Source organism: Halococcus sp. IIIV-5B (assembly GCF_003602035.1).
Classification (GTDB): Archaea; Halobacteriota; Halobacteria; order Halobacteriales; family Halococcaceae; genus Halococcus; species Halococcus salsus.
Map to the genome: position 1 here is coordinate 171315 of NZ_QZWE01000002.1, position 56334 is coordinate 227648.

Annotated in this window: 58 protein-coding genes and 2 CRISPR repeat arrays (1 of these 60 cut by a window edge); of the genes, 25 read left to right on the forward strand and 33 right to left on the reverse strand. The window is 54.6% G+C overall.

Translation table 11 applies throughout. The features are described from left to right. Positions 1–286 precede the first annotated feature (286 nt). From D3261_RS02805 to cas6, 14 genes are all read right to left on the reverse strand, one after another. Complete coding sequence (locus tag D3261_RS02805; RefSeq protein WP_120068611.1) at positions 287–808, reverse strand: ArsR family transcriptional regulator; 522 nt, start codon at positions 806–808, stop codon at positions 287–289. 782 nt (positions 809–1590) lie between these two features. Next, a complete protein-coding gene (locus D3261_RS02810) occupies positions 1591–2079 on the reverse strand; it encodes a hypothetical protein (protein ID WP_120068614.1) in 489 nt (162 codons plus the stop codon). 9 nt (positions 2080–2088) lie between these two features. After that, positions 2089–2391, reverse strand: coding sequence for a ribbon-helix-helix protein, CopG family (locus D3261_RS02815; RefSeq protein WP_120068617.1), 303 nt, complete (start codon positions 2389–2391; stop codon positions 2089–2091). Positions 2392–3470: 1079 nt separating this feature from the next. Continuing rightward, complete coding sequence (locus D3261_RS02820) at positions 3471–3863, reverse strand: PIN domain-containing protein (protein ID WP_120068619.1); 393 nt, start codon at positions 3861–3863, stop codon at positions 3471–3473. Continuing rightward, on the reverse strand, positions 3860–4102 hold the full coding sequence (locus D3261_RS02825; RefSeq protein WP_120068622.1) for an antitoxin VapB family protein: 243 nt from the start codon (positions 4100–4102) through the stop codon (positions 3860–3862). The genes D3261_RS02820 and D3261_RS02825 overlap by 4 nt, the downstream gene beginning before the upstream one ends. Positions 4103–4811: 709 nt before the next feature. Further along, positions 4812–5090 (reverse strand): hypothetical protein, encoded by a 279-nt coding sequence (locus tag D3261_RS02830; protein ID WP_120068625.1) that lies wholly within the window; start codon positions 5088–5090, stop codon positions 4812–4814. A 299-nt stretch (positions 5091–5389) separates the two neighbouring features. Continuing rightward, positions 5390–6535: direct repeats of the CRISPR family, unit length 30 nt; unit sequence GCTTCAACCCCACAAGGGTTCGTCTGAAAC. 98 nt (positions 6536–6633) lie between these two features. Then, positions 6634–6894: a CRISPR-associated endonuclease Cas2 gene (gene cas2 / locus D3261_RS02835; RefSeq protein ID WP_120068628.1), complete on the reverse strand. Its 261-nt coding sequence runs from the start codon at positions 6892–6894 to the stop codon at positions 6634–6636. Between the two features lie 4 nt (positions 6895–6898). Further along, positions 6899–7891, reverse strand: a complete 993-nt coding sequence (gene cas1b, locus D3261_RS02840; protein WP_120068631.1) for a type I-B CRISPR-associated endonuclease Cas1b — start codon at positions 7889–7891, stop codon at positions 6899–6901. 1 nt (position 7892) lies between these two features. Next, a complete protein-coding gene (locus tag D3261_RS02845) occupies positions 7893–8468 on the reverse strand; it encodes a CRISPR-associated protein Cas4 (protein WP_120068634.1) in 576 nt (191 codons plus the stop codon). Continuing rightward, positions 8465–11038, reverse strand: a complete 2574-nt coding sequence (locus tag D3261_RS02850) for a CRISPR-associated endonuclease Cas3'' (RefSeq protein ID WP_120068636.1) — start codon at positions 11036–11038, stop codon at positions 8465–8467. The genes D3261_RS02845 and D3261_RS02850 overlap by 4 nt, the downstream gene beginning before the upstream one ends. Further along, a complete protein-coding gene (gene cas5b / locus D3261_RS02855; RefSeq protein ID WP_120068639.1) occupies positions 11038–11835 on the reverse strand; it encodes a type I-B CRISPR-associated protein Cas5b in 798 nt (265 codons plus the stop codon). Before cas5b ends, D3261_RS02850 begins: the two co-directional genes overlap by 1 nt. A 2-nt stretch (positions 11836–11837) precedes the next feature. Continuing rightward, the gene (gene cas7b, locus D3261_RS02860; protein WP_120068642.1) at positions 11838–12941 is read right to left on the reverse strand and encodes a type I-B CRISPR-associated protein Cas7/Csh2; all 1104 of its coding nucleotides are present in this window, start codon (positions 12939–12941) and stop codon (positions 11838–11840) included. After that, positions 12938–15049 (reverse strand): type I-B CRISPR-associated protein Cas8b/Csh1, encoded by a 2112-nt coding sequence (cas8b, locus tag D3261_RS02865; protein ID WP_120068644.1) that lies wholly within the window; start codon positions 15047–15049, stop codon positions 12938–12940. Before cas8b ends, cas7b begins: the two co-directional genes overlap by 4 nt. Continuing rightward, positions 15036–15851, reverse strand: a complete 816-nt coding sequence (gene cas6 / locus D3261_RS02870) for a CRISPR-associated endoribonuclease Cas6 (protein WP_120068646.1) — start codon at positions 15849–15851, stop codon at positions 15036–15038. The genes cas8b and cas6 overlap by 14 nt, the downstream gene beginning before the upstream one ends. A 690-nt stretch (positions 15852–16541) precedes the next feature. Then, positions 16542–17613: direct repeats of the CRISPR family, unit length 30 nt; unit sequence GCTTCAACCCAACGAGGGTTCGTCTGTAAC. A gap of 937 nt (positions 17614–18550) precedes the next feature. On the opposite strand from cas6, the gene D3261_RS02880 reads away from it, so the two are divergent. Both D3261_RS02880 and D3261_RS02885 read left to right on the forward strand, forming a co-directional pair. Beyond that, positions 18551–18898 (forward strand): hypothetical protein, encoded by a 348-nt coding sequence (locus tag D3261_RS02880; protein ID WP_120068651.1) that lies wholly within the window; start codon positions 18551–18553, stop codon positions 18896–18898. Beyond that, positions 18895–19542 (forward strand): hypothetical protein, encoded by a 648-nt coding sequence (locus tag D3261_RS02885; protein ID WP_120068654.1) that lies wholly within the window; start codon positions 18895–18897, stop codon positions 19540–19542. The genes D3261_RS02880 and D3261_RS02885 overlap by 4 nt, the downstream gene beginning before the upstream one ends. 842 nt (positions 19543–20384) lie before the next feature. Here D3261_RS02885 and D3261_RS02890 read toward each other — a convergent pair. Genes D3261_RS02890 through D3261_RS02900 form a run of 3 tightly spaced genes read right to left on the reverse strand, consistent with a single transcriptional unit; the run spans position 20385 to position 22252 of the window. Then, positions 20385–20786: a hypothetical protein gene (locus tag D3261_RS02890; protein WP_120068656.1), complete on the reverse strand. Its 402-nt coding sequence runs from the start codon at positions 20784–20786 to the stop codon at positions 20385–20387. A gap of 46 nt (positions 20787–20832) precedes the next feature. Continuing rightward, the gene (locus tag D3261_RS02895; RefSeq protein ID WP_120068659.1) at positions 20833–21228 is read right to left on the reverse strand and encodes a hypothetical protein; all 396 of its coding nucleotides are present in this window, start codon (positions 21226–21228) and stop codon (positions 20833–20835) included. 46 nt (positions 21229–21274) lie between these two features. Next, the gene (locus D3261_RS02900) at positions 21275–22252 is read right to left on the reverse strand and encodes a hypothetical protein (protein WP_233553844.1); all 978 of its coding nucleotides are present in this window, start codon (positions 22250–22252) and stop codon (positions 21275–21277) included. Positions 22253–22350: 98 nt separating this feature from the next. Between D3261_RS02900 and D3261_RS02905 the strand changes: the two genes are divergently transcribed. Both D3261_RS02905 and D3261_RS02910 read left to right on the forward strand, forming a co-directional pair. Beyond that, positions 22351–22536 (forward strand): hypothetical protein, encoded by a 186-nt coding sequence (locus tag D3261_RS02905; RefSeq protein WP_120068662.1) that lies wholly within the window; start codon positions 22351–22353, stop codon positions 22534–22536. Between the two features lie 51 nt (positions 22537–22587). Next, positions 22588–22986 carry a hypothetical protein gene (locus D3261_RS02910; protein ID WP_233553845.1) on the forward strand — a complete coding sequence of 133 codons (399 nt, stop codon included), beginning with the start codon at positions 22588–22590 and terminating at the stop codon, positions 22984–22986. Positions 22987–23014: 28 nt separating this feature from the next. Here D3261_RS02910 and D3261_RS02915 read toward each other — a convergent pair whose 3' ends face one another. Next, positions 23015–23458, reverse strand: a complete 444-nt coding sequence (locus tag D3261_RS02915; protein WP_233553846.1) for a DUF5518 domain-containing protein — start codon at positions 23456–23458, stop codon at positions 23015–23017. Positions 23459–23608: 150 nt separating this feature from the next. Here D3261_RS02915 and D3261_RS02920 point away from each other — a divergent pair, with 150 nt between their 5' ends. After that, entirely contained in the window at positions 23609–23884 is a 276-nt protein-coding gene (locus tag D3261_RS02920; RefSeq protein WP_233553847.1) for an undecaprenyl phosphate translocase family protein, read from the forward strand. A gap of 11 nt (positions 23885–23895) precedes the next feature. Here the strand turns inward: D3261_RS02920 and D3261_RS02925 are convergent, their stop codons facing one another. Further along, complete coding sequence (locus tag D3261_RS02925; protein ID WP_120068670.1) at positions 23896–24093, reverse strand: hypothetical protein; 198 nt, start codon at positions 24091–24093, stop codon at positions 23896–23898. A 134-nt stretch (positions 24094–24227) separates the two neighbouring features. On the opposite strand from D3261_RS02925, the gene D3261_RS20275 reads away from it, so the two are divergent. From D3261_RS20275 to D3261_RS19585, 5 genes are all read left to right on the forward strand, one after another. Further along, on the forward strand, positions 24228–24440 hold the full coding sequence (locus tag D3261_RS20275; RefSeq protein WP_199693896.1) for a hypothetical protein: 213 nt from the start codon (positions 24228–24230) through the stop codon (positions 24438–24440). A gap of 165 nt (positions 24441–24605) precedes the next feature. Beyond that, entirely contained in the window at positions 24606–24731 is a 126-nt protein-coding gene (locus D3261_RS20820; protein ID WP_255409183.1) for a hypothetical protein, read from the forward strand. Continuing rightward, positions 24728–25120: a hypothetical protein gene (locus D3261_RS02930; RefSeq protein ID WP_147464893.1), complete on the forward strand. Its 393-nt coding sequence runs from the start codon at positions 24728–24730 to the stop codon at positions 25118–25120. Before D3261_RS20820 ends, D3261_RS02930 begins: the two co-directional genes overlap by 4 nt. 323 nt (positions 25121–25443) lie before the next feature. Continuing rightward, positions 25444–26079, forward strand: a complete 636-nt coding sequence (locus tag D3261_RS02935; protein ID WP_120068676.1) for an HD domain-containing protein — start codon at positions 25444–25446, stop codon at positions 26077–26079. Positions 26080–26638: 559 nt separating this feature from the next. Continuing rightward, complete coding sequence (locus D3261_RS19585) at positions 26639–27109, forward strand: hypothetical protein (protein ID WP_147464894.1); 471 nt, start codon at positions 26639–26641, stop codon at positions 27107–27109. Positions 27110–27131: 22 nt separating this feature from the next. Here D3261_RS19585 and D3261_RS19590 read toward each other — a convergent pair whose 3' ends face one another. The 3 genes from D3261_RS19590 to D3261_RS02945 all read right to left on the reverse strand — a co-directional run bounded on the left by D3261_RS19590 (position 27132) and on the right by D3261_RS02945 (position 30209). Beyond that, a complete protein-coding gene (locus D3261_RS19590) occupies positions 27132–28265 on the reverse strand; it encodes a hypothetical protein (RefSeq protein WP_147464895.1) in 1134 nt (377 codons plus the stop codon). A gap of 183 nt (positions 28266–28448) precedes the next feature. Continuing rightward, positions 28449–29126, reverse strand: coding sequence for a recombinase family protein (locus D3261_RS02940; RefSeq protein WP_120068795.1), 678 nt, complete (start codon positions 29124–29126; stop codon positions 28449–28451). Between the two features lie 288 nt (positions 29127–29414). Next, a complete protein-coding gene (locus tag D3261_RS02945; RefSeq protein WP_120068679.1) occupies positions 29415–30209 on the reverse strand; it encodes a class I SAM-dependent methyltransferase in 795 nt (264 codons plus the stop codon). 361 nt (positions 30210–30570) lie between these two features. On the opposite strand from D3261_RS02945, the gene D3261_RS02950 reads away from it, so the two are divergent. Both D3261_RS02950 and D3261_RS02955 read left to right on the forward strand, forming a co-directional pair. After that, positions 30571–30804: a hypothetical protein gene (locus D3261_RS02950; RefSeq protein WP_233553848.1), complete on the forward strand. Its 234-nt coding sequence runs from the start codon at positions 30571–30573 to the stop codon at positions 30802–30804. Between the two features lie 60 nt (positions 30805–30864). After that, positions 30865–32415 carry a pentapeptide repeat-containing protein gene (locus tag D3261_RS02955; RefSeq protein ID WP_120068685.1) on the forward strand — a complete coding sequence of 517 codons (1551 nt, stop codon included), beginning with the start codon at positions 30865–30867 and terminating at the stop codon, positions 32413–32415. Positions 32416–32722: 307 nt separating this feature from the next. On the opposite strand, the gene D3261_RS02960 is transcribed toward D3261_RS02955, so the two are convergent. Both D3261_RS02960 and D3261_RS02965 read right to left on the reverse strand, forming a co-directional pair. Then, on the reverse strand, positions 32723–33580 hold the full coding sequence (locus D3261_RS02960) for an N-glycosylase/DNA lyase (RefSeq protein ID WP_120068688.1): 858 nt from the start codon (positions 33578–33580) through the stop codon (positions 32723–32725). Between the two features lie 80 nt (positions 33581–33660). Continuing rightward, entirely contained in the window at positions 33661–34317 is a 657-nt protein-coding gene (locus tag D3261_RS02965; protein WP_120068691.1) for a hypothetical protein, read from the reverse strand. 1086 nt (positions 34318–35403) lie between these two features. On the opposite strand from D3261_RS02965, the gene D3261_RS02975 reads away from it, so the two are divergent. The 3 genes from D3261_RS02975 to D3261_RS02985 all read left to right on the forward strand — a co-directional run bounded on the left by D3261_RS02975 (position 35404) and on the right by D3261_RS02985 (position 38083). Then, the gene (locus D3261_RS02975; protein ID WP_120068697.1) at positions 35404–36213 is read left to right on the forward strand and encodes a glucosaminidase domain-containing protein; all 810 of its coding nucleotides are present in this window, start codon (positions 35404–35406) and stop codon (positions 36211–36213) included. A gap of 252 nt (positions 36214–36465) precedes the next feature. Continuing rightward, positions 36466–37119, forward strand: coding sequence for an N-acetylmuramoyl-L-alanine amidase (locus D3261_RS02980; RefSeq protein ID WP_120068700.1), 654 nt, complete (start codon positions 36466–36468; stop codon positions 37117–37119). 298 nt (positions 37120–37417) lie between these two features. Beyond that, positions 37418–38083 carry a DUF3267 domain-containing protein gene (locus D3261_RS02985; RefSeq protein ID WP_158589333.1) on the forward strand — a complete coding sequence of 222 codons (666 nt, stop codon included), beginning with the start codon at positions 37418–37420 and terminating at the stop codon, positions 38081–38083. A 19-nt stretch (positions 38084–38102) separates the two neighbouring features. Here D3261_RS02985 and D3261_RS19595 read toward each other — a convergent pair whose 3' ends face one another. Both D3261_RS19595 and D3261_RS20280 read right to left on the reverse strand, forming a co-directional pair. Then, positions 38103–39002: a hypothetical protein gene (locus tag D3261_RS19595; protein WP_147464896.1), complete on the reverse strand. Its 900-nt coding sequence runs from the start codon at positions 39000–39002 to the stop codon at positions 38103–38105. A 979-nt stretch (positions 39003–39981) separates the two neighbouring features. Further along, on the reverse strand, positions 39982–40521 hold the full coding sequence (locus D3261_RS20280) for a winged helix-turn-helix domain-containing protein (RefSeq protein ID WP_199693889.1): 540 nt from the start codon (positions 40519–40521) through the stop codon (positions 39982–39984). A 991-nt stretch (positions 40522–41512) separates the two neighbouring features. On the opposite strand from D3261_RS20280, the gene D3261_RS03000 reads away from it, so the two are divergent. From D3261_RS03000 to D3261_RS03005, 3 genes are all read left to right on the forward strand, one after another. Continuing rightward, positions 41513–41725 carry a helix-turn-helix transcriptional regulator gene (locus D3261_RS03000; protein ID WP_199693891.1) on the forward strand — a complete coding sequence of 71 codons (213 nt, stop codon included), beginning with the start codon at positions 41513–41515 and terminating at the stop codon, positions 41723–41725. A gap of 135 nt (positions 41726–41860) precedes the next feature. Continuing rightward, a complete protein-coding gene (locus D3261_RS19600) occupies positions 41861–42292 on the forward strand; it encodes a hypothetical protein (RefSeq protein WP_147464897.1) in 432 nt (143 codons plus the stop codon). A gap of 93 nt (positions 42293–42385) precedes the next feature. Further along, on the forward strand, positions 42386–43048 hold the full coding sequence (locus D3261_RS03005) for a DUF3267 domain-containing protein (protein ID WP_120068709.1): 663 nt from the start codon (positions 42386–42388) through the stop codon (positions 43046–43048). Between the two features lie 47 nt (positions 43049–43095). Here the strand turns inward: D3261_RS03005 and D3261_RS03010 are convergent, their stop codons facing one another. Both D3261_RS03010 and D3261_RS19605 read right to left on the reverse strand, forming a co-directional pair. Beyond that, positions 43096–43263, reverse strand: coding sequence for a DUF1931 domain-containing protein (locus tag D3261_RS03010; protein ID WP_120068712.1), 168 nt, complete (start codon positions 43261–43263; stop codon positions 43096–43098). 544 nt (positions 43264–43807) lie between these two features. Continuing rightward, positions 43808–44065: a hypothetical protein gene (locus D3261_RS19605; protein WP_147464898.1), complete on the reverse strand. Its 258-nt coding sequence runs from the start codon at positions 44063–44065 to the stop codon at positions 43808–43810. 176 nt (positions 44066–44241) lie between these two features. On the opposite strand from D3261_RS19605, the gene D3261_RS03020 reads away from it, so the two are divergent. The 5 genes from D3261_RS03020 to D3261_RS03040 all read left to right on the forward strand — a co-directional run bounded on the left by D3261_RS03020 (position 44242) and on the right by D3261_RS03040 (position 47290). Continuing rightward, complete coding sequence (locus D3261_RS03020; protein WP_120068719.1) at positions 44242–44916, forward strand: helix-turn-helix domain-containing protein; 675 nt, start codon at positions 44242–44244, stop codon at positions 44914–44916. Between the two features lie 207 nt (positions 44917–45123). After that, on the forward strand, positions 45124–45354 hold the full coding sequence (locus D3261_RS03025; RefSeq protein ID WP_120068722.1) for a MarR family transcriptional regulator: 231 nt from the start codon (positions 45124–45126) through the stop codon (positions 45352–45354). Positions 45355–45450: 96 nt separating this feature from the next. Continuing rightward, on the forward strand, positions 45451–45726 hold the full coding sequence (locus tag D3261_RS03030) for an ArsR family transcriptional regulator (RefSeq protein WP_120068725.1): 276 nt from the start codon (positions 45451–45453) through the stop codon (positions 45724–45726). Between the two features lie 174 nt (positions 45727–45900). Beyond that, the gene (gene tbsP / locus D3261_RS03035) at positions 45901–46719 is read left to right on the forward strand and encodes a transcriptional regulator TbsP (protein WP_120068727.1); all 819 of its coding nucleotides are present in this window, start codon (positions 45901–45903) and stop codon (positions 46717–46719) included. A gap of 313 nt (positions 46720–47032) precedes the next feature. Further along, a complete protein-coding gene (locus D3261_RS03040; protein WP_120068729.1) occupies positions 47033–47290 on the forward strand; it encodes a hypothetical protein in 258 nt (85 codons plus the stop codon). A gap of 480 nt (positions 47291–47770) precedes the next feature. Here D3261_RS03040 and D3261_RS19610 read toward each other — a convergent pair whose 3' ends face one another. Together D3261_RS19610 and D3261_RS03045 are read right to left on the reverse strand one after the other, a co-directional pair. Then, positions 47771–48196, reverse strand: a complete 426-nt coding sequence (locus tag D3261_RS19610) for a DUF6141 family protein (protein WP_147464899.1) — start codon at positions 48194–48196, stop codon at positions 47771–47773. 187 nt (positions 48197–48383) lie between these two features. Next, positions 48384–49253, reverse strand: a complete 870-nt coding sequence (locus D3261_RS03045; protein ID WP_233553849.1) for a hypothetical protein — start codon at positions 49251–49253, stop codon at positions 48384–48386. A 41-nt stretch (positions 49254–49294) separates the two neighbouring features. On the opposite strand from D3261_RS03045, the gene D3261_RS03050 reads away from it, so the two are divergent. Then, positions 49295–50110, forward strand: coding sequence for a halocin C8-like domain-containing protein (locus D3261_RS03050; RefSeq protein ID WP_120068732.1), 816 nt, complete (start codon positions 49295–49297; stop codon positions 50108–50110). 377 nt (positions 50111–50487) lie between these two features. Here D3261_RS03050 and D3261_RS03055 read toward each other — a convergent pair whose 3' ends face one another. Further along, positions 50488–50910, reverse strand: coding sequence for a hypothetical protein (locus tag D3261_RS03055; RefSeq protein WP_147464900.1), 423 nt, complete (start codon positions 50908–50910; stop codon positions 50488–50490). 1069 nt (positions 50911–51979) lie between these two features. Further along, positions 51980–52102, reverse strand: coding sequence for a hypothetical protein (locus tag D3261_RS20825; RefSeq protein ID WP_255409185.1), 123 nt, complete (start codon positions 52100–52102; stop codon positions 51980–51982). A gap of 609 nt (positions 52103–52711) precedes the next feature. Between D3261_RS20825 and D3261_RS03060 the strand changes: the two genes are divergently transcribed. Beyond that, positions 52712–53152, forward strand: coding sequence for a hypothetical protein (locus D3261_RS03060; RefSeq protein ID WP_147464901.1), 441 nt, complete (start codon positions 52712–52714; stop codon positions 53150–53152). Between the two features lie 13 nt (positions 53153–53165). Here the strand turns inward: D3261_RS03060 and D3261_RS03065 are convergent, their stop codons facing one another. Further along, a protein-coding gene (locus D3261_RS03065) for a type IV secretory system conjugative DNA transfer family protein (RefSeq protein ID WP_120068739.1) crosses the window boundary here: on the reverse strand, positions 53166–56334 show its 3' portion. 803 nt of this gene lie beyond the right edge of the window; 3169 of the gene's 3972 nt are visible here — the last part of the coding sequence; its start codon lies beyond the right edge, outside the window — the gene reads right to left on this strand; it ends in the stop codon at positions 53166–53168.

The window sequence follows — 56334 nt, forward strand, 5'->3', positions numbered from 1 at the left end:
CATGGTGCCATCCGAGATCTCGTCCGGTTTCGTCGGCATAATGGAACGAGAACTCTGGGGGTGCCTGAGGTGTTTCGCCGGCGAACCATCGCACTGTGAGCGTCGCTTCTGAACGGTTCTCGCTGAGTTGGTGGGGGTCCAATTCTGCGACAACGCAAGTATGTGTCTCTGATGGAAATCCTTGCGCCGTCAAAATCATCGGATGACGTTCGAGTTCGCGTCTGATGCCCCGGAGAGCACGGTGAGAGGCTGCTGCTGAATCGTACGAATCAACTCCATCCATCGCCTACGCCAGAGCTCTCGTGTCTCGGGTGTACGTGGCGTAATTCTCGATCGCATCCTCAACGATCGACAGACGATAGACAACGAGCTCCCAGTCGCTTGCAGCAGTCCGAATCTCTCTGGTCTGGTCAGCGTGTTCGGCTTTCGCTGCCTGTTCACGAAGACCTTGGGGTGACGTCACATCGAAGTTCGCTTCCCAGTCCATGATTTGCTCCAGTAGCTCCTCTTTGAGTTCGATGAGACCCTCATGGTCGTACTCGTCGAGGAGTTCACGGATGGTCTGCGCTCGCTGATACAGCGGATCGAGAGCATAGAGGCTTGTCCCGTCGCGATCGAACTCTACTAAGATGTGCATATCTGTGAGCCGGGTGAGGTGAGTACGCGCCGTATTCTCCGCAACAAGAGCCTCATCAGCTATCTCCGACGCGGAGCGGGGCTGGGAGGCGGTTTCGATGACTGACCGTACTCGGTCGAACGCGCTCGTATGCTCTTTCCACGCCTTGGCACCCGGTGCCTCTTTTCCCATACCCGTCCTTTCGAACTGGAAATCAATAAAAGCATCTGCAAGTCAAACATTTGCACTTCTGGTCCTCGTCCCGAGAGAGTGACAGCCCTTCTGAGGAGAGCAGGTCGAAGGGTTTTCTTTCAATCACTGGGGAGAGTCTCCACTTGGGTCAGTGTCTCTCTATAGCTTCTAGCAGGGGGTTTACCGTTTAATAGAGCGCTCAGAACGTATCTATTTAGTGAATGAAATTCACTGGAGACTTATTGAGTTTCATTCGACCGACTGGAATTGACCGCAGGCTTGGCGCTGCTCGTGCTGCTCGGGGGACAAACGTCATCGAGAGCATTTCGAACGCCCCGTTACTGATGAATGGACGAGCGAAATACTGCAAAACCAATATCCCCTCCCCTATACTAGAGTCAAGCTTATGACTACCGAGAGTCAGTCTCTTGTATGACTGAACGTGGCGAGTGCCGCCTTCTAACCACACGGACACGGATATCGCTGTTGAGGATGATTTCTGGACAGACGAAGCGAGCTCATCGAGCGCTTGAATAGATGCCGAACGATCTGACGAGTACCTAATTGTAGTCACAATAGAACGCATATATCTCAACAATAGGAGTTGAGGCAACTGTCTAACCCATATAGGTATTCATGAATGAATTCATTTAGACAGTCTCATGGATCGCAATGGGTCGCTGAAATTGGGTCTGTCTAAGAGGTACCTCACACGATACAACAAAGAGGCATACTATACTGACGCCATCGATGACGAGCCAACTACGTGGCACCGGCTCGATTCAGTCGAACAGTCGCATAGCACGCCGATAGATTGGCCTGCCAAGCCAGTCGCGGGCGTCAGCTAACTCTTCAATCCGCTCTCTGGCATTTTCATCGGTGAGTTCACCGCGCTTCACCAACGCTTTGTGAACGATCGGTGGGAGCGCTACTTGTGCCTCAACGAGTTGCTGGAGTTCCGGTAACGCTCTAAGGTCGTCTGTAATCAGGAACCCCGCATTCAGCTCCCGAGTAAGCGAGACGCATGTTGCTTCCCCGCTATCGATACGCGACGACTCGAAATCAGCATCTCCGGTGGCATGAACCGTCATCTGCTCCTTTTGACTCAGGACTTCCGTAGCAGCCTTCCCGTGAACATCGTCGTACTCCGCCGTCTTCTTTAGCTCCTCAATTACGGTATCGGTCGTGTGCACGTCGAACTCATCGAGAACTAATCGAAGTGAGTCGGCCGTCGCGAGCGTGATGAGGGCGCTGGTATCCGCGACGATCATGCTACGGCCTCACAATTTGGCGAGTTCGTCAGCGAGGTCGTGACCCTGCTCAAGCACGTTCTTCGAAGCGCGAACGGACTCGGCATCCTGCCGCCCGATAAACTGTTTCAACGTCTCGAACCCGATTTCGCTCTCGAGATAGAGTTCGACGACGGCTTCCTTGAATCGCTCATCGTCCTCTACTTCTTGCAGGTACTGTTGTAGCGTGTCTCTGACGATGTCGGTTCGGGTCTTGTGAGTGGCTTCTGCTGCGACGTCTGCCTTCTCGATCAAATCGTTCGGCAATCGGAAATTGACCTTGGTTGTTCCCATGCCACTCACCTGTATGTACGGTGTACCTACACGGCTAAACGGTTATTCCTGCTTTGAGCATCCCTCTCGAATCACGTGGGACTATTTGAACGGTATTTGAGACAGTGCTGCCAATATCTTACCAAACATAATAGTGTGTTTCGAGCTCTATTGTTTGGTAAGACTGCACAGAATAGGATCGCCCACTCCGATATATGTTTGCATATATGGAATATTACATGGATACCTAATGCCCTTGATGAGGGCCCTAAGCCAGAGAAATGCACATCAACAGGTGAAGACGCGGTCGTCTATTGCGTGCTGGATCTCACCTTGAGTGAGGCCTTGATCGGTGCAAGACTCTACAGTGATCCAGCAGTGGGAGCGGGATCCCTCACACGAGCTGAACCAATCGCGTGGTTGCTGACTCTCAAGTGTTCTTACTACCGCGACTTCTTACCTAACATCAGAACGGAGATTCCGACTCGGTGTTAGGTAAGACGCTTCGAAGCCTGTGAAACCGGTAGGGTAATGCCGTGAGAAAATTCCGGGCTTGATGAGATGTCGCTGCTCACTACACGGTAACCCGTGACACACTTCCAGCGCGCCAGTGAATAATTCGTTCACCGATTTTGGAGGCAATGTAATAGGCTGGAAGGACGGTAGCGAACGCCAGCAACGGGTGTATAAATCCCGTTATCGAGAACGTGAGTCCGGCGAAAACGAGCGGGCCGTAGAAGCTAAGAGTAGTGTGTCTCTGAGGCTTCTGATAAGGTTTGTGTGGCCAAGACATTTCGCGCTGTCTTGAATTACCTTGTACTCTGACGTGAGTTGATCAGTGATATATGGCGATCTTGAGAGCGTGGATGTCACTCAAGAGCGTGATCGTATATCCGGCCGTGTGAAAGCCACCTCAACTATCACTACCTTCGGCTCCGGGATACTACACTGTCCGAACTCGACACCGGCACAAGTGCAAAGGCGTTCGCAGAGTTCGACCCCCGTAATCAAGACAAGCGCTTGAGTCGTCTCCACTTACCACAATTTGCGTGGTAAGGGACGCCCTCGATCACTTCTTTGCCGGAACCGTGACCGATTGCTCAGTAGTCACGAATTAATAGGCCATCAAACCGCTCGAAGTGGTCGATATTGCGTGTCACTACCGGTTCCTCAAATCCAAGCGCGGTGGCAGCAATCAAACAGTCATCGAGTTCGACTGCCTTGCCTGCGTTTTGCTGCTCACCATAGAGCCGTCCACCACGCAACGCAATCGATCGAGTTACCGGCACGATCTCTTTAGATGCGGTCACATCCACGACCTCTGTGTGCTCATCAAGCGGAACAGATGCACGAGGAACCCCGGCTTGGAGTTCGGCCATAGTGATCGCGGAGACCCGTACCTGTTCAGGGGAATCCTCGATAGTACGCGCACACGAAATCGCGTCCGGATCGCCGTGACGAAGATCGAGTAGAAACGAGGTGTCGAGAATCACGGCTCATCGACGAGCTCTCGATGTGTCTCCTCAGCGGACCGAGAGAGACTCGCACCCGCATCAGCTACCGCTTTTTCATACTCGTCATCGGCTGCACCTGTGCCTACAATTTCCAGCAGTGAACGCTCACCTGCTAATCGTTCTACAACATCGCTGAAGCTCTCTCCGTCGCGCTTCTTTGCACTGAGGCGCTCGTATGCGGTTTCACTGAGAGCCACGGTCTTTGTATTCGTTCCCATACATACAGATAGCTGTGCTAAATCTATAAGCCTTTGTGTCCACTATTCACTATATCAAAATGATACGATTGCAATGATCTGCTATTGTAGCAGCAACCTCGTGCATTCCCTGCCTTCAACTGGGAATGCGGTGGCAACGCCGAGAAGGCTATTGCCGTACAGGGGTCTTCTTCAGCCGGGGCAATAGGCTAACGCCTGATGCTGACGGCTGGTGTTCGTGTGTTGCTCTGAGCGATGCGAGAAGGCGCTGTGAGCGCCGTTGCGCTCGCGGTGGTCCTTGGGAGTGGAGTTATTCTGCGAAAGCCCGCGCAGGGCGCTGTGGGCGCGAGCAGGACCGTGGAGGTGGGTGGGGACGTTTGGAGGTGTTCTGGCCTTGGAAGTGAGGAATAGTATTGACGGGTAACTGGTACACATCTCAGGGGTTGTCTTGGGCTCTTTCCGTCTACCAGTAAAGCAGCTGTCGTGGACGAAGATGGGCGATACCTTCTCAACTAGTATGAGTCCGCCGGATCGTATCGGCTCTGACTATCGGATGGCCACGTTGACCGCCGAAAGACCAACTGAGCCAGAACGCCAGCGCAGCAATGCGAGAGGAAGGTTGTTGGAAGGGTGAAACGGACGTCTGATCTCGATGAAGGTAGTTGTACAGGACGATTCAGAGAGTCAGCGCTCGTAGATGATCACACCAGAGGTGTTTGAAGTGGGTCTTTCAGCGAGCTTTGTCACCCTTGCGCCGTTCAAAGCCTGTAATGTACACTGCAATCGAGACGACGCCGATGAGGATCGCCAGCGGTGTATTCGAGGTGTTTTCGAGAATAGTGATGCCGAACCCTGTCACGACGGCTATACTCCCGATTAGCGGGACTGGGTTTTCCTTGATGGTGTCCTCTTTGATTGTCGTATAGATTATCCCGAGAGCGCCCCCGACCGCGAGAAGAATGAGCAGAGGAAGTACTGGTGGTCCACCAGGAATGCTGCTTTCCGGCATGAGGCTTCTTTTCTCAGTTTTGTTATCAATCTTTTAGCCTGTAGAGTATATCTGGGTCTTCCTTAGCGCCTCTGTAGTGTTATTGAAAGACGGCGGGGCCGATAACGGCGATTAATACTGCTTTCGTTCGCGGTCCCGGATTCTTGGAGGGATCGAGGTACGGTGGCCGCCGCATTCTTACCTAACATCTGAGTCGATACGCTGTTCTAATGTTTGGTAAGAGGTGGACGGTGGCGACGGAGGGTATTTCCTGAGTCGTTAGTGCCGGCCAACCAGCGTGATCACGAGTTGCTCGCGCTGCTTCAACCCCACAAGGGTTCGTCTGAAACCGGGGTCCTCGGGTTCGTCATAGCCCGGTTGGTCGGGGCTTCAACCCCACAAGGGTTCGTCTGAAACCGCGGGCTGGACAGCTTTCAGACCAACAGCAGCGAGGCTTCAACCCCACAAGGGTTCGTCTGAAACCGCCAGTCCCGCCACGGATGTAAGACGTACCCCCAGCTTCAACCCCACAAGGGTTCGTCTGAAACTATTCACCGTCGAGACCACACGGCTCCGCGCTTGATTGCTTCAACCCCACAAGGGTTCGTCTGAAACCCGCGCGGTGGCTTGAGGGATGACCTCAAATAGAGTGGCTTCAACCCCACAAGGGTTCGTCTGAAACACGGATAGTCTTCCGGTCCAACGCGTAGGTCCATGCTTCAACCCCACAAGGGTTCGTCTGAAACCGTTGGGGTCCTCGTGCGTGCATAGGCCTACCTCCCGCTTCAACCCCACAAGGGTTCGTCTGAAACCGTTTGCCCCGAGTGCGGCGAACAGTTCACGATCCGCTGGCTTCAACCCCACAAGGGTTCGTCTGAAACACGGCGTTGGCGATTAGCGGGATGAATTGTTGGCCGCTTCAACCCCACAAGGGTTCGTCTGAAACACGGCGTCGACCGCGAAGGGCGCTTCCGATTCGGGCTTCAACCCCACAAGGGTTCGTCTGAAACCATCCGGCTCCGACGCCTTCTTGAGTTCATCCTCCGCGCTTCAACCCCACAAGGGTTCGTCTGAAACCGTTTGAGGAGGGAGAGGACCCACACACCGACGGCTTCAACCCCACAAGGGTTCGTCTGAAACGCCGTAATAGACTTTTACATGAGGTCGATTGATTGGGCTTCAACCCCACAAGGGTTCGTCTGAAACGAGTTGTTCCGGTCCCCAAGTCGGATGACCGAATGCTTCAACCCCACAAGGGTTCGTCTGAAACTCGACTCGTTCTCGCCGGCGACGATCGAGTTCGGGGCTTCAACCCCACAAGGGTTCGTCTGAAACAGTGAGAGCGCCACGCACAAATAGCTTACCCACCGGCTTCAACCCCACAAGGGTTCGTCTGAAACGAGGACCCCCACGCCGAGATAATGCTCGCCCTATCCGCTTCAACCCCACAAGGGTTCGTCTGAAACCATGTCCGATATTGCGGACATACGTGCCGTAGTGGCCGTTCACAGTATAGTTCTTCGGTCGACCCTGAATAGCTGATTTACCCCTGGGGGTCGACTGCTCAGAGAAAACGATTATCCTCAGTTGGGTCCTGTCCGTAGACCGTCCGGTTCAAGAGGCTATCCGAGGAGAGTTCGTAGACTATAACCGACTCACCAGGCACGAGAACATCCTCTATCTCGCCACGCAACTGTTGGAGGTCTCCCTCCGATATCTCGCCTTCAAGTACGGAGTTCTGGACGTGGGTGAGATATCGTCGTCCAAGTTTGAGCATCAGCTGGGTCCGGTGGGCCTCCATATCGTAGACGAGGACGACGTACACGCTACTACCACCACCGCTCGAACGGTTCGTAGGCCTCGCCAGTCAGAAGGTGCTTTTTCAGCTTGTACGCTTCCAAACGGAGCAGATACTGATAGCTCACCTTTCGGTCAAGCGCGGGATGCTGGACGGTACGTTCAAGTGCCTCCTCGAACGCTTTCGAGTAGGTCTTTCGCCCGCTGTCAGTGAGGAGACAGGCCCCCAATTCGGTCTCGAAGTCGTTCGTGGTGAGCTGTCGCCGGTTCACGAGGCGGAACGTGACGCGGTCGGTAAGCAACGGTTTAAATAGATCGGCAAGATCGAGCGAGAGCGAGTACCGTCGTTCGCCGGGTTCGTGGAGGAAACTCACCGCGGGGTCGAGCGCGGTGGCCCGGATCGCCGACACGCAGTTCGCATACACCAGTGAATTGCCGAACGAGAGCAGACTGTTCACCTCGTTAGGGGGCGGGTTGTACTCTCGACTCCCCATCTCGAATTCTTCGTCAAGGATGCGATCGAAGGTGTCGTAGTAGGCCTTTCTGGCCGTTGCCTCGAAACCCATGAGTTCCGGAACGTCACTCGCTTCCGAAACCCGTTCACGAACTTCATCAAGACGGTTGAGCGTCGGTCCGAACTCGTCACGGCGACCATCGTAATACGCGACGTTCGCACGCATATTGTGGATACTCCCCCGGACAAACGATGCGGCGATCTCCTGACGGTGGTCGGCATCCTGGTATGCATCGACCTGTGCGACGAGGGTTTGGCCCGATGTTTGACCGCGTTCTGGCATCACCGATCCCGAGTAGTAGTCGTGCCAGCCGAAGACGTGGGCCGCGACGCCGTTGTCGTTGAGAAAGCCGACGAGTTCGGTGTTGAAGTCCACCTGTCCGTGCAGATAGACCGCCTCGGCGTTCTCGATCGGGATGTGTTTTTTCTCGTTGTCCTCGGTGACGAGCCGCAGGGATTCTTCGCGCCGTTCCAGCCGTCCGTTCGAGAACACGTGATAGTTTCTATCCATTTTAACACCAGCAGAAGTCGTGGTAGGCACACGATGGGCAGAATGGTTTCTCCTTGGCAGATGGCGGCGTATCGCTTGTGACGACCGCATGGATCCCGCGAATCGATTCCTCAACGCGTTCGGCGAGGTCGTCGGTGAGCACCACCGACTCACGTTTTCGCTCGCGAGGATGGGCAAGCACGCCCTCACGCTGGATGTCGGCTACTCTGTCGAGATACCAGAGGTAGTAAGCAAGTTGCATCCGTGCGGGCTCAACGAGTTTCGAGGAGGGTTTGACCTCCACCACGCGACCATCTTCCAGCAGGTCAAGCGCAATCATCCCGAGATGCTTGCTCTCGCGACCGCCATAGGCGGTGTCGTCGACTCGCGTGCCGCGGACGACCGCTGCGTTCTCACGGTCGATCTCGAGGTGGCGACTAACGAACCATAGCTCGCGCTCACAGGCGTGGTAGTACTGCATCATCACCCCTGTTACCCTGAATGGGGTCTCGGTGGTGTCGTCCCTGGCGGTGGCGAGAAGACGTTCGACTGGGTCGTCAACGGCTGCCGGGTTTTCGTGAACTGGTTCTTCGGTCATAGGAACAGGTGGTCAACGGTGTTCTCAGGAACGACGAACCCAGTAGTACCGTCGAAGTGCGATGCGTACTGACGAGCGTCGAGTTCATACAGGCCGTTCTCTTCGATTATGACCGGAAGGTCGCCGATCGCATCGGCGGTTTGGCTATCCTCGCGATAGTACGGCACCGAGACACGGAGCGGTTTCGTCTTATTGAGCAACCGACGGAGTTCTTCGAACTCGTAAGTGTGATTCGCTTCCCGAACTTGCTCGGCAAGTTTTCGCTCCACATCCGTCCGACAGACCAACACGTCGGCTGCGTGCCGTTGGTCGATGAGCGATAGTCGGCCGAGTTCGTCCGCTCTCGCGTTGTCGACATAATTGGCATAGGTCTGCTTCCCAACGTCCTTCTCCTCGTGAAGTCGTTCGTAGTACCGCTCGACGGCAGTTCGAGCGACATCGGTCTCGGAGAGCGATCCGTCGTCAGCGCGAACAGCATCAAGCGTGCTCGCCGCGACCGGGAGCAACGACACCCCTCGATTGTAGACGGCTTCTGCAGGCGTCTTCACTTGGTTGCCCGGCGAATCGAGCCACCAGACTGTGACTCGACCCCGGTCGCTCTCGAACGAGCGGTTACACCGCCCCGCCGACTGGACGATGCTGTCCATCGGCGCAAGGTCTCGGTACACCCGGTCGAAACTGATATCGACGCCTGCCTCGATAAGTTGGGTCGAAACTGTGACGAGTGGGTAGCCACGTTGGGTAAGTCGTTTGGCGGTCTCGATCAGCGTCAGCCGATCGGCGGGCCGGAGCCGTGTCGAGAGGTGGAGTAGGGCATCGTTCCCCCGTTCGACTACGCGGCCGACGAGTACTCCTGGGTCGACCGAATCCACATCGCCAACGGCGGCGAGTTCGTCGGCGTAGATGTCACCGATATCGACCCCTGTGAATTCGGTGACGCGTTCGGTGAGTTCGCGGGCGCTGTCGATGGTGTTGCAGACTGCAAGTGCCGACTCATTCGATTCGAGCGAATCACGGAGCGCGTCGGCCGCGCCGTCGTATGATTTCGGGTCAGTTTGGTCATCGATGTAACGCTCGGCCGAGGTATCGAGTTCATACTGGACCCGCTCGACTCCAAAATAGCTGCTGGGGTCGTCGACGAGTTCGTATGCTCCATCGAACAGTTCGGGCTGGGTCGCCGTCATGGCTATCACGGTCACATCGTATTGCTCGGTCAAGATCTCCACAAGTCGAGGCACGAGCTTCCACCAATCGAGCGGAAGGCTCTGCGGTTCGTCGAGAACTACTACACTATCTCTAAGTGCCGGGAGCTTCATCGATTGGGTGTTTCTTGGCCCTGCGAGGCTCTCGAAGAACTGGACGAACGTCGTCACCGTCAGCCCTGAACGCCACGCCTCCGCGAGCATCGCGCCCACGTTGTCGTCGAGGTCGGCCTCCTCGTCGTCTTTCTCTTGGATGACTGTCTCCGCGAGATGGTGGTGGGCGGTGAGTAGCCGGCCAGCCGTGTTGGTGTCGTAGATCGTCTCGATCTCGTCGACCACTTGATCGATGATACTCGTAAACGGCAGCGCGTAGACCACTCTCTCGCCGCCGAGCCGGTCGCGGAGGTCGAACGCCGCCGAAAGCCCGGTGAGCGTCTTTCCCATTCCGGTAGGCAGGGTCAGCGTCGCAACGTTGCTGTCCTCGTTGGCGAACACCTCGGTATTGTTGAGCACCGACGTGCGGGCGCGCGATCGGTGGTAATTGAGCTGCTCGGCGCGCGTTCCATCGGGGTTGGCACTCGCCCCATCCTCGATATCGGCGATGTACTCGTTGAGCCGGTCAGTGGATGGCGATTCGGCCGCGTAGGTCTCGGGACCTTTGTCCGCACCCGCCGCACTCGTCTTGTCCGCGAGCACGAGGCTACTCCAACACTGGAGGACGAGGCTATAGCACGATTCGGAGAGCGCATCGACGTTCGGCTGTTCATCGAGGACGACGTGATCCGCTATACGTTCAACGAGTGAGTCGTCGACAAGGGATTGAGCAAATGCCGTCCAGTTATCTCCGTCGCCGGTTGCTTTTTCGAAGACAGTTCTCGCGACAGCCTGTGCTTCGTCGTGGATGTTTTTTGCCTGATGAGCGACGAGGTCGAGGGACTTGTCGTCACCTTTGAGGCTCCCTTCCGTCCGTCCCGCGACGTACTTGAGCATGTGGGGAAGCTGGCCGTGGTGTTTCGCGACCGCGACGAATCCGGCGATGCAGGTTTCCGCCTCGAACCCACCGCGTTCGAGCACGGCGAACGCGGCGAACGACCCGAGTGGGGAATGATGGCGCTTCTCCTCTTGCCTTGGATTCCGGCGGTCGTCGTCGATGTACTGCTGAAACCACTCCGTCGCCTTCCCGAGGTCGTGAACGAGTGCGAGCCGACGAACGATCTCGTGAAGCGATTCGCCGCTTGGGGTGGTTGCGTCCGTGGACACGAGGTGGTCGATCCTTCCCGCGACGTCTTCGAGATGGCTGACGAGTTTGACCGGCGGCTGATCGCCTTCGGGAGGATGAGAGTAGCGTTCGTTCGGGTCGAGAGCCATTAGACAAATACCACCGTGCGACCGTCCACGGTATTCGTCTCCACATTCTTCACCCGCAGGGCCTCCGCATCGGGATTGTAAACGTACGAGGTGAACGCCGTAGTTGTTCGTCCCCCCGAGTCAGCTTCCATGAATCCCGGTGATTCCTCGACTTGGCACCGCGAGTCAGGTTCGGGAACGACATTTTCGACCGCGTTCGGAACTGCCGAATCGACGGAGATTATCTCCTCAGTTGGTCCGTCTTGGATCTCGAATTCGCCGTGATATTCGAGTTCGGCGAGATGTTCGGAGAGCCCGAGACTCGGAACGTAGTGTGATTTTCCGGCCGCAAGCGTCTCCCGTAGTTCGTGATATTTCCCTTCGTCACGGAGCGCGATGTCGATCCGATACGCTGGGTCGACGAGAACCTCGTAGTTGTGCTGTTGGCGAAGGTGAGTCGGGTTCGGGAACTTCACCGTGAGTTTCCCCCGTGAGTTGACGGAAGTGAGGTCGCTATCCGCCGTCGAGAGTGTGTTCATCGGCATATTCAGCGTCCGAATCTGTGAAACTGGCTGGATGGCGATCCGAGAACCATTGGGACCGAACAGGTCGTAGTAGCCATCGCGCTCGATACCGAGAACGGCGGCCAACAGCCCAGCAACCGTTGTCCGAGGAATGATTCGATAGGTCTGCTTGACGACGTTACCCTCGACACGCCGAAAGTGTCCCCACGGGCCACGGATCGTCACCGAGAGACACCGCTCCGGCGACCACGCCACCTCTTCGTCGGTTGGTTCAGGGGGCGATTCCTGGCCCATCGTCACTCCGTCTCGTCGACGTCGTTTTCCGGGAGCGTTTTCGGGTACTCCCCATACACGTCGATGAATTCGACAGCCGCCTCACCCACGGCGTCGTTGAGTGCATCGTAGAGTAGTTTCGGCCCGCCAAGTTCGCCTTCGTGGGTGAACTGGAGTACGTCGCTGGCGACGACACGAATCCGTTCGATCTGGTCGCTCGCCCCGTTGAGCCGCTCGACGAATCCGTCGATATCGACCGCAAGATCACGAACGTTCCGAAGTTCGTTGTCGGGTTTCGATTCATCCTCATCGAGCGCGAGATCCTTGTCGAGACCACCGAGATGGAAACTCTCCTCAGCGTACTCGACGCGACAGTAGAGTCGAGGTTCTTGGCCAACTTTGCTCCGGCTGATGGTCTGGTTCTTCAACGCGCGCCAGCAGAGCGTATCGAGACGTTCGACATCCGTTGGCGTGAGCTTCGTGTCTTCGGCCCCGTGTTCGTCGACGATCCCGTGGAATCGGATCAGGCCGTATTGGATGCGGTTGTCGGCGAGGTCGAAGCCACCCTGTTCTTTCTCACTCTGTGTCGCGATGACGCTCGTGAGACTGTCGTACTCCTCGTTCTCGTTGACCGCGTGCATCGATTTCCCCGGCGAGAACTGCACCGGGCCAGTGAAGTGGTTCGGCAGTGCGTCCTCGACATCGCCGAGCGTATCGTCGGCATCGATGCTCATCGTCGCCCCGAAGTAGCGCACGTCGGCACTCTCGTCGAGGAACTCCCCGAACGCCATTTCGGCGAGTTCGGGGTGCTCAATATCATCGATCCCGTTCTTCTCGATGTAGGCGACGGTGTCCTTCACGCACGCTGAAAGGAGCTGTTCGCGCGTCTGTGCATACCCATCGTCCCCCATCGCGTTTCGGATGTAAATGCCATGACCGTCGTCGTCGAGTTGATCACGGAGGTAACGCTTCAGTCGAACGTCGGTGACGATCGCCTGGTCGGTCTGGGGGTCGATTCGTGGTCGGTTCGAGCCACTGAGCGGGTTGCCGTTCGGGTTCGCGTCGACTGCATCGTAGAGAAAGACGATCTCGGAACGATGCTTGACGGGGTCGGGGTCTGTCGTCATTGTGCAACCTCCTCGATCTCGGTGGGTTCATCCTCGACATCGCCCTCCGTGATCGGCCGGTCGTTCATTCCATATGTTACCCCGAGCGCGTAGTAGAATCGAAGGTCGTTCTTGTCGAGGTCCCAGTCATCCGGGTCGGGATTGAGGATCGTTTCGCGAAGTCGGTCGACGATGTAATCGAACTTTGTTCCCGGGTACCGCTGTCCACCACGTTTTTTCTCCTCCCTCGTGTAAGTCAGCGTCTTCTCGATCGCATCCTGAGCGACCTTCTTGATCCGGTTCGTGGACACTGATTTGACCGGGAACTGGTCGACGAGCGTCGTCGAGCGTCCCTCGTGCCACTCTTGGTAGTTCCCGACGGCACCGACAAGCGCACCGAGCAAGAATGCGCCACAGCGCTGGTCGTTTTCGAGTGCCGGTGTGTTTTCGATGAACGCTTCGAGGTTCTGTTCGCCTGCGAATCCGCCGTCCGTGATGGTGAGGTTCTCTCGTGATGTCATGGTTCGTGGTTCGTACGTCGGTGGTTCGGCTATCAGTCGTTGCTGCTCGTTCGGTGCGAGGAAGTCCCCGTGAGCGCACGCGAGCGCGCACAGCTGTGCGTACTGGGACGCGACCCGAAACGCGGGGAATCGTTCGTCCGACCCTTCTTCGATGAGTCGTTCGACGTAGCCATCGAGGAGCATCGAGACTGGGATCGGAGTTCCGCTGAGCACGTCTACGAGCGCCTCGATCCGGATGTCGTCAGCACTCGCATCATCGTCACCCGTCGGGAGTGTCTGGGCGAAATACCAACCCGACGCAACCGCGCCCAGTGGACCCTCGTCGTTTAGCAAATCCCATCTTTCGCTCGTCGGCAGCGCCGCGCTCCAGTCGTCGTCATCTAGGAACGCCGCGGTCCGAAGCACGTCGACGTGCGACCGCGCGAGTTCGGCCGGGTACTGTATCCGACCGTTCAACGTCTCGCCGAAGACGTCGTACCGCGACATCTGGTGCGGCATGACTGCCGAAATATAAAATCGAAGACTGTTCTCGTCGATCGCCAATTCCACCCGATCCCGGTATGCTTTTTCGATCGGCGTAACGTTGCTCTCGTCGCTGTTTTCGGCTAAGTAGAGCATATCGTACAGCTTTCGGGTGGTTTTCGGGGACGGTCGCCCGAAGAAGTAGGGGAGACAATACACCTTCGCGCCGAAGGTCCGGTAGGTACACGCCTCGACGAACGTCTCGGCGTTCATCACTGTCACTGCGGCGTCCTCGGAGATCGGGTGGGTTCGCCACGCCTCTTCAATGTCGAGGCCAGGGTACTTCTCCAACTGCTTGCCGAGGAAGTAATTCTGTGGGTCCTCTGACGTGCCAACCGTTCGCGCCGGCTGTCCCGTTACAAGGTCCGTTGCCTCCCCTGAGGAGTTCTTCGCCTTGTTCTTTGTGACGAGTTTGGAAAGTTTCCGCTGGCGCATTGCCTTGGAGAACACGTCGAGGTCGCCAGGCCACAGGTACTTGCCGCCCTCGTCGAGTCGCACTTTCACCGTGAGCAACGCGGTCGCTGACTCGCCACCGAGCTTGGTGGTGAGTGTGTCCTCGATCTCGCCAAGTGCGCCCTCATCTTCGCCAAGCTCCGCGAGCGCGTCGATAACCCAGTCGTGCTCGTGGTCCTCGGTCGCCTCCTGAACCACGTCGTCCGTCGCCCACTTTGTGAGTCGTTCTTGTGCATAGCGGGCGAGCTTCTCCGGATCGCTGTTCTTGCCTGCTTGGTGGGTGATACTATGATCGATACCGCGCGCAGCCGGGTACTTGCAGTGTCCTACTTTCTGTACAAGTTCATCGCTGTACCTCGTTACCGACACCGGATCGAGGTCGTCGGCGAGCCTGGGTTCCTCACCCGAGAGGTCAACGCGGACGACGATGAGGCTCTGGTCGGTGTCGAGAAGGTCATCAGCCGCGTCGGGTGTGAGATACGGTGCGTACTCGCCACCACCCGTCGTCGCGAGTGTGTAGAGCTTGCCATAGAGGTACTGAATGTCTCGCAATGACCCGATCGGCGAATCGGGGAGCTCCTCTGCGAGCTTTTCCTCAGGGTACTTCTCGCGGAACTCCTCAGGCGAAAGCATCCTCACCCTCCAGTTCGCTTTCGCCAGGCCGGGTGCGCTCGGTGATGTTGAGGAAGCCGAACCCCAGAGCATTGCGCTCGCCGATACCACAGTCCAGCGCGAGGTTCAGATGCCGGCGATGGTCGTCATCCCGAACCGTGTACCCGAGCTTCCACTTGCTCACGACGTAGGTCATCCGCTGGCCCTCGGTCACGTCGACCGGCAGCGCGTAGGTTTTGAGTAGGTCGTACTCATCGAACAATTCGCTACCGGTCTCGCTCGGTCCCGGCAGGTATTCCGGTGCGAACAACCCATGCTTACGGTCCAGGTTCGCCACGACCTGTTTTCGGAACGGCTCCATCGTGTATTCTGGTCGCCAGAACGTCGCCGAATCACCGTGGTCAGCCTCAATGCCATAATTCTCGCGCTGCCACGGTGGAATGCGTACTAGTACGCCAGTTCCGGATTCAAGCGTGCCGCGGGTTCCCGGTTCGCCCACATCGGGCGCGAGCGCGTTGACTTCTTCGACAGTAAATGACATTTCACCAACATTTAACTCGCGATGGGCTTTGAGGTCGCGAGCAATATGCGTTAGTAGCTCCTCGTCGGGTGAAGCCGTCAGTAGCCACCGCTGGTCGCCTTCACGCATATCATACGGTGGAAAAATGAGACTGAAGCAGAACCCTGGTGGTTCGTCTGCATCGTGGCGATCATCGTAGTCAGTGCCATCGAGTGCGCCCCAGAGCCGTCCCTGAAGCTTCGAGTGGTGGGCATTATCGTAGGCCGCGTCGGAACGTGCGGATAGTTCCGTCAGTAGACGCATTTCATCCCTGCACTATTGTGTTCGGAATCTGACCACACAGAACCTACCCATTCGAGGGTTGCTAATAATTGTTCGGGTGTCGGAGAAAAGATTATTCTGGCTCCAACGGAGGTTCGGCTGAAACAGTGTGTTGGCATACACATACTCATCCAGAAGAGGGCTTCAACCGCATTCTTGCGTTCTGCTGAAACATTTTCGAAGTGTGTATGCCTATTGAGGCCCTATTTGGTTTCGCGTCCGTAAGGACGTTTGTGAACGGTCCTACTCCGTTGTGCCCAGGGTCCGAACCAACCATCTGTGGTGGTTGGTTCCCGTGGGCAGGTGGTTATATGCGATCCATATTACCTACAATAGCTGGGAGCTATTTAACCTTTCCCTCTACTGGAGGAGTAAGTGTATTTACTTAACTCCTCCTTCTTAATGACGTATTATTCACTTTTTCCACCAGGTATTATTCAACCAGCGAATTCGAGCAATCATACGGGCAACCAGTTGTCGTCTCAACCTTGTGAATATTAATTTAGGACCGATGACCTAGCGATTTCATTGCATACGACGGCTTCAAGCCTACGAAGATCCTTCTGAAACCTCGTCACTCGTCTGGACAGAGACGTACTCCACTGGATGTTTCAATTCCACAATGGCTTAACTGAAAATTGAGGACTGTCTCGCGTTCTTGCTTGTCGTCGGGCTTCAACCCAACGAGGGTTCGTCTGTAACGGTCTTAGCTTAATAGGCGAGAGCCTACCGTAGTGCTTCAACCCAACGAGGGTTCGTCTGTAACGACGCGCTCGATCGAGAGGGCGACTCCCTCTCCCGGCTTCAACCCAACGAGGGTTCGTCTGTAACGATCTCCATCACGTTCTTCGGATGTTCGCCGTAGTCGCTTCAACCCAACGAGGGTTCGTCTGTAACCGGCGAGACGCTGAAACTCCCGCATCCGGAGCCGCCGGCTTCAACCCAACGAGGGTTCGTCTGTAACAATAGGTATCTCGTCACCTTTCGAGAGTTCGTCGCTTCAACCCAACGAGGGTTCGTCTGTAACTATCGTACCACGGTAATCGACTCTCGTCGTATATCTGCTTCAACCCAACGAGGGTTCGTCTGTAACCGGGGAGCAGCATCATGTCTCGGCCGTTTTCGAGCACGCTTCAACCCAACGAGGGTTCGTCTGTAACTCGGCGTACCAGTACCGAGAGCGTCCGGGCACGGGCTTCAACCCAACGAGGGTTCGTCTGTAACGCGTGACGATAACGTACGTTCCGTCCGACCCGGGTCGCTTCAACCCAACGAGGGTTCGTCTGTAACCCGCATAGAGACGGAGGGCGGCCTAATCCTAGACGCTTCAACCCAACGAGGGTTCGTCTGTAACACTAAGGCGGTCGCGGACGACTAACGGTCCAGACGGCTTCAACCCAACGAGGGTTCGTCTGTAACCCGATACGCTCGTTGATGTCGTCGGTGAGGACGGTCGCTTCAACCCAACGAGGGTTCGTCTGTAACGCGGTGGGTCCGGACTCAAGGCGTCTCGCTTGGGCTTCAACCCAACGAGGGTTCGTCTGTAACTTCGGACATCCTGAGCGCTGTCTCGCCGCGGAATCTGCTTCAACCCAACGAGGGTTCGTCTGTAACTCCGGTGTGAGTATTGTGGCGAGTTCGTCCGGATGCTTCAACCCAACGAGGGTTCGTCTGTAACCACGCCGAAGCCCGAGCGCAGTCGCGGAGCCTAGACGCTTCAACCCAACGAGGGTTCGTCTGTAACCATGCCCAATTTGGCGGGCATGCAGGCCGTATCAGCCGTTCAGAATATAATTCTTCGGTCAACCTCCAATATCTCGTCTCACCTGGGGGGTCGACGATTTCATTGAACCGAGTATCGAAAGGCGCAGCCAAAACTAACGTGCCAGTTGCATATCGTAAGCATGGCATCTGAGTGGTGTTGAAAAGGTACCCCTTCTGGTCACTCTGTCACCATTGAGTGGACAAGCTATTTGATTTCGTTCTACGGTTACTGGATCTGCGGTGCGTATAGCTCCCAAGGCTGCTACAAGTTGTTGGTCCTCTCCGGAACTATTCCTAGTTTGGCATAGTTCACAGAAAGAGAGACTCACTCATCGGTATCTTCACAAACAACCTCTCGGAGTTCGGCAAGTAGCTCAGGGTGGTGCTCTTCAAGTACTTCTATATCGCTGGGTGTCTCTTCCTGGATTCGATTCCGAACGCGCGAGATCGCTTGGTAGTACTGTGAATCGGATACGTCACCGTCACGAGTGATGTACTTCCGGTCTGTGTCAGTGAGAAGACCGCGATACCGTCCCATTGACCGAGCCTTCGCTCGCATTGCACTTGAGCATACACTTTGCACTAATGTAAATATTTGCGTTCAAGCAAAGATATGCGCTCAAGCATACTACTAATACTGGTGGGTCCATATAGCTGCTGTGGACACTGACCGCTCGCGGTCGTTGCGGAACGACCGGGTGCTTGGAACACCCGGACAGGGTCCACAAATGCTGCTAGAGACCCATGCAATTCAACGATTCCGGCAGCCTTGAAACTGCCGAACGTTCTGGCGTACAGTCAATCGAACGATGCGATCACTGCGACCTGCCCACTGACCAGGGCGATGGTCGGACCGAGTCGCTCCTCACTAACGATGTGTCCTGCTCGCCGAAGTGTGCGATGCAGAGTGCACGCGAATGAGCGTCGATTCCGCTACGGCAGCCAAACAGTGCATCACCGGCTGGAGCGTTGACATCCATGGCACCCCGCTCTGCCAGTATTGCACGAAAGAACTCCTCGAAGGTGACGAAGTGACTGTCTACGCCTATCGGCCCGTCGAAGACCAGGTGGTTTCGGTCGCACGACTCTATTGCAGCGAGTGCAACCACCGCGAAATCGAGCACCCCGCTTTGGGATGTTACGAGTGGCTCGCTGAAGCCCGCCTCGCGACCATATCGGATGTCGCTCACCAATCCCACGAGCGCACACTCACTGGAATCGATATCATCGACGAATGCGGCCCAAAGGAGGGCGATGCGCGATGACCGACAGCACCCAACACCAGGACACAACAGCCACCGAGCAAGCAGATAGTGGAGAACAGCGAAGGGACGCGGACTGTGACACGAGTGTCTCAGTCCCGGACAAGAACGAGGACGAGCCCTGGTTCATGGAAAAGGAAGTCAGGGATATCGTCAGGGAGGAAGTGAGCAAGCTCATCGAAGTTCGCGGTGTTGAGCCGGAAGAGGCGACTCTCGATGACGTCTGGATCGCCGGCCAACCCCTCGGGAAGATCATCGAAGGCCTCACGAAGAAGGTCAAAGACAACACCTCCACCAGCGAATCAACGGGGAACGAACCCGAGACCGTGCGCACTCCCTTAGAACAGATAGCCGACGAAGACAGTAGTAATCCCATCGGCATTCAGATCACCTCCTCAGTGGATCGGGCTGCAGCGATCATGCGTAACTGGACGCAGTGGTCGAAGAAAGGTCCCAAGGGCCGGAACATTCGCGACGGGCTGAAGCCACTCATCGAAACCGAACTCGACGAGGACGGCCTCGCCTGGAACCAGGTCTACCGGGCGTGCAAGAAGGTCGAACATCTCACCAACGGCAAGATCGTCTTCACCAAACACTCCAGACACGGCTGGATGCTCTTACAGCCGTCGTCAGCAGAGGGGGCGTAAGTTACCCTCCAAACAACGAGTCGAACCACCCCAAACTAACGACGGTCTAACACGACCCACTCGTTCCACGCCCCCACCGCACCGCAAGCAACCTACCGTTACTGTGTAGTGCGTCGAGTGCTGCGTCGGTGCTGCTAGTGAGAAGAGACAAGGCAGGAGAATCCCCCTCTAACAACGAGTGTAAGTAACTCTCTCCTCTGAATTATCGATTCTTTTCTCGAAACCACTCACTAGTGGCTTCCAAAGCGTCTTACCAAACATTGAATCAGGACTCTCGTTCCAATGTTAGGTAAGATTCTTCGCGAGCGCCAGCAGGCTTCTCACGTCAACGAACAATCAGCGGGCACCGAGAGCTCTCTGAGGAGAACTAAGTCGTATCAAGGATTATACGGAGTAATCCACGGTCTTTTGCTGGTACAGCGCCGGTTCGACTACAGAGAGCGGGCCGAAGTAGCTCAGCCTGGCCAGAGCAGCTCCCTTGTAAGGAGCTTGTCGAGACATGGCCCACTGGACTAAGGTCGTGAGCAAGACCTCTTAACCGATAACGTAGCCACCGCCTCTGTACACCCAGGATCGATTGCTGGTTATTGAGTCGCTCGTTGCTTTCGCGGTGTTCGTGCGTTACCCATGAGTGTCGTGAGAGACTGTGATGGGAGCCGGTCATGGAGCCTGTGGGAACCTCGTCTTACTCGTATTCTTGGGAATTGGTATGGCTACGGTCGGAATTGGCTCGCTCTTTGGGGCTGGATTATGAATGGCTCGGACACCGGCGAAAGCTCTGTGAGGGAACTATGCCCTGCTACTCAATCGGCGTTGAGTGAGAAGGCCGCTAACGGCGCTTCTCACGTCGATTGAAACATCCGCTCAATGCTCAGCAGAATTGCTGCAACCAGTAGAAGGCCGGCCATTGGGGCAACCACGCCTCCAAAGCTGAAAAGAGCGAATACTGTAATTGCGGACGTCACACCGGCCAGCCCCCAAACTACCCATATCATCTCGTGCCATGCACTATATCCTGCTCCGATCGAGAGGGCAACGAGAGCTATCGACCAGACAAGGAATACGGGCGCATTCTCACTACTAAGCGTTCCTGTAGGAGAAAACACGTACGGGACAACAGAGGTCATTAGCAGGTAAGCTGCTCCACCAAGACCCGAAACCCCTGCAAGAAGCCCAATACCTCTCCCACTCAGACCGAGCCACGAATCTCTTCCGCGTCGATCCCGGCTGTACGATGCTTCCATATCAAGGTAAGGCTAGAATCACTACCGCGATAAGCTTTCATCCAGACTACTCGTCGGGGCCGGGGAGTGGGTGAAGAATCCCGTACCACAATCGGTAGGCGACGAGCCCGACCGCTCCACCAATACTGAGACTCTCCCTGAATGCATCCGGATTCGACGCGAATCGAGCAAGCACCCCATCCTTCCCGCTCCAGAGGAGGCCAAAAAGCAACCGTCGCCGTCGACTCGTCCGAATCCCACATACGTCGTAATCGGAGAGCAGAACGCTGAGTGCGGACGTTCCTGCACCGAATATTAGAGCGATCGGCGAGAGCGGTTGATTCGGCTCGATACGCTCATCCTCGGGAAGGTTGGCTGTAGCCTTCCGTAGAAATAGCACGGCACAGAGGGCGACCACACTGAATCCAAACTCAAGAACGGCTTTGATCCGTCGGCGAACCATTGGCACCTGATAGAAGCCGCGGCCTCATGTAACCCGGTGGCTATGCCTACGTCGCCGTGGTGTCGACGAGTCCGTTGATCGTCGTGTTGCCGTTCTCGCTGGTCTCGGTCGCTGCACCCATCGAGGACTCACTCGTTCCGAGGTGTGTGGTTTCGGAGGGAGTGGTCGCCATCGTCGAGGTCTGTGGCTGGGTCTGCTGTTTGGCTTCGGAGAGCCACGCCGGCGGTTCGAGCGACTCGTTGCCGGTGCTCTCAAGCGTGGCGTGGGCGCGTATCTCTTGGCCCATCTCGCCGGGATTCGGGCGGATGGCGAGCAGGTCGCGCGTCACACCCTGCTCGTCGATCGTGAGCCGGTAGGTCGTGTTGAGGTCCGACGCAAAGAGCTCCCCCGAGACGAGATACTGCGGCGAGCCGTTCGCTTCTTGGGTAACGACCGAGACGTTGCCCTGTTCGGCGGCCGAGAGATAGTCCGAGAGCCCGGTCGGCCCGAGCACGCCGCCGTCAGCTGTGAGCTCACCGCTCGGAAGCTGGGAGTAGCTGGTGGTCCCATTTTTGTAGGTTCGGCGAATGTACGACCCTTCGTCGGTCGTCCACCCCTCAAGTTGGGTAACGTTCCGATCCCCGGCGACTGAGCCGGTAAAGTTCGCCGAGAGCGCGACTGCCTCACTCGACTGGCTCTCCCGGATGGTCTGGTTGATCGAGTAGAGGATGGTGCCGTTCGGGGCGACGACGCTCGTGTTCGTGCGCGTCACGGTCGAGTGGCTCTCCAGAAACGCACTCTGGGCTCGCATGAGCGCTGCGCCGTTAGTGATACCCGCGCTCGTGAGGCCCGGCGCGAGTTGTGGGGCCGGACTCGCTGTGGGCTGGTCCGTAGGCACGTCGAGGGGCGTCACGGTCGCGTTGCTCGTAGTGTTGTTCTGCTGGTCGCCACCGAAGATACCGTTACAGCCAGCGAGCGTGAGCATCGCGGCCAGCGCGAGCACGCCGGCGATACGTTTCAGTCGTCGAGAGCGGAGTCCGTTCATGGAAGTATTCGTGAGAGAATGGCCCGGCTCCGGGGATAAATCCCGGCCGATCGTGTTCGGAGGAATGACTTATCCCGACGCTCACCCAATGTCGAGGTATGGTCAATTGGTCATACAGTGCCCGCAGTGAGGGGGTCTACATGATCGTATGGGGACTGGCGCTCCTCGCGTGGATTCTGTTTGCCGGCTCGCTTGCCGAGGCCGTCATGGTCGGCGTGCTTGGATTCGTCTTCTGTTGGTACGGTGTTGGGATGATTCGGAGGGACTCACGGGCGCTCGCGTAGCGTCTCCGAGTCGGCAAAAGCTGTTTAAGGTGTGCCATGAACAGTGAGCGTATGGATCGAGACTCGCTCACCGCGCGTCTTCGGGACAGCCTCCCGGATCTCGAGTCGGTACTGATCGCCGTTCTCTGCATTGGGGCGCTGGTGATCCTCCTCGATACGATCGGTATCAACGTGATCGAGAATCTTCGGGGGTCCGTGCGTGGCGACGAGCCCGGATATCTGTTCTACATTCTGGCGATGGGGGTGCTCTCGTATCTCGTCGAGCGCTTTCGGGATGTCTTCGACCAGCCTCACACTGCCGACGTTCCCGACCCGCTCGGCGACCGTGAGGGTGAAAGCGAGCATAGGGGTGAAAGTGGGACTGAGGACGGCGAGAGCACTGAGGGTGAGACTGTGACCGAGGAACGAACCGTCGAGTTCGCCCGCTCGCGGAACGATTCCGCGGAGTAAGAGTTTCGTGTCAGTAGGTGGTGCGACGTCAGCTTCCAACCCCACGTTCGGGACGCGAGTTGATCTTCTTCGAGAGCCACCCGCCGAGGAGGCCGCCGACCGCTCCAACGCCCACCGAGAACGCGATCAGCGTAGCCGTCACCAACAGGAGAAATAGTATCTCCGAGAGCGGGTTCGACCATACCACGATCGGTCCTTCGGGAAGCCCGACCAGCCACCCGACAGCCCACAAGGCTGCCGGGACCCCACCGACGAGGCCAGCGAGAATCCCAGCATTGGCGGCCCGTCTCGAAGCGTTCGCCGCGAGATAACCCGCGAGCATCGCTCCGAGCAGGACTCCAGTACCCGGCTGATCGAGCGTCGAGCCAGCCCACGTCGAGGACATGATCGTGAGCGGGATCGAGACGAGCCCGCCGATGAGGCCGTATTTCCACGAACTATCGAATCGGCGGCGGAGACTCAGGTCGGACATTGCTATCTCTCTTATACGTCACCCGAGAACAAAACTGTATCTCGATTTCGCGTGGGTTCTGATCGGACAAAGAAATGGTCTCCCTACGGAGAAGCGTGTGGCCTGCTCACTGGCGGTGATTTCGAGGCCGTGTTGGCTCTTGGCCGTGAGGTGGACGTTTTCCTCGTCGGGGGGCTCGTTGGGCTGTTCACCGTTGCTCGTGTGATTCCCCGATTGCTCGATAGCTATCGGGAAGCAACGCTGGCGTTCCTCGTTGCACTGGTAATCGGGGCACTCCGCGCACCGATCGCGGAACTCTCCGGGAACGAGACAGTAGCGTGGATACCCGAAACGATCGGTGTGTTCGTCGGACTGGCGCTCGTTGGTGGTCTATTGGTACTTGTCCTCGACTGGTACGCGATCGATATCGACTTCGATCGACTGTAGCCACTCCCTGATTATCGAAGCCACCCGCTCGGGGCCTCGCCGACGAAGCCGGCGACGAGCGCGACCAGTCCGACGATGAGTAAGGGGAAGGCGAGCGTGCGGATCAGTGCCGAGACGGGCGATGAGGCGACGTAGAACGCACTACCGGTGGTCATGAACGCCGCACCGAGAACCATCCACTTGAGGTCGCGTACTGCCTCACTCTGCATGGGTTTGGCCTCTCCCGCTCACCGGATATAGCTCTCGAAGCCTATCGAGGCATTCGTTCTGAAGGGTTAGATGCCGTGCGATAGTATGACAGCGGCCGATAATTACAAGACTATCCTATTCAGGAGAATAGTATATGGCGAACCGCCCTCAGAGGAGACCAGTCATCCAACCTGCCTTGACGTTTCTGAGCGTCGTCGTTCTGCTGTACTCGTTCCTGATCGCCGGCCAGCTACTACTCGGCGTATGGGTGGTCGTCTTCGTCTGGATAGTGTACTTTTTCTTCCGACTCGTCCTCGCTATCGAGCGGATCGCATCGGCGCTCGAAGAAATGCCGACGGGGGAATGAGGGGGACAAGTTCTCCGGTGGTGGGAGCGTGTTCCTGCTCTCCTCCTCATGTCATCCACGGAATATATACTCCAGTGCGAACAACCGCTGGATATGGAACTCGTAGGGAAATCGTTGCAATGACGAGTGCTCAATGCCCTATTCCTCGGGGTGGTCCTGTTCGCTATGACGGCGATCTCAGATGGCGGCATCCAGTGGACACTCGTGCTGGTTGGCGTGCCGTTGTATTTCGTCTTCGAGCTCGTCGCCGACGCCGCTGTCGGGCGGCTCCGACAGTGGTGGTCGGCGTGAGTGACCGTATTGCCGGTATCCCGGCACTGTATCTCTACAGTGGCTCGATTATCGTCTACGGAACCGTGATCCTGTTCAACAACCTGCCTGCGATCAGGGCTGGAACCAGCGCCCTCGCACAACAGATTGCGACGGTCGCTGCGGCTGGGATGGTTATTATTGGAATCTACGAAGCCTATACCAAAAACCCCGACGAGTACGATATCGCGGGTCCTGTTGTTGGCCCGCACAGCGCCCTGTGGGCGCGAGCAGGACCGTGGAGGTGGGCGGGCGCGGAGGGTGGGTACGCGGTCGGGCTTTGGCCGGCCCGGAGGGCCGGGATTCTTTGGCGGTTGCGGTGGCGACGGCGTTTCACGCCGGAGCCAGTAGGTGAGAACCGCGCGGAGTGAGCACGCGCGATATCGTCGCAGCAGCGCAGCTGGGCGACCATCGAGAGAGTGAGCGAAGCGAGCGTCCCGGTGAGCACGACCGACGAGCTCGCGCGATGGCGCAGCGAGCACGGTAGAGCGGTCGCCATCCTTCTCGAATCGCGTGCGAGAAACGCGCGTGTTGAGGCTGTTGTGGAGTTTCTGTAGATGGTGAAATTCGTACGACCCTGTAGATAGACACTTGATTACCTACAGGGTGATTCTGTAGGGTGCTCCTCTAATCACAGGATCTACTTTCAATGAGCATGGCAGGTATTCATGAGATCTCGTCGAGGCACTGAGGTATGGAGACAACAGAAACTGTCCGTGCTCGTGCTCAAGATTATTTTGAAGGAGCCAGCCCCTCTCATGATTGGCATCATGTTCAGCGAGTTGAACAACTTGCTGAAACGCTGCTAACCGAACGGAATGACGCCAATGAACAGGTTCTTCGGTTGGCAACATTGCTGCACGATATCGGGCGTATGCGGGAAGACCAAGGGAAGATCGATGACCACGCTGTTTGGGGCGCTAAGGAAGCAGATAGTATTCTCTGTGAGGTCGGTCTTAACTCAACGAAAATCGAACAGGTTCACCACTGTATTCGATCACACCGTTATTCAAACGATGTTGAGCCGCAAACGGTAGAGGCAGAACTGCTCTGCGACGCTGATAACCTCGATGCGCTTGGTGCAGTCGGAATTGCCCGCTGTTTTTCATTTGGTGGGGAACTTGGTCAAGCCCTCTACAATCCCGAGATACCGATTGAGACCGACGAAACGTCGAGTGGTCAGACACAGCTAAACCATTTCCATAAGAAAATTTTCTCTCTTCCGGGGCGGATGTATACAGAACCTGGTCGGCGTATCGCTGAGAGTCGAGAGTCAGTAGTCAAAGAATTCGTCGAACGGTTCAAGCTAGAAGCTGCGGGGGAACTGTAAGACCCGCACGTTTGCGCGAACCGGGAACGCCGATCCTCATTTTGCACACTGGATCGCCGAAACCGTGTGCAAGATTTCTCGCTCGACGCCGGCAACCCACACTAATCGGGGCTGTGGTCGACCGACTGTCAGCGTTCTTTATATGCGCTCCGAGCGAGTTATCCACTTAAGTACGCTTTTTGGCCCCCGTCCAAAATGAGCGATGCGGATCCATACTGGCGGCGAGTACGAGTGGTGCATCGCTTCTTTTTGAGCCGATATGAGTGTGAGTTCAGCAGAGATTATTATAGTCGTAGTGCTAGTATTCCACTATACACGCGAATTCGCTGCTGCACCGCTCCATAGGGGTAGAGTGTTTACCGACAGGACAGCTCGAATTTGAGAATCTGTAGAACCAGTGTTCGGAGAAACCTCACAAGTGATTCTATGCATTGAGAGTACTAGTCTCATCCTCCGTGAAGAATCGGCAATATTCGTTTTCCAATTCAGATATCTCAACTCAAACGAGCATTGCACCAAGTGCCGGAATTTTCATTACGATCCAGACGCCATACAAGCCATGGCTGTCAGTCGACGTCAGGCTTTAAAATATTTTTTGACAGTTGGTGTCTTATCCGCCCCAGGATGTCTAAATAGTGGAACAACAGCGGGAGGAAGTGCAGAGAACGGACAAAAAACAGGGAACCCTTCCCAGACAACCAATATAGCTACCATGGATCAAAGAGAACACGCAAAAGAAGTACTACGTCGGATTGATAACAAGTACGGCGAGAAAAGTGGCATTAAATATATGTCATTAAATCAAGCAGACTCGTCTGGAAACACATCGGAGAAATGGAAAGTGGTGATCGGCGTTTCGCCCAATAGAAAAGACGAACTTGATCAGCAGATCCCAGATCAGATCTCTGAAATCCCTATAGAGGTCAGGTCTGCACCTGATTATCAAGTTATGGGACCGGCAACTGATGTGACAAACCTCACCAACTCTAATACAGACGCTCCTTGTGACTGCAACAGTACAGATAGTTAACTCAAGTGCCCGAAGTCGGTTATTACCCGAAATCGTACCCCATGCGGTGGATCTGGTATCCAGAAGTTCCAGCAGATCTGTTGAAATGGTTTGACTTAGCGTTACCACCGAAGCAGTTGGAAATAGGTTGGCGTTCGCGGTCCCCAAGACTAACAAGATGGACGACATACAGCTTACCGTTGTCTCCCTTCCAGAATACTACACTGCCTGAATCACCTTGCGCCCCACGAACAGAAGTGGTAACTCCTTTGGCATTCCCAAATGTAATGCAGCCTTTACCATCACTTTTCGTGTAAGCCGAGACGATCTTCCCAGAGGTTCTCCCGGTTGTGGCACCCTCTTTTTGCACCGTTTCATTATCTGTCATAAGACTACCGAGGCCAGCTTCGGTGATCCATCCTGCAACTGGGCCGGCACCTCTGATATTCCCCCCGATATTCCTAGAAGTAGTTGGACTAATCAATGTGAAGTCAAATTGAACATCAACTACAGCCAGCTCTCCAAATTCGAACCGTGAGAGATTGTCTGTCTCTTCAACGGAAGGAAGAGGCTGGTACGCTTTACTTCCGAGAGCTCCACCCGCGCATGCGCTCCATACATGAGCCACACTCAACATGTATGTACCACTGGATGAATGAACACGAGCCCCGGTTGATCCGATTGATCGGCTAATACGGCCGCCGTTCACTTTTGTGTCCGATTCTAGCATACCTCCTTGGATTGTACTATATCTCCCACTATTGTAGCAGCCTAGTAATTCGGGTTCTTCAGCTGGAACTGTCTCTATGTCCACATCAGCTTCTTCTTGAATTGTGAAGCTTCCTGTGTATATTTCGGGATCAACAGCTTGACGAACCTGAACGGCACGCTTTCCGCCGATTTGCCTGTCCGAATTCACCACCTCTGCCCCAATAACACCGTTCTCACCGACCTCAATTTCACTGGCAACTTTCTTCGCGGATTCAACTTGCTCTAACCATTCCCGAGGAACTTCTTCCGTGTATTCATGTTCCCCATATTGATTTTCAGTAATCGGGATTGTTACTGTAGTATCGTTTGATTGTGCAACTGTTGTTCCAAGGGTCCCATACCCTACACTGACCCCAGCTACTTTGAGGAACGCTCGCCGGCTTCGATTGTTTTGCCTCTGCCCCATATTCTTGCGTGATGGAGAACGTAATTAAAGTTATGTATGAACAAAGTCGACTGCTCTCTCATGTGTTGGAATATCCTATTATGAGCTAACAATAATGGGACTAGATCTAGAAATTTTTCAGACTGTTTTAATTTCCAAAACCAATAGTCAGTAGTCCGCGCCTGAAGAGCTATTAATAGCATTTCACAATGAATTAAATGGATCACCAACATACCGCTCTCGATTGTTGGCGATATGCCGAACCGCTGATCTACCGATACCCGTTCGTCGCCCGAGCTCGCGTTTGCTCGCACCCTTATCGAGTTCGTCAAGGACGACGATAGCCGTCTCATAGTCGTTGTTCGGCACTAAGAACCCCTCAGAGCCGACATCGAAGCCGAATGGTGGACGTCCATGCCATTTACCCTGTGACCGACTCGCCGCAATCCCCTCACGGGTGTTGTCTCGTTTGATTTCAGCTTCAAGTTCGGCGAAGGTCGCAACGACGGTTAAGAACGCGCGAGTGTAGGGATCGCGCTTGTCGGGGTCAAGGTCAATCCCCATATCGAGGATGTGAAGACCAACCTCGTTTTCGTCGACAATCCTTTCGACGGTCGCCGCGAAGTCCCGAACCGATCGCGAGATACGCGAGACCTCGGACGCGACCACGCGCTCGACGTCGCCAGCTTCGACGGCTTCTATGAGCTCACGATAGCCGTCGCGGTCGGTGTCAGTGCCGGTCTGCTTGTCGGTATAAACCTCAATAGCGGCGGGCTCGATCCCAAGACGGTCGGTGGCGTACTCGCTCGTGCGCTGGCGCTGGCGGGCGAGTGATTGATCCTCAGTGCTAACCCGACAGTAGAGCGCCGTTTTTTCGGTTATATCTGGCCCACTTTCAACCACCCCCGCTACGAACTTAAAACGCCCCCACTTTTGACCAGTCTGGTCACAAACAGTCGTTTCTGACCATGTTAGGCAATGTCGTTTATCTTTTCACTCTGGTCGAATGCGCTACTGCGCGGCGCGGATAGATTCCTACGGAAGTTGAGACTAGCGCTCTCAATGCATAGGACAACTCGTGAGGTCTCTCCAAACATTAGTTCTGGAGACAATGAAATTCGTGCGACCCTGTAGGTAGACACTGGACTGCCGACAGGGGCGCAATGGTCGCTACGACTTGGCGATGAAGAGTGTCATATCTTTCGTCCATCGAACTGCGCCGTGTTCACGAATATGTGCGGCTGCTAACTCCCGTAGTGCCTCAGCGTCCTCTGCATCGAACGCAGAAAGCCTGGAGTCCTCAAGAGGGAGTGAAAGTGCATAGGCAGTGAGCGCATCGGGATCATCAACTCTGACTTCGTTTTCAAAAAGACGACGTTCTACGTGGTCAAAGTGCTTCCCGAGTTGTTCACGACCGTTTTCAGCTGTGAAGCCGCCGACTAAGGAGGAAACCGAACCATCCGCAACGGTGGACATCATTTTATAGAGCTGTGCCACGTTCTGCGAACTCCCTGTTGTCGCATAGAGACAACCATCCGCCGCTAGCACGCGTTCACACTCCTGAATCGCTACAGCTAGGTATGGTGAATGATATAGCATCTGAAGTGCAAGGACCATGTTGAATGTCTCCTGAGCGAATGGAAGATGCTCCGTGTCGGCAATCGTAAAATCTCCCCCGATGGAATTCTCCTGAAGCTGGTTCTCGGCTTCTGAAACCATCCCAGAAGAGAAGTCACTGAGGACGGCTTTCCAAGACTCACTAATATGCTCGCTATTAACTGTCCAAAACCCACCAGGGCCACAACCAACATCCAGAACCGTCGCATCCGGTGCAAGCGGCAGTTCGGAATAAACCCAGTCGTGAGGATGATGATCGTCGACGAGAAAACGAGCGTTGAATTCGCCACGTGTCGAAAGGTTCGCTTCATCCGCATATTGCTCAGAGAGAAGAGCCGCTTTCTCCATGAGCGATTTACTGACCAGCGTGTAATAAAGTCAAGGACGAGTGTGGCTAAAGGTACTGAGTAGCAAAACCGAGTCAATCCACTTAATTCTCTGTCTCAAAACACGGGGTTGCGCGTCAAGGAAATAACTCCTCGCTCGTTGCACATCTGATTAGCTCTGCGATGTGCAATGAAAGCCGGCTCAATCCGTTTTGATGTACGGCCCTAATCAAAACTCGAGTACGGTAATAAAGAACCAGCAGTTAGTCGTTTGAACCACCGTTTCTAAGAGAGGTGATGTGCAAGGACTTCACGGTTCCACATAAATGCGAATTAAGACTGACGGGAAACATGAATATCGGGTTGATCAGCTACGCCAGATAATGCAAGCCACGGGTGAAGGAACTAAATCAGGGGCCTTCGACTTCTCAACCGAATTCACGTTGCAAATGCTGGAGAGTCTTAATCAAGCTCTCCATCATCCAGACATGACTGAGGAACTTGCTGAAGTTCTCTCTACCACCTCAGTGGATCTGAGCTATCGAATAGAAACCGATCTCAACGTGAATCGGAGCCAGCGGGCACGCTCATGCAAAGACAACGAAACCGATGCATAGAGGGAATATGCTGATTCATCAACAGGGACAATATACCACTACGTGCGAACAGCAAAGCGTATGAGCAAATGCAATTATAGATTACCCGCCACTGAAGTAGCGAATCCGGTACGCCCCAACTATACCGGATACCAATGTAATAGAGATGCATGGGAGAGTGGAAAATGTATCTGGCATGCAAATAGTCCAAACAAGCCAATATCCGAGCTGCAGAAGGAGTTTGATAGGTCTGGAAGAAAACTTGTAGGAGCGAAACTATACAGTATTCACTTTGAGGATAGTATTGACTTCTCTGAAGCAGATTTGTTAGAAGCTGATATCAGATCCTGCGACTTCCGACACGCAGAGATGGAGAATGTCGCTTTTGCAGGGTCAAAAATACAAGATTCAAATTTTAGCGGCGCAGAACTAAGCTATGGTAATGCTGTGTTCTCAGAGATAAAAAACGTAAATTTCGATCAAGCTAACCTGTACAGATTTTCATTCGCGGAATCTGAAATGAGTAACGTAAATATACATGGTAGAAATATGGAAAAGTCTACTTTTAGTGCGATAGACCTGTCTAGAGTGAATATACCAGATATAGATTTTCACAATGTGAATTTTTCTGGTTCTAACCTATATGATCGGGATTTGAGAGGTAGTAGTTTTATTGAGTGTGACTTTTCAGGGGCCGATCTCACCGATGTGGACTTCGGCGGGGTTGGGTTGAACGATGGGGTCTTCACAGGAGCCACGATGGCTGGTACGCATTTCGGAGGGGCTGATCTAACTGACGCGACCTTTGGGGAAGACGATTTGACAACATGTGGTTTCGGAGGCGCTACACTGGAAGGCGTAGATTTCGAATCGGCAGATCTGTCTGGACAGGACTTGTCCGGTCTGAACATGAGAGAATCTAATCTAAACGGGGCCGACCTATCTAACGCCAATATGGAGGGAGGGAATCTTCAGGAATGCGAACTGGAGAATACAGTAATAGAGGATGCAAACTTACGAATAACCGATTTGTCTGGCGCATATACGTATCAATGCTATATGAATAAGGTATGGGTCAACAGCGAATCAACATTCTACCCTTCTGGCTATGACGAGAAGGATAATCCAGAATACGACAAGTCAGCCCGTGTATACCGGAACTACCAGAACATATTCCGAGAAAATTCGCTTCCAGAAATATCTAGACGGTTTCGAATATACGAGAAAGATATCAGAGTCAAATCGAAGATATCTGAGTCTCCTATTGTAGGAAGAGTGAGTCTGCTGTCAAGATGGGTGTGGCTGTACGCTGAAAGCTGGAAACGGATATTGGCGACATCGGCAGTCATAATCGCACTTTATTCTGTGCTATATAACTATATGAGCGTGAGTGAAGCGTCACCAATATCGAGCAGACAAGTTGTCCTAGGCCACACGATCAACTTCCCGGGTATATCATATGATATCATCAACGCTATATATTTCAGCGTATCAACTTTTACAACACTAGGTTACGGTGATATTCAGCCAAATAGTATTTTCACCAGAATTCTAGCCGGATCGGAAGCACTCGTTGGAAGCTTGTTAATAGCTGCACTTCTCTTCGTCATCGGTCGGAGGACCACATGGTGAGACCAAAATATCCCTGACCTGTAACTCCAATAGATTCAAGTGACAGCGTTGCGCGGATAGCAGTAGCTAAAACAACCGCGCGGGCCGGGGATGTTGTGAGCATCCCCGAAACCGAGGAACCAGTTTGCCTCTATGACCACAGACAGGGCCACCGGTATTGACACTACCGGACCGGCCCAAGCCGAATCGGACGACCAGATAACTTAGTTGCTCCACCGTGTGGAAGCCCTCGAAGCCGAAAACGAGTAACTCCATGCAGAGTCGGCGAAGGCCCCGGCCACCTGTTGAAGACGACTGCTTGCACCCTTCATGACTTGGTTGGCTGGGGTTCCAAAGCCGCAGTCAGCTCATTGGTGAGAGTGGTACGTTTAGGCACCTCAATCCCAACCTCCTGGAAATGAGCATCGAGGGCTTGGTGGCTCGTCGTGGGACTCTCACCTGTATTGCCGATTACCTGTCCAGCTTGCCAAATGATGGAGTCAATGCGCAGCAACGAGATATGATGGCCGATTTTCTCACTGACTCGCTCCATCACTGCCGCCCAGGCAGCCATGACCTCATTCGCCTCGGTAGCATCTACAATTCCCGAAGTCTCTGAGACTCGCTCGACTTGGAGATCACAAGGGATCGGGATATCATAGGGAAACTCCAGATACTCGCCGGTTTCGATAAGATGGGCTATATCGTAGATCTTCATCGAGAGAACCACTGTCTTCTTTCGCTTCTCGTTCTCGATACCAGCCGCGAGTTGCTCCCAGACCTCGAACGGTTCCGCATTACGGTGATTCGTCAAAAACCAGTCTGGGAACCCAGAACTGAGCAGCTTCTCCAGCCGGGCGCTTTTCATATCCTTCAACCTGGCATTCACCGGCGTTTTCATGAATTCCCACAGTATCGCTTCCACATCGGCGAATGATTCCAAGACACCGTGCTCGAGTGAGACTTCAGTGAGTGTCCGCCAGAACGCTTGTGCATCGCCATTGAGCTGGAAGTCCTGCGTCGTCGCACAGATTACTAATAGTTGAACTAGGTCGAAATCCTCGAACTCCTGATAGAGCCTCTCGATAGTACTGTACTCAGGTTCGAACTGGTCGAAGGCAACGATTCCTTCGTAACCAATGTCTGCAATCGCATCCGACACCACTTCTACGCGTTCCTTTCGCATAATTCTAGATGTCCTTAGCTAGCAACAAATACTTTGATAGTATAAATTAGCCGCCAGTTTATCTGCTCGATCTTTTTGTATCACAGACGCTTGAATCGCCGACCCTTACCCCCAAGCTCTTTCTCCCAATCCGTCAGCTCACTTTTCAGATCCTCTATAGTGCTTTCAGCTTCGTCAACTCGTTCCTCCAAACTATCACTACCGCCATAACCACTGCTTCGTGAGTACAGGTCGTCCTGCAAATCCTCGACGTACTCTTCTAGATCTTCCAAATCCTCTATCCGGTCTTCTAATTCATTCGTTCTACTTTCTAGGCTATCTCGGCCTCTATATCTCCCGAATTTCTCATAGAGTGAGTCCTTCACGTCCTCTATCTCTTCTTGAGCGTCAGCAATTTCCTCTTTTGCGGCATAGATCTGTCTTTCAGTAGCGTTCACCTCGTCTCTGGTGTTGGATATCTCCTCTTGAGCGCTATTCACTCCTTGTCTGGCCTGGTTCACCTCTATCCGCGTTGTCTCTATCTCACTCTGGATAGCTCCAATTTCCAGTTTGTAGACGCCTAGCACTCCAAGATCCAGTAAGATGCCTATGAAAATCGATATACCTCCCAGTACTGGTTGGGCGGTGAACGCTGATGACCCACCGATAACGAAAAGAGCACTGACAATCACCAAACCTAGTTTCAGCGCAAAGGCGTTGTTCCTGACCTTCTCTTCTGTTTCATGGGCGAATTGCATTCTGACTGTGAATATGAGTCGTCTAACAAAACTACTCGGGGTACGTCTTCCTGCTCGCTACAGGTCTAGTTATTCTTCTATCGCTCGTGACTCTTACCTAACATTGGAACGGAGGTTTGGACTCAACGTTCGGTAAGACTGTCTGGCACAAGCTGCTCAATATTTCATATATGAATACACATATTTTTCCATATGTGAATCGACATTGGCGTGAGAGAATACTCACAAATCGAAGGATCGCTCGATGATCCATATATGAACAACCGAGAAGACGGTCAGATACTCCAGAGTAAATCTTACGCTGAGTGATACTATTGTTGATGCAAGACCCCCCGGTGGTCCGACAGCACGACCGGACAGCTCAAACGAATCGAACCGACCACGTACTTGCTGACTCTCAAACACTCCTACTCACGATCACAATTTCTTACCTAACATCATGAGGGGAATTTCGACTCTGCGTTTGGTAAGATACCTCGAAACTCTGGAAACAGTGGAGTATCGACGAAAACAACTCCGTCTCCCTGCCAGCGACAAGACCCTTCTCGTGCATTTGATTCAGCCGAGAACCAATCGTCGACTAAGTGAGCGGCAGCTCCACGGCGACTTCGTTTGCTGTGAGTACTGGTTCGCCGGCGAGATCAAGCACCTCGAGCACGTCTCGATCGGTGACTTTCTCACCAGATCGCTCTCCTTTGCCGCGGTGTTGATCGCTCATACATTCTATTTTCTCTATATGTAAGTCCGCTATCTACGGAATCGACTATCGAATCTGTAAGAAGTAATTGAAGCGAATCGGTTGCTGTGCGGATGATGAGACGCTCTATCTAACATATATGTGAAAATGTATGAAAACATGTATTGAATCATATTGTATGATTTGCACTGAGCGAAATGTTAGCTAGCGAGAGTTATTTGCGCCTGTTAGAGAACGCTGTACATCTGTACTGTTCCGAATGAGTCCTCAAAGCGTATACACTCTGGTTAGTTACTCACCATAATTTAGTGTACACTGATCACAATAGTTCACATAAATATCTAGGCAAAAAATTGAATACAAACAGTACAAAAAACAATAGCTGAGCTATGAACCGCTCACGACGAAAGTTCCTACAAGATGCGGGTACAGTCGGGGCAACTGTGATCGGTGGGCTCTCGATAACAGGCGTGGCCGCGGCACGCTCGTATTCCATCGACAGTAGTCTGAGAAAGACGGCTGAGGTCACTGGGAACCAGCTTGACACAGCAGTTGATTCGGTTTCGCCGGGCAGCCCACTCGTGGGACTCGGCGACACTTGGGCCGCAGTGCAAAACGAACGCCGAATCAACGCGGTATACATGGCGGCTCATGCTGCACTCGAGTCGGCATGGGGGCGGAGCAATATCGCTCAGGAGAAAAACAATATCTACGGGTTCAATGCGCGCGACATTTGCCCCGCCGAATGTGCAAGCGGCTATTCATCGTTTGCTCAATGCACTCGTGAGGTGATGGCGTACGTCGATACGGAGTATCTCACGCCAGGCGGCGACTGGTATGAAGGAACGTCGCTACGCGCGATGAACGTCCACTACGCTACCGATGATAGATGGGCCGAAAAGATAGCTAGTATCATGAACAGTCTCGACGCCGAACTCCCCGATGGGAGCGGCGGAGGTGGCGGTGGAGACGGCGGCAGCGGCGGATTCAGTGATGGTCAGCGAGTCAAATCAACTGTCGATTTGAACACCCGCTACCGTCCAGGCACCGAATCACGCATACTAGACACGCAGCCGACTGGAACGACCGGCGAAATCATGAATGGTCCCGTCTCAGAGGACGGTTACACATGGTGGGGTGTTCACTGGTCGGACGATGTTTGGGGCTGGTCGGTCGAACGGTATCTCGTAACCGCCTGAGTTGTCAGCTCGGCAATCCACTATACAAACTACAATCCACTGATGACACGACAACATACTCGACGAACGTTCACCAAAACGCTCGGTGTCGCCGCCGCGGGATTGACGATTCCAGTACTGGGAAGTCAGCGAGTCAGCGCGTTCACTGATGGCGACCGAGTCGAGTCGACGACCAGTCTCAACACACGACATCGACCCGGAACGGAATCACGCGTTCTGCAGACGATGTCGCCTGGAACGGTTGGAGAAGTGATGAACGGCCCTGTAACTGAAGACGGCTACACGTGGTGGGGCATCCACTGGCTCGAAGCTGATATCTGGGGCTGGTCGGTCGAACGGTACCTGCAAGTTGCCGGTGACGATAATGGCACCGGTAAACCATCGGTACAGTATGATCAAGCCGCATCGGGCAACTATGCAAGTGCAAGCCGAACTGCTCAGGATATTCGCTGGGTGATTATTCACACCATCGAAGGACCATATCAGGCAGGAATCAACGTATTCAACGACCCAGGCTCGAACGCCAGTGCCCACTACGTCGTCGGCAACGAGAGAGGGCAGATCACCCAGATGGTCAGTGACAGTGATATCGCCTACACGGCCGGTAACTACGACTATAACACTGCAGGGATGAACTTCGAACATAGCGGGTACGCTACGGAGAGCCACCCCAATAGCCTCTATCAGAACTCTGCCGATATTGTTAGTTGGGTTTGCGAAGAGTACGGAATTCCAAAAGTTCACCCAAGTGGTGTCGCACCAGCGGATCCATCTACCGATAACGGGGGGATCATCGGCCACGAGCAAGTGCCCGATCCAAACAACCCGTCTCTGGGGGGCGGTGCAAGTCACCACACCGACCCCGGCCAAGGCTGGGATTGGGACTACTTTATGAGCCTCCTCTGAGGGGTACTCGATCTTCTCTTAGAATATAGCGTGTTCGTTAGGCGGTCTTAGTAGGATTTGGCCGTGGTAATGTTCCCTTCAGCGGTGCGCACAGCGACAGTGTCGCCATCGTGATTCCAGACTGCTCCAGTAGCCCTCCCAGCAAACATCGATATTGCTGTTCAACCCCGCACAAGTGCGTAGATAGAGGCGGATGGAGGAGCAAATTCCCGTGTGTCACGACGGCGTATCTTCTGGTGGCGAACCGCCGACGAACGGTAGCGCTGAGGCTTACCCGGCTGCATACCGTTGCGAGCGCATGGGGAACCAGCGCCTCGAACCCATCTCTGCAATCGAGGACCCACCCGATCCGCCGGAAGGGTTCGGCGCGTGGTCCGAATACACCGATCCGGGCGGTCGATGGCTACCGAAAGCAGCGAAGGCGGGCGCGTTTACGGCTACGACAGTGGTTTCGGGCTTCCTGTTCGCGTTCGCGCTCGGGGCGGTCCCAGGATTAGATATGATCTCGTTCGGTGCGGTGACGCCCGCGACGGCGCTAATCGCGGGTTTGGCGGTGTTAGTGTCGCTTGTGGGTGTTCACGAGGGGCTGCACGGCGTGGTCGGGCATTTCATCGGCGCGGATGTGTCATTCACGTCCGGGCGATACGGGAGCTTCCGAACCCTCTCACGGCACGCGATACAGGGCCGCCGAGAGACGATCGCGTTCTACCTTGCACCGCTGATCATCGGTACGCCGCTCTGGTTCGGCGTGCTCCTTGCTGCGGGTATGCTCGAAGCTCCGCACGCACTGCTGGTCGCGAACATCGCGCTCGCGGCGAACGTGGGCGGGTCGGCGCTCGACTTTTATCATGCGTGGGGGATCGCGAACCTGCCGAAAGACTCGGTGGTCTACAATACTCGTTACCGGATGCTCGTTGCGGTTCCACTGAACGTGCCGAACAATGCTATAGCAACTAGCGAGTGAATCCGTCAATTGGCTATTTTTATCTTTTTGAAAAATGCTCCAAATCAGGGAACTTGTCGTTTGTGGCAGGAGTTCCTATTTCGAACAATTCCTTCAAATCATGCCTATCTGAGATGTCCGCACCATCATTGAGATCGCTCATAGAAATGATCTCGTCCTGTGGCACTGTTACGTACTGGGCATAAATGGCGTCCTGCGGTCCTACTCCGTCTGTATGCCAAACGTGGATACCAACCGTGAAATTTGAATCGTGATCAACCGATTCTTTTGCGTATTGAAGTACGCTCATCGGTGGTGGTGACCGATGGATCGGAGTCGCCTTCCATTCTTTTGGGAGAGTCTCCGGTCTGATCATAAATGGTGCGGTAAATGTCTGGTTCGTTGTATTAGAGGCGATCGCATTACCATAGGGATTGTGAAAAAGCGGGGTCATTGAATTAGAGTGGAGACGATCTACTACTCTCTTCCATTCGCCACTCATCAAGGGGATAGGCGTCTTGTACTCGACTCCGTTACCATCGGCATAGTATAGCTCCGCTCTCAGGTCATTTGCAGGGGCGCGTCCAAAGTTGGAGAGTTCAAATTCAACTGGCTCAGAGTGATAAAGTACGAAATTATCGAATTCATCGCTATCAAGATACTCTTCATAATCTTCTCGGGACGGAATGCTATGTCTGTCTAGCTGCAGTATTGAACTTTGAGTGTATTTGGCTAAATCTCGCTGTTGAGCATATACGACGCAGACCGCAGCGGTCAGTGCAACCATCGCAAGAGATTGTAGGCCGGAAAATAGATTTCCAGCTGTATAGGGGGGCTTAGAAACTGAAATTATATCGATCACACCACGTACCTCCAGTACAGCCCAGATTAACAGTACAATTGCTGTGCCAACAACACCACCCATTTTCTGGCGATCCATCTCCTTTATACACATGTTGAGTGAATCTACTCAGTGATCATACAAAGTAAGATATGACTCTTCCTTCTTCTCTCTACTTCTACAGTCTTGTCCGCGTATAGCATGCGATTCAAACAGGGGAACTGATCGCGACCGAAAGCTGCACCGCACCGCCGGAGACCTCCGCAGTGAGTATCCAGATTCAGGTAGCAGCGTAGCTTGGTGGATGGACAGGGAGACATCTACCCGGCCAGCCAGCGGGCAGTACCAGTTACTCCCGGTCGCCAGCCAGGGGACCGCATCGTTGCCAGCCGGGGGTTTTGAGAGTGGAGCGACGTACTCTTAGCCGGTGCTGCCGGGGCAGAGGGTTGATCTGTGACCGTCTCTCCACGGGTCACTTCGCCGGAAACGCAACGTACTCTAATTGGACAGTTTAGAACTCCATACAGCAATTCTCTAGTTGGGAATCAAAACGGCCGATAGTATATACTACTCAATTACGGACGCCACGACGTATCGAGTCTAACAGGGTGCCCTTGCTCCCACTCGACGGCGAAGACTGCATCTGGAAGCGAGCTGAGTCGCTGTTCTACGACATCAAGCGGATGTGAGTCGATGAACGCTGCCCGCTGGTGAGTGATAGCCGTTGCTCCATCGTTCACTTGTAGATGAACTGGCCCGAGGTCATCGTGTGTGTCGTCCTGATGCCACCCGACGAGCAAACCGCGCTCAGGCTCGATCCAATTGAACCAGTAGTACTCGTACGAATCGCTAGTCCGTAGTTGAAACCCGATTTCGATCCGCGCATCAGTCACCGGGTACTCGTCATCTTGAAGAAATCGCCGTGGATTCACGTTGGCGATGACCCGGTACGGGCCAGCCTCGCGTGGTTCAGCCCGTCGTCGACGAACGTTTTCGAACGCACCGCTGAGCCGATTTTGGATGCGGTCGTGGAGCCGCTTGCTCTGTAAGTTCGTCCGGTTAGCGAGGAAGATAACCATTAGGCGAGTGTCGACGGCGAGTCAGTCCGCGGTGAAGAGAGTTCAACGACGTCATCATACAGTTGGAGAGCATGCTTCACGAGTCCGAGCTCCGTATTGATTGCCTCCCATGTCGCGACCACATTGCGACGTTCACGAAGCTCCTCGGCCGAGAACTCTTCGTCAGCAAACTGCTCTCGAAACCCAACAAGTGAATCGACGTCGTACTCCGTCGCTAGCTCTTCTTGTTCTTCCGTCAGCTCTGTGAGCTGGCTCTCTAGTTCGTCACGCGAATGAGCCTCAATCAGGTCTGTTACCTCGTCGAAAAGCATCCGCACGGGGTTCAGATCGTAGGCCTTCGTCCCATCGATAGTCGTTTCAGCGACCCAGTCGTCACTCTGCAGTCGCTGAAGCTCATCGTCAGCTGTCGCGCGTGAAACATCTGCCAAGTCCGCAATTTCCTGCACCGATGTTGGCTCATCCAGCAACTCTGCGACGTGCCGGACGCGCTCGCGCCCACTCGTACTCTCTGTCCACGACCCCGGACTTGATTTCATCATCGTACTAGCTCTTGCACCGCATAGTGCAAATAATTTGCCTTCGATCAAATAATCGAACAGGGTTCGACCTCCTGAGGCATATCCCTCTAAGGGGTGTTAAGAGGCGCATCGTTCCCTAACTCTTCAATTCGAGAACACCGAGGGATACCACACTTCTCCTACCACTCGCGAGGGCTTTGAACTACAGTACCTCCCGAAGAACCGTTATCTACGTGGAGTGCCAAAATAGAGTGTGGGAGAGATCCAGGTCCAATGTGACCAGTGTGAATACCAGATTTACACTGATGGACGGCCCGACCCGCTCGATCATGCCCGGCAAGTACTGGTTGAGGACCACCTTCCGAAACACGGGGAGTAGACCGACCACAATTACTGGTTTTCGACGCTCTCACTGACTACCAACTGGTTTACGGATTCTTACCTAACATTAGAACGGAGCTGTCGATTCAGTGTTTGGTAAGACACTTCGGACTCTGCGGAAACGATGGGTGTCACCGAAAGGAAAATCGAAGTCCTGAGGCTGACGCAAAGCCACTGCTGACGCTATTGCGCGACAATCAGTCACATATGCCAGTCGCGATGTTCTGGTGTAAGACGTGCAATGAAGGTGTTGAGGTCAAAATAATAGGCCGGCGACCGAACGGTGAATCGAATCTCGGATATCGCTGCTCCTGTCGAAGCAGGCGCATCGGACCATCTGACATCGGACCCGAAGGATTACCTCCGGATGAACAGATCCCATCCAACTGGCAAAGGGTCAACATCTCGTAGCGAGAATCCTCTTTCACCATCCGCTTGAGAGACTGATCATCGGGGCTCTGCAGTTTTGTTGGTTACCGGCTGGCTCGCAGATTCTTACCTAACATCTGAACAGAGTCCTCAATCCGATGTTTGGTAAGACGCTTTGGGAGCTGTGGAAACAGTGGGATGGTACCGCAAGAGACCTGAACATAGGGGGGTATATTAAAAACCGGCTCTCATAATCAAGCGCTTGGATATATTCGCCGAAGTAACTCCCGACGCAGTGCTTGATCTCTTTGATGAGATACGGGGGCCGGTGCTCACAGCGGGCGACGTGGCCGACGCGTTCGACTGCTCGGCGGAAACGGCCCGCCGAAAGCTCCGAGAGCTAGAGGCGGATGGGCGGGTTGACTCGCGCGAGTCGCGGTCGCGTATCTTCTGGTGGCGAACCGACGACGGGTAGTGGTACACATCGAACGAATACTATTGTTGTCTCCTAACTACAATAGAGCCGCTTAATGACTCTGATTGCGCTGAGTGCTACCAGATGCATGAGCACGTGAGGATTCAAGTACGCATAACGCGATGTATACTGAAGATGGCCGATGTATGGAATGAGAGGCTGCTTTTCGGTAGACGAAAAGATGCCAGAAGGCGGGTTATTCTGGCTTCTCTCCTGTTGCTTGTGATTTCCTCGGCATATTTCTATTTATTGACTAGCCCAGAAATGGCACTGCCTCGATGGTTACAGGTCTTCTCAAGGTGGGAATACTACGTCTGCTTTGCTGTTCTGGTTGTCACTGCTCTTGGCATTTATGAGAGCGGATTAGTACTCAGCTGGGCGGTCGCGTTTAGCCTCTTCTTTGGAATGATAGCAAACGGTGGTGGAATTGGAATAGGAAGCTCAACCCCGAATCCCCTATTTTTCTTGCTTGTAGGGATCATTGGTGGTTTGATTGGGTCGGTGACAGTGGGAACGCTTGGTTTTGTCCTCGGAAGGGCTGTCCGCTCAAGCGGAGTCGATTCCTAACTGCCACGTCCCTATCGCTCCCTGTGGCTCGGTGGCGAACCGGCGAGGAACGATAGCGCTGAGGCTTAACCGACTGCATACCGTTGTGAGCGCATGGGGAACCAGCGCCTCGAACCCATTTCTGCAATCGAGAACCCACCGGACCCGCCGGAGGGATTCGGCCCGTGGTCCGAATATACCGATCCGGGTAGTCGATGGCTGCCGAAAGCAGCGAAAGCGGGCGCGTTCACGGCGACGACAGTGGTTTCGGGCTTCCTGTTCGCGTTCGCGCTCGGTGCGGTTCCGGGCTTAGATATGATCTCGTTCGGTGCGGTGACGCCCGCGACGGCACTGATCGCGGGTCTGGCGGTGCTCGTGCTGCTCGTGGGTGTTCACGAGGGGCTGCACGGCGTGGTCGGGTACTTCATCGGTGCGGATGTGTTGTTCACGGCCGGGCGATACGGGAGCTTCCGAATCCTTTCATGGCACACGATACAGGGCCGCCGAGAGACGATCGCGTTCTACCTCGCACCGTTAGTCATAGGCACGCCGCTGTGGTTCGGCGTGCTCCTCGTTGCGGGCTATCTCGAAGCACCGAACGCGCTGCTCGTGGCGAACATCGCGCTCGCGGCGAACGTGGGCGGGTCGGCGCTCGACCTCTACCATGCCTGGGGTATCGCGAACCTGCCGAAAGGCTCGGTAGTGTATAATACTCGCTACCGAATGTTGGTCGCGACTCCAGTGAACCACCCTAGTACGGACCCGGTCCCTGAGTAGAGAACCAATTAACAAACCGAGTCGAGGTCGTTACTGAGGACCGTCCGCTACAGGTCGCGTGTCTGAACGGTTTTCCGGTCGTTATCGTCGGCTCGACGAGCAGCATCGGCAAGGAGTTCTGCGACTTCTTCATCAAGTGCATCGTAGAAGTCTGCCGAAACGTTCATCTCTTGAAGCTCGTCTTTTACAGCCGACTGGACGATGAGGTCTGCCATCAACGGGCCAACTCAGTTTGGCCACTTATAATTGCTGGCTGGCAGAAGATCGACATACTTGCTTCCATACAACCTATTCGAAACGGAGAACAGAACTGCGGCACTTTGTAGAGCTTTAGATCTACGTTTTCATTATCGAGATATTATCTACTACCCTCTTAATCATCGGATGCGCTATCTGTAGAGGTGACACGGGTGATTTCGATCGAGTAATCTTGCTCCGTTGAGTTCGATGCGCGGACATCGGTGGTGCCAGCGATCGATACGTTCTCGTTTCGTGCTTTGGTAACGAGGTCACGAAGTCGTTGCTCAAACTCATTGTAGTTCATTGTGAATGATCTCGCTGCTGAGTTGGTCACCGTCCTCGGTATCTGTATTGGTAAGTACCAGAAAATACCTACATCGAAAGTCCTACAATGGTTTTGATCGTTCACATATGACGTAATTTGGCCGAAATAGCCGAACAACTCCTATCCTACGATCGTCGCAGAGGTCCGTAGATCTTACTCCTGACGGCTGAATGAGTTGGACGCAAAACAACTCGCTATTTATCGTCAGAATCCGAACTCGGCCCCCGAAGCAACTGTTCAATCTCGATAAGCCATCGATGTGGTCTATCGGAGATGGGTTCGGTGACGACGACGCTCCCTGTTTCTTTGCGTACTTCTTCGACCTCGACTTGAGCAGACCGATCAAGGAAGTCCGTCGATTCAGGATCCACCTCTGCGTTGAGCAGTTCCGGGTCTGCTACGTGGTGATTGACGTAGAGCACGTCCCCAACTTCGATGTTATCAATGTCCATGGGTCATTCTATCTACTACAGATCCTAAAAACCGAGCCATCAAATTGAAATGTACGTGAAAATGCTGACTCGGTGAGAGTAAGAAATAGTAGCATACCTGTTAGTATTTCAAACCATGTCTGACTAACTTTTCACCGATGGTTTATCAACCACTTCTCGAAACTAGATGGACAGATATGGCATGTATCGTCCGAGGAACGATTCCAGCCGATGAATTCGCGTTGTATAAAACGTCAATGGCAATTTCGGATGTCGAGTTCGAGGTAGAGCGGCTGGTCGAAAGCGGCGACGGCATGGTAATGCCGCTGCTTTGGATACGAGGCCCAGACCCCAGAACAGTCGAAAAAGCGTTCGCCGAGGACCCCAGTGTACGAGATGTCTCCCTCCTCGCCGAATTCGATACAGAGTCCCTCTACCGTATGGAGTGGACCCAAGACGTGCAAGTAGTCGTTCAAATGCTGACGACCGCGGAGGCGACTGTCACGGATGCGTATGGGCGTGATGGGATCTGGATGCTTCGAGTACTCTATCCCACACGCGAGTCGGTCACGGGGACCGTCGATTTCTGCCGGGAGGAAGGTCTCACATTTGACATCGAGATGGTTCGCGAATTCGAGGGCAAACCGGCTGGCCGGTATGGTCTAACGGACGACCAATTCGAAGCACTTCGAGTCGCTCACGAGCAGGGATATTTCGATATCCCGCGCAAAGCCACCGCAAAAGAACTCGCTGAAGAGATCGGTATCTCCCATCAGGCACTGTCCGAACGTCTACGTCGGGGGCACGACGTTCTGATCGAGGACACGATCATCGTCGGCTCCAATTCGAGTGAGACGGAGACCGACAACTAGCAATCGAATTCAGTGAGACTGGTCTTGAATACCGTAAGTTAATGCTCGCTGACGCCCTAACTCAGCTGATAACTGACCTTCCCGCTCTCGAATTTTGAACATGGTTCCAGCAAATGGGATCCATCAGACAGGCAGATATAGCTTCGTGTACCCGCTCCGCAACCCCTTGGGAAAGTACTTACTGCATTCCAAGCCGCATCCTCCGTAATGTGCGATGATGTTGACCAGGAACTCCTTGATCTCCCACCGAGCGCAAAGCTTGTATTTGTGGTTCTTGAGGAGGAAGGCCCGCTCACACAGAAACAAATCATTAAAAATACACTTCTTTCACCACGTACCGCCCGATATGCTCTCACTCTCCTCGAAGAAATCGGAAGAGTTTCTGCGGATATTCACTTCGCTGATGCTCGTCAGAGCATCTACGAAACCACAAGATAGCTGTCCAGTATCGTTGGCACTCTGATAACTACCGCTCATTTTTTTGGCAATTCCTCCATGCATATATTTACTTCTCCAGTTTCAAGAGGAGTTATAATGGAAGAACGGCTTCGAGAGCTATTGGTCAAGAGTCGTGGTGGTGCGACACGTGCACAGATTGTCGCTGCAGTGGAAACACGTCCGCGAAGCACTCATCGACTCGCAGACGATCTCGATTTCGATGATAAAACGATCCGGCACCATCTCCGCATTCTCATAGAAAACGGTGTTCTCCAGCGCAGTGGCAACGAGTATGGAGCAGTCTACTTACTTAGCGATCGAGTGCGCTATCATCGAGAACTGCTTGACGAATTAGTAAGCCTCTCGAGCTGAAAGCGGCGCTCGTAGAGGACGAAAGTCATTACAGTGAAGGACTACTGAGCAAATAGCATATCTGCTCTATAGCATCTTTCCATGCGCTCCTGGGGCTAGTAGTGACTCTCCCCAATGTGATTCCACCGATTAACAATCAAAAGGCCGATATAGGTCCAATGAATAATATTATGAATGGTATTAGACCAAACCATTGTAGAGACGTCCAAGCCGAACGTCATCAATGCGATTCTCGGAGGTGAATCGACGAAAGTCCTCTGCGTGGGATTTGACGAAGATTTGGTCGACGCACTGGGCGAGATACTTGGAGAGCTAAACGATCCTCCGGAGGTCCACCTCCTTACAACAGAATCCGTCCTCAAATGGGCTCGAGATGATTTCGTCCTCGCCAGTAAGGCAGCTGACCTCCTCGAGAATGGAACGCTCTCGATACGCTCAAGCGAAAATCCCTTCGAGAATCGTTTAGTCGTTACCGAAGGCTCAGTTGTCTCCCTCATCACTGCAGGTGAGTACACGGCTGGATTACCCGCGACTCATGAGGCGTTCACTGGAGCAGTCAATGAAAAGTGGAGCATTCGCTGGGATGAAGCCGAGCAATTCTCCCTCCGAACACCACCACGTTCACAGGTTGAAGAAACTCTTGGCGAGGAATTCGGCTCGGAAGTTGAGGCAGACTTCCGCACCATGCTTGATGCGATTGAAACCACTCGTGGGGACGAAAGACTGAGTGGAACGGACGTGAGCCTCCTTGTGGCCGCTAAGCACGAGCTGTTGCTCTATGATATCTCGAGGTGGGGTGAAGATGTGGGTGTCGCAAGCAAGGCTACCTTTTCACGAAGGAAAACTCATCTCGAAGAAAACGCCCTTATTGAGACCGAAACAGTCCCAATCGATATTGGCCGGCCACGGCTTCGACTGCTTCTCGGAAAGAGCGAATTGCGAGAAGCTGCGAGCGATGAATTGCCGGCAGTTGCTGAGCAGTTGCTCTCATAGAGCCACGTACAACCAGTATTAGGTCATCCACTCTTCACATTTGTTTGAATGGCAGTGGTTTCGGCGATATCGTTTCTCTCATTGGAACAGCCTGGGTTGGTACCGTCAGCGTAGTACTGATTGAAGTTGCGATAATGCTCGTCGACCGTGACAGCCAGCGGCCACTGTTGCTTGTCGGGATTCTAGGGTTGGCGGTGATGCTCGGGACCCCCGATCCGGTGTTCTGGATTATGATATCCGGGATTTACCCACGCCGACCCGTCGTACAACCGGAAGGACGGCAATCGTCTTCAGTTGGGGCCTGAGCTTTGTCGTGGTACCGACCTTCTTTCTGTACTACCTCGCGCCGGTGGTGATCGAGGCGCCGCTGCAGTTCGGCTTGCTCCTCGCTGCAGAAGTGCTCAAAGCGCCGAATCCACTGCTTGCGACGAACGTGGGCGGGTCGGCGCTCGACCTCTATCACGCGTGGGGGATCGCGAACCTGCCGAAAGGCTCGGTGGTCTACAATACCCGGTATCGGATGCTCGTCGCGACTCCGGCGAGCGAGCCCGCAACGTACTCCGGTCCCTGAGTAGCGACCGAACACGCTGGTGAGTGGTCTGGCTGAAGATCTTGCAGTGGTCTTCCCAGCCAAGAACACGACCGTAGTAGCGCACGTACACAGGGGTCGGACAGAGCGGTGCTAAGGCGTGGTGTACAATTCAGGATCAGTTTCGTGGTAATCAAAGCACAAACACGAAGATCGCGCCAGCGACCATTGTGCAAATGAAAGCGCCCGCAAGTGCCAACCAGGGACGTGAGGTAGGCTCGCCTCCCTAGATATATGCGTCTGGATTCCGGTAGGTGTAACCAGCAGCCCCAAGCTAGAATACTCCCGAAATCAGGCTATATCCGATTTCACAAATTTCTCTATACCAAATATATCTTCTTCAGCGACGATTCACCGCTTCATTGCGAACCGGCTCTGACCGATCTGAACAGGAGACCTAACGGTAACCGATACGTTACCCTCAAGATCATATAGCAAACAACAATACTGAAAACAACTATTTTAAATCTCTTCTTCAATCACACTTGACAGCTGTTCTGCGGAACGTGAACCGATTATTACTGGATTGCCGCTTTTCAGAGAAAGCTTTACTCCCTCACCACGGTTTGTGGTGTATGCACTAACTCCAGAGGACCATCTAACTCCCAGACCGCCCGTCATCATGCCTACTTTTTCGATGTCGCATTTCTCGATTTCCGAAAACAGTATTTTATGATACGACCGTGGGAATGGCCCGAATCGAACATATACACCATCCTCCCGAACTTCTGTAGTGAGTTGTACTGAATATAGAACGACTGCGATCGCTATTGGGACGACGACACCAATACCGGTCAGTAGCGAGATGACTCCAATAACCAACAGGGAAGCCCAAATTAGTGGTTCGCGCATATGCTGCTTCTCTTCGAATAGGATCGTTTCTGCCATGTTCGAAGATAATCCGTCTCCTATTTATAGATAACTAAATGCCTCTGACACTACGACATTATCAACTCGTTTTAGTATCTATAAGCTGCCCGTCAAAATCTACCCCAATTTGGATCTGCTCAGAAGCATACAAACCCCGCGTCAAGCTGATATGGCTATTGCTTCGATATAACTACCCTATATTGAGTTAGTATTCTCTCTTGGTGATAAGATCTTCATCCCACTCTATCTCAAAGAGCCGAGCATTACAATCATTACAGGTGGAAGCAACCACGTCAAATGAGCGACAGCAAGATTCCACGATTTCCTCTTGCAGTTCAATAACACCATCGCAAGCGGGACATCTATCAAGAAACAATCGAATACTCATTAACACACGCGCCCTCTCGGAAGGACTGAGAGTAGACCACACAGCAATCCGTCTGTGCAGTTCATCAGCACCAGACATATCTGCGAGAACCGCTGCGGTTGAGCTCCACTGGCCAATGATTTTGCTTCCGGAATAGGCTATAAAAGCATCCCCCTCTTGTTTGATTTTGATCCGTTCATTGGTTGAGGTCACACCAAGAATATTATCGATACTTTCCTCTTCTATTGACTGATCACGCATTCTTCTCATATTGTTCTCTAATTTTGACTGGAATTCCGAGGATAAGCAAAAATCAGCTGTTCGATCACACGGTTCTATCACGCCTGCAGTAAGAAGCATCTGTTCGGGATCTAGTTCGGTACTTTCGTTTTTTAGTGTTCTTTGATCGAGTTTCTTATCAAACAATTCAAGAACAGGCTCAGGGAGATACCGTTTCGTTAAAGCGGGCGTTCCAGGAACAAGATACCCACGGAGGTAGATTGAGCCAAGTGAGATCAGGAACAGACTACCGCCTACTGATTTTGATGTTTGTTTTGAGATCAACAAACTTGCCCCCCCTCCTATTGCAACGTTGACCGCTGAACAAGGGATACACCGATTTTCACCAGTATATTCTGGCCTTTTGAGTACATCTCTAACTCTTCTTATGTAAGGAATGATTTCAGTAATGATCTCTTCACTTTCCACACCCTAGATTTATAGTACTACTGTATATATCTTCTTCTGGCATGGTCGATAAACCAAGCCGGGCAGAGAAGAGGAAGGATAGAAAGCTGAACATCAATCGGCGAAGCGCACTGAAAAAGGTAGGTGCGGCAACTTCTCTAGCGGTGACACCATTTGCTATCAGTGGCGGCGCTGCCGCCGCAAGTAGCTCTGATATCGAAGAACTACACGGTTGGAGGAAATGGGCAGCAATCTGGGAGGCTAAGCACACGGAGAGTTACAGTGAGCTAAGACAGTACTTTGAAGAGAACACCAGCAAAGATTTCGACTCGAGAAATGCAAAAGTGTTTGAAACAACTGACGACAGTGGTAGCAAGTACAAGGTTGTTTCTTTCCTTGCAGATGCAAATGTTCAACCTGATCCATCTGGTGATTACAAAAAAGCGAACATAGCGATTCGCTTGGAGGATGGTTCATCAACGATGGGCAAGGCTACGAGAACAACTGTGGAGAATGGGGACCCAACCCAGGTAACAGTGTACAACATTGAAGATGGGGCAGTGGTCCAAGATTCTTCAACAATTGGTATCGCTGAACCCTCCTCAGATTCCTCTGGAAGTGGGGACTTCACAACCCAGGCTACTGCAAAGTGTAAGGGTTGCAAATTGTTAGTCAAGGCAGCGTGTGCCATTGGATGTGGAGCTGGAACCGCTGCAATTTGCGTTCTCGCAGGGGTAACTACCCTCGTTGGTGGGATCGCCTGTGGTGCGGCGGCCGCTGCCGTGTGCTTTGTAATAAGCGAGTTCGGATGCAATCGCGGCGCGCCCTTTATTTGCAAAAGAGCGAAGGTACGTGGAAAGACACTTTGTAAACGATAGTCTAAAAACTAAAATAAAATCCACATCTCCACAAGTTCTATGATGGTGATAGATTCAGTTCTCGGTCGAGCTCTGATCCTCTTTTTTGTGCCTTTTTTACTCGTCGTATTCCTCAGCTATATAACCGGTGCCAATGTTAGAGAGTGGATGCTCTATGGTATTGGGATCGGAATGGTCTTTGCCATTTTCAGCCTGACTCTCAAATAATCACAAAAGCCAAATTTTTGACGGGGTATTGTGGTGTGACCACCGGTGGTGTTACATAAATCGACTTAGACTTGATTGACTCACTATATCGCCCTTGACGTGCTTGCGGGCGAAACCGCGAGCGGTGATGGGCGCAATCTCGAGACCGCACTCGTCGGGCGTCTCGGCGCTCACCTTTTTCTCGCTGCCGTGGGCGTGCTGCCAGGGGACGACCCGCACATCCGAATTCCCGCTGCCGATCCACGTCCTGACTTCCAGGTAGGGGACGAATCGACTGTGAGCTCGGGGAATTGGATACCACAGAGATGGTTGACGTCGGGTGCATCCACCTGATGATATAGGATGATCGTCTCCCGACTGCCGATGCTGTAGCGGGTGAGCTCGTATCCAGCGGGCGGCTGGAATCCTGTCTCGTTGATTCGCGGATGGGACCATTCGCTTCCGTGGCCTTCCATCCATGCGATCGCGTCGTCGAACGCCTCCCCAACGGCCTCCTTCCGGCGGTCGCAGTGATCGTCGTCGCTCTCAAAGCGATACTCGCCGATCTTCTCCCAACTCTCAGCCCCCATCACTCGGTCGTCGGTGACGATCAAGTACCCGGTCCCCAGGCCGCCGAACAATCGGACGGCGAGCGAGCCCGCGACGTACTCCGGTCCCTAATCGAGAGCGAACCGAACGCTGCTAGCAGCTGACCGAGAGCGAACGCGGCACCGACCCGCCCCGCGCCGCCGGGGGCTTCCACACTGGACTTTCAGACTCAGGTAGCAGCGTAGCTCGGTGGAAGGACAGCTAGACGTCCACCCAGGCCAGCCAGCGGGCAGTATCAGTTACTCCCAGTCGCCAGCCAGGGGAGCGCATAGTTGCCAGCCGGGAGTTCTTAGAGTGGAGCGACGTACTCTTAGCCGTGCTGCCGGGGCAGAGAGTTGATCTGTGACCGTCTCTCCACGGGTCACTTCGGCGGAAACGCGGTGTGCTCTCAGTCGGACAGTCGGGCCTCTCATAGCTGCTCTACCCGGTGGACAGTCGGGGAACTCCATAGCGGATTTCGTGTGTTCTCGCCTGCTGCTCTCGGTGGACAGTCGGGTTGTTCTCTACAGCGGTTTTCGTTGCTTACAGCCTCTCACCCGGTGGACAGTCGGGGATCGCGTTTTGCGGCACCATCCTGGCGGCTCATACCCCTGCTTGGACGTTGCAGAAGTGGCCTGCACACTGCTGTATAGCGTGATTTCCGGTGTTTCTCGCCGGTTCGGTCACTCCTGGCGCTGCTGGTACTGGCCTCGTCTCGGTGTGGTCGTTCACTCCTCGTCGTTGCTGTCGCGCTGCTACACTCGGTCGGCACCCCCTGGTTCGCTCTGGTGGGCACCCGGAGTAGCTGATCCGGTACTATGCTGCTGAAAATACTCGAGGATTTTCTCACGGGCTGGCGTCGTGCTCGCGCTGCTCCACCCGGCTGGCTGGCCCAGGTTCGTCGCGTCGGTCGTCGTCGCTCTCAGTAGTGTGTCGGCCTGCTGGCTCCCTGGCTGGCGCTCTGCGTCGTCGCGTCAGTATCGCGGTGTTGCCACGGGCCTCATTCCGCCGTCGCTCTCTGCGGCTCTGTGCGGCGCTCTCGTCGCTGCTGTTCTCGCGGGGTTCCATCACCGCTGTTCTCCCTAGCTGTCGTCGTCACGGCGCTGCTGGTTCCTGCTGGATTCCTGGTGTCGTCGTCACCGCTGGATCGTCATTGCTGGCCGCTGCTTCGCGCCCCGGGCTGTCCCGGTGATCGTCGCCGTTGTTGATCGGCTTCATCGCTGGATCGTCGTCGCTGATCCTCTCGTCGTCGCGGCACTGCTGTCCTCCTGGTCGGCGCTGGATCGTCGCCCTCTGGACTGTCCCACTTATCACAATCTTGGGTAGTTGTTTCGCCCGCTGATCGGACTCTCTTACTGGTCCTTCAGTCGCGCCGTGATCACGTCGGTATCGTCGTCGGTCCTCACCCGCTGTTGTGCTCGTCGCTCCCGGTGGACTGTCCCGGTGTCACTCACTGCTGTTCTCGGTCAGGAACTCAGCCTGTCTCGCCCCCTGGACTGTCGGCTCAGTCTTGTGTCGGTTTTCTGGTTACTTCAACCAGTGTCGCCCCTCCTGGGTGCCCGGCCTGCTGTCGCCGCTGTCAGTCGTCGCTTGGATCTGTGTGCGCTCACTCAGTTGTCGGCGCTGTCACTCGCCTCGGCAGTGACGCGGATCATCACCGCTGCTGTTCAGTCTGATTTTCTCGGCGCTGTCAGCGCTGGTCTGACCTCATTACTGCTAAAACGCTCTCCATCCCCGTGGGGGTCCCCCGGTAGCGGTGGGGTCGGTGCCGATGATTTACAAGTAACAACCAGTAGTTATTTACAACCTTGACAACTTCTTTTAAGTATGGCAGATACCGGGGAAACCGGCGGGAGTGATGAAATGGATACCCTCGATGACCTCGTGGAGAGCACGCGCGGTCCCCGTGCTGGTATCCTTGAGGGTATTCGGTTCCACAACGGGGTAGCCAACAGTCGGGAGCTTCGCCAGTATGGTGATATTCCCTCGGGGGTATATCATTTCAAGACTCTGGTAGAACAAGAGATAATTGAGGAAACGGGGCAGGAACATGGTGGGCGTGGGGGACCTGCTACTGTCTATGAGCTAACTGACTTGGGGGAGAAAGTAGCGGATGAACTTCTCGGTGAGTCGGGTGGAATGAGCACCATCGCGGAACTGGAAAAGCAACTTGATGAGCAGGCAGAGAGAATTGAAGACCTCGTTGATGCCTACAATGATATGGCAGATTTAGTAGAAGAAATTGACGCCCGGACGGAAGACCTGTGAGCGGGTCGGCTAGCTAGAGACGGCGTAGGTTCTCACGGGTGCTGCTGTCGTCGTCTTCACCGCTGTCCTCGACCTCCTCTTTACTCTCGTCGGCGTCGCTATTCTCCTCGTCCTGAGCTTCCGCTGAGGTGGCTTCACTCGCCGCTGGCTGTTCCGGTTGGTCCTGCTGATCCTGTCGATCCTCGCTCGTGCTGGCGGCCTCCTGGGGCGGCTGCTCGCTCTCGCTGCTCGACTCGTCTCCAAGAAGCTCCGCGACCGGAACGTGCCGCCCGTCCTCTCGGTAGAGCTTCGGATCAAGTGGGGTGAGGAGGCGCTGGTTGCCCTCATCGTCCTGCTCCGGCTCCGGCACGATGATAATGTCCCACTGGATCGCGCCGGGGTCGTCGCCGCCGATTTTGTGCTCGGGGATCACCGGGGGCTTGATGTTCCGGTCGCCGCCCGATGGATAGGCGCTCGCGTCACTGAATATCTCGGCGGGCGTGTCGAACGTCGCGTGAATCGTCCCGTCGGTGTCGCGGAGGATATACTGGCCTGTCTCGGTATCCTGTACCCACACGTTCTCCGAGGCTCCCGGTCGGGTCATGGCCTCTCCGTTGATACTGAGCGTGGTCGTGCCGGTGTAGAATCGCCGCTCGTTCGGTTCGGGGTGGTTGCTCCGGCAGCAGGCTGGTTCTTTCCCAACGGTGTCATAAACCTGCTCGGCAACGGATTCGCGAGCGAAGAATAGGCAGCGGTGGCCGTCGTTGTGGGCCTGCGTCAGATTTCGGACGGTCTGAGACGGCTGCGTTGACCCGGTGGTGTGCTCCGATTCAATGTAAGCGTCCTGCGTCCCGGCGAGACGGTCTAAGAGTGGGTTGTCTTCGCGATAGTTGTTCACCCGGTTGGCGATCTTCGCGGGGTCATCGACGTTCTCCAAATAAAGAGCGTCATCGAGCTTCGCCAACCCGTCCGGCATTTCGTCGCCGGTCTGGTCGGGGATCTCCATCACGAAGCCCAGCTGCGTAAACGGCACGTAGGCGTCCCGCATCGGTGCCCAGTGCTCGGCATTACCATCGTTCTCGTTCATGCCCAGGTTCATGAACCCGGTATCTGCGGCGCGAACCTCCATCTCGTCCTCGACCTCGCGGTTATCGAGGTAGGCGTCGGGGACTTCCTGTAGGACTTCCCGCCACGCTTGCCCGACGTTGTTGATCGTCTCACCTTCGGGGAGATAGCGCCTGAGTCGGCCCAGGACCTCCGCGACCGCGACGAAGCCACCCGGCTCACCCTGGCGAATGGACTCATCATAGACGGCTTTCAGCGCCTTGTTCCGAACTTCGGGATTCTCCATATCCAGCGTGCTCGGGCCGCTCTCGCCGGGCTGTCCGCCGCCGCCTGCTGTGCCATCCAGATAAAACTCGGATTCGGCCTGCTGCTCGCTCGGCGACTCGATCGGGTTGCCGTAGCGGTCCATCGATCGGAGTTTCAATTCTTCTACCTCCTCGTCGCTCATGCCGGGATTGTCGTTGATCTCGGCCCGGACCTCGCGAATGGGGCGGAACGCGTCAACCAGATAGGAGTGCGTAATATCGTCGTCGCTGGTATGGGTTTTCAGATAGCACTTGTACCGTGCCATGTGCCGAAGCGTCTCGGCGTCCACCGTGTGATGCCGCGCGACGTAATCGGCGTTCTCGGCACCGGGATTGAACGACACGAAGGTATCGACCTGATTGCTCACGGCGTCCTTCACGCGACCGGGTAGCTGGCTCCCTGGGGCCTGACACGCGAGAATACAGCGGTAGTTGTGCCCACCGGCCTCCGATAGGATGGTGTGAAGATTGCTCTCCTCGGTGACGATCTTATCGAACTCGTCGCAAATCAGGTAGAACGGATCGGCGTTGTCGCACACCCGCTTTGAGGCGTAGGTTCGGCGAATGAGCGCTGTAGTGAGTAGCCGGCGCTCGCTCTCGCCCGAACCCTCGGCGAACCGCACGACCACAACTTTGCCGTCCTCGACGGCCTCGTGAACCGAAAACGAGGGGTTACGGGCGCTGATCAGGTCGCGGATCGCGTCGTTGTGAATCCATTCGTCCATACGACCGGCGAGCGGTTCGAGGTCGTCGTCTTCCTTCTCGGCGAAGCGCTCGGCGGTGTCTCGAATGAACGCGATCCGCTCCTCGTCCATCCAGTTCGCGAACTCCTGTAGCCCGGCCTGTGACGAGCACGCGCAAGCGAGGTCTAGCAGCGTGATTCCCCGGCCTGATTGGAGAAGACCACGGGCGACGGCCTTCGTCACGCGCTTCATGAGCGCCCCCATGTAGTTGTCTGAGCCACCGGCCTGAGCCACCATCGCGGTGAGGTCGTCGGCCAGCGCCTCGATCATGGTCGCTGCAAAGCGAGAGTCGGGGTCGTAGCCCGGCGGGATCTCCATGAAGTTGAACCGGGGGATCTTCTCATACGCCTCGTCGTTGGGGTTCAACCCCAGGTCCATGACGACTAGATCCTCCTCGTCGCGGTCGTCGGGCCACTCGCGAATGAAATCATCCGCGTCCTTGCCCTTCGGATCGACCAGCAGCGCACCCTCCTCGCGCTCTGCGACCTGGGAAAAGAAGTGCTCGACAAACGTGGTCTTCCCGTAGCGAGTCCGCCCGGCGACGAACATATGAGCGTCTAAGTAGCGCTGATAGACGCCGGCCTCGACGCCGTGTTTCGTCCCCCACCCGATATAGAACGGATCGCCGGGTGATGACTCGTCGAAAATCTTGATCTCTTTCTCCTCGTCGGACGCGGCGGCCATGTCATAATCATCGAACGGGAACCGGGGCGTTCCGGGCGGCACGCCGTCGCCGGGCTTGGTGAGCGACCACCGCATTTTGCTGGTGGTGATCTGCTCGGCCTCTGGAATGTTGATGAGGCCCGCGACCTCGTTCTGAGCCTTCACAATGCCGGTTTCCTTAAAATCACGAGCGGTCGCGTCGGCATACTCACCCAGCAGGTCGCGCTTGCCGATAGGTTGGGGAACGAACGTCTGCTCGCTGTTCGCCTCATAGAAGTTCTCGAACATCCCGGCGGTCTTCGACGCTCGACTCCGGGCGACGTCGGGGTCCTCCGAGAGCGCGAACACCCGAAGGCAGAGATGCCAGCCCTTCTCGCCCTGCTGTTGCTCTAGCAGGTTCGCGATCGACTTATCGACCTTCGATGGC

What these genes read in the sequence shown, in the direction of transcription:
- D3261_RS19610 (WP_147464899.1), bottom strand. Translation starts at nt 48,196, where the DNA reads ATGGCAGAAACGATCCTATTCGAAGAGAAGCAGCATATGCGCGAACCA.
- D3261_RS03025 (WP_120068722.1), top strand. Translation starts at nt 45,124, where the DNA reads ATGTGCGATGATGTTGACCAGGAACTCCTTGATCTCCCACCGAGCGCA.
- D3261_RS19600 (WP_147464897.1), top strand. Translation starts at nt 41,861, where the DNA reads ATGGCCGATGTATGGAATGAGAGGCTGCTTTTCGGTAGACGAAAAGAT.
- tbsP (WP_120068727.1), top strand. Translation starts at nt 45,901, where the DNA reads ATGGTATTAGACCAAACCATTGTAGAGACGTCCAAGCCGAACGTCATC.
- D3261_RS02890 (WP_120068656.1), bottom strand. Translation starts at nt 20,786, where the DNA reads ATGGAAGCATCGTACAGCCGGGATCGACGCGGAAGAGATTCGTGGCTC.
- D3261_RS02815 (WP_120068617.1), bottom strand. Translation starts at nt 2,391, where the DNA reads ATGGGAACAACCAAGGTCAATTTCCGATTGCCGAACGATTTGATCGAG.
- D3261_RS03030 (WP_120068725.1), top strand. Translation starts at nt 45,451, where the DNA reads ATGGAAGAACGGCTTCGAGAGCTATTGGTCAAGAGTCGTGGTGGTGCG.
- D3261_RS20280 (WP_199693889.1), bottom strand. Translation starts at nt 40,521, where the DNA reads ATGATGAAATCAAGTCCGGGGTCGTGGACAGAGAGTACGAGTGGGCGC.
- D3261_RS02945 (WP_120068679.1), bottom strand. Translation starts at nt 30,209, where the DNA reads ATGGAGAAAGCGGCTCTTCTCTCTGAGCAATATGCGGATGAAGCGAAC.
- D3261_RS02905 (WP_120068662.1), top strand. Translation starts at nt 22,351, where the DNA reads ATGGTCAATTGGTCATACAGTGCCCGCAGTGAGGGGGTCTACATGATC.
- D3261_RS19595 (WP_147464896.1), bottom strand. Translation starts at nt 39,002, where the DNA reads ATGGATCGCCAGAAAATGGGTGGTGTTGTTGGCACAGCAATTGTACTG.
- D3261_RS03005 (WP_120068709.1), top strand. Translation starts at nt 42,386, where the DNA reads ATGGGGAACCAGCGCCTCGAACCCATTTCTGCAATCGAGAACCCACCG.
- D3261_RS02915 (WP_233553846.1), bottom strand. Translation starts at nt 23,458, where the DNA reads ATGTCCGACCTGAGTCTCCGCCGCCGATTCGATAGTTCGTGGAAATAC.
- D3261_RS02895 (WP_120068659.1), bottom strand. Translation starts at nt 21,228, where the DNA reads ATGGTTCGCCGACGGATCAAAGCCGTTCTTGAGTTTGGATTCAGTGTG.
- D3261_RS03050 (WP_120068732.1), top strand. Translation starts at nt 49,295, where the DNA reads ATGGTCGATAAACCAAGCCGGGCAGAGAAGAGGAAGGATAGAAAGCTG.
- D3261_RS02985 (WP_158589333.1), top strand. Translation starts at nt 37,418, where the DNA reads ATGGGGAACCAGCGCCTCGAACCCATCTCTGCAATCGAGGACCCACCC.
- D3261_RS02805 (WP_120068611.1), bottom strand. Translation starts at nt 808, where the DNA reads ATGGGAAAAGAGGCACCGGGTGCCAAGGCGTGGAAAGAGCATACGAGC.
- D3261_RS02925 (WP_120068670.1), bottom strand. Translation starts at nt 24,093, where the DNA reads ATGCAGAGTGAGGCAGTACGCGACCTCAAGTGGATGGTTCTCGGTGCG.
- D3261_RS20820 (WP_255409183.1), top strand. Translation starts at nt 24,606, where the DNA reads ATGACGGCGATCTCAGATGGCGGCATCCAGTGGACACTCGTGCTGGTT.
- D3261_RS02980 (WP_120068700.1), top strand. Translation starts at nt 36,466, where the DNA reads ATGAACGGCCCTGTAACTGAAGACGGCTACACGTGGTGGGGCATCCAC.
- D3261_RS02955 (WP_120068685.1), top strand. Translation starts at nt 30,865, where the DNA reads ATGAGCAAATGCAATTATAGATTACCCGCCACTGAAGTAGCGAATCCG.
- D3261_RS02880 (WP_120068651.1), top strand. Translation starts at nt 18,551, where the DNA reads ATGAGCGTCGATTCCGCTACGGCAGCCAAACAGTGCATCACCGGCTGG.
- cas5b (WP_120068639.1), bottom strand. Translation starts at nt 11,835, where the DNA reads ATGGGCCAGGAATCGCCCCCTGAACCAACCGACGAAGAGGTGGCGTGG.
- D3261_RS02910 (WP_233553845.1), top strand. Translation starts at nt 22,588, where the DNA reads ATGGATCGAGACTCGCTCACCGCGCGTCTTCGGGACAGCCTCCCGGAT.
- D3261_RS19585 (WP_147464894.1), top strand. Translation starts at nt 26,639, where the DNA reads ATGGCTGTCAGTCGACGTCAGGCTTTAAAATATTTTTTGACAGTTGGT.
- D3261_RS02850 (WP_120068636.1), bottom strand. Translation starts at nt 11,038, where the DNA reads ATGGCTCTCGACCCGAACGAACGCTACTCTCATCCTCCCGAAGGCGAT.
- D3261_RS02810 (WP_120068614.1), bottom strand. Translation starts at nt 2,079, where the DNA reads ATGATCGTCGCGGATACCAGCGCCCTCATCACGCTCGCGACGGCCGAC.
- D3261_RS03020 (WP_120068719.1), top strand. Translation starts at nt 44,242, where the DNA reads ATGGCATGTATCGTCCGAGGAACGATTCCAGCCGATGAATTCGCGTTG.
- D3261_RS20825 (WP_255409185.1), bottom strand. Translation starts at nt 52,102, where the DNA reads ATGAAGCCGATCAACAACGGCGACGATCACCGGGACAGCCCGGGGCGC.
- D3261_RS02960 (WP_120068688.1), bottom strand. Translation starts at nt 33,580, where the DNA reads ATGCGAAAGGAACGCGTAGAAGTGGTGTCGGATGCGATTGCAGACATT.
- D3261_RS02845 (WP_120068634.1), bottom strand. Translation starts at nt 8,468, where the DNA reads ATGACCGAAGAACCAGTTCACGAAAACCCGGCAGCCGTTGACGACCCA.
- cas1b (WP_120068631.1), bottom strand. Translation starts at nt 7,891, where the DNA reads ATGGATAGAAACTATCACGTGTTCTCGAACGGACGGCTGGAACGGCGC.
- cas8b (WP_120068644.1), bottom strand. Translation starts at nt 15,049, where the DNA reads ATGCTTTCGCCTGAGGAGTTCCGCGAGAAGTACCCTGAGGAAAAGCTC.
- D3261_RS02975 (WP_120068697.1), top strand. Translation starts at nt 35,404, where the DNA reads ATGAACCGCTCACGACGAAAGTTCCTACAAGATGCGGGTACAGTCGGG.
- cas7b (WP_120068642.1), bottom strand. Translation starts at nt 12,941, where the DNA reads ATGACGACAGACCCCGACCCCGTCAAGCATCGTTCCGAGATCGTCTTT.
- D3261_RS02885 (WP_120068654.1), top strand. Translation starts at nt 18,895, where the DNA reads ATGACCGACAGCACCCAACACCAGGACACAACAGCCACCGAGCAAGCA.
- D3261_RS02900 (WP_233553844.1), bottom strand. Translation starts at nt 22,252, where the DNA reads ATGAACGGACTCCGCTCTCGACGACTGAAACGTATCGCCGGCGTGCTC.
- D3261_RS02965 (WP_120068691.1), bottom strand. Translation starts at nt 34,317, where the DNA reads ATGCAATTCGCCCATGAAACAGAAGAGAAGGTCAGGAACAACGCCTTT.
- D3261_RS19590 (WP_147464895.1), bottom strand. Translation starts at nt 28,265, where the DNA reads ATGGGGCAGAGGCAAAACAATCGAAGCCGGCGAGCGTTCCTCAAAGTA.
- D3261_RS02950 (WP_233553848.1), top strand. Translation starts at nt 30,571, where the DNA reads ATGCAAGCCACGGGTGAAGGAACTAAATCAGGGGCCTTCGACTTCTCA.
- D3261_RS03010 (WP_120068712.1), bottom strand. Translation starts at nt 43,263, where the DNA reads ATGGCAGACCTCATCGTCCAGTCGGCTGTAAAAGACGAGCTTCAAGAG.
- D3261_RS19605 (WP_147464898.1), bottom strand. Translation starts at nt 44,065, where the DNA reads ATGGACATTGATAACATCGAAGTTGGGGACGTGCTCTACGTCAATCAC.
- D3261_RS02825 (WP_120068622.1), bottom strand. Translation starts at nt 4,102, where the DNA reads ATGGGAACGAATACAAAGACCGTGGCTCTCAGTGAAACCGCATACGAG.
- D3261_RS20275 (WP_199693896.1), top strand. Translation starts at nt 24,228, where the DNA reads ATGGCGAACCGCCCTCAGAGGAGACCAGTCATCCAACCTGCCTTGACG.
- D3261_RS03060 (WP_147464901.1), top strand. Translation starts at nt 52,712, where the DNA reads ATGGCAGATACCGGGGAAACCGGCGGGAGTGATGAAATGGATACCCTC.
- cas6 (WP_120068646.1), bottom strand. Translation starts at nt 15,851, where the DNA reads ATGCGTCTACTGACGGAACTATCCGCACGTTCCGACGCGGCCTACGAT.
- D3261_RS02935 (WP_120068676.1), top strand. Translation starts at nt 25,444, where the DNA reads ATGGAGACAACAGAAACTGTCCGTGCTCGTGCTCAAGATTATTTTGAA.
- D3261_RS02830 (WP_120068625.1), bottom strand. Translation starts at nt 5,090, where the DNA reads ATGCCGGAAAGCAGCATTCCTGGTGGACCACCAGTACTTCCTCTGCTC.